The organism is Rosenbergiella sp. YN46 (genome assembly GCF_036620675.1).
In the GTDB taxonomy this organism is placed as follows: domain Bacteria; phylum Pseudomonadota; class Gammaproteobacteria; order Enterobacterales; family Enterobacteriaceae; genus Jejubacter.
The window spans coordinates 1-57671 of the sequence record NZ_JAZHEE010000014.1 but is presented as its reverse complement, the minus strand read 5'-3'; the positions used below and the strand labels follow the sequence as shown (position 1 = coordinate 57671).

50 protein-coding genes, 5 pseudogenes and 1 riboswitch are annotated in these 57671 nt (G+C 55.9%); of the genes and pseudogenes, 31 read left to right on the top strand and 24 right to left on the bottom strand.

Annotated features, from left to right (window positions below):
* Positions 1–207 precede the first annotated feature (207 nt).
* Positions 208–1029, top strand: a complete 822-nt coding sequence (cysE, locus tag V3W49_RS12135) for a serine O-acetyltransferase (RefSeq protein WP_500145753.1) — start codon at positions 208–210, stop codon at positions 1027–1029.
* 19 nt (positions 1030–1048) lie between these two features.
* On the opposite strand, the gene trmL is transcribed toward cysE, so the two are convergent.
* From trmL to cpxR, 3 genes are all read right to left on the bottom strand, one after another.
* Positions 1049–1528 (bottom strand): tRNA (uridine(34)/cytosine(34)/5-carboxymethylaminomethyluridine(34)-2'-O)-methyltransferase TrmL, encoded by a 480-nt coding sequence (trmL, locus tag V3W49_RS12130; RefSeq protein WP_500145752.1) that lies wholly within the window; start codon positions 1526–1528, stop codon positions 1049–1051.
* Between the two features lie 79 nt (positions 1529–1607).
* A complete protein-coding gene (cpxA, locus tag V3W49_RS12125; RefSeq protein ID WP_500145751.1) occupies positions 1608–2981 on the bottom strand; it encodes an envelope stress sensor histidine kinase CpxA in 1374 nt (457 codons plus the stop codon).
* Positions 2978–3676 carry an envelope stress response regulator transcription factor CpxR gene (cpxR, locus tag V3W49_RS12120; protein WP_500145750.1) on the bottom strand — a complete coding sequence of 233 codons (699 nt, stop codon included), beginning with the start codon at positions 3674–3676 and terminating at the stop codon, positions 2978–2980. The genes cpxA and cpxR overlap by 4 nt, the downstream gene beginning before the upstream one ends.
* 149 nt (positions 3677–3825) lie before the next feature.
* On the opposite strand from cpxR, the gene cpxP reads away from it, so the two are divergent.
* Positions 3826–4335 carry a cell-envelope stress modulator CpxP gene (cpxP, locus tag V3W49_RS12115; RefSeq protein ID WP_500145748.1) on the top strand — a complete coding sequence of 170 codons (510 nt, stop codon included), beginning with the start codon at positions 3826–3828 and terminating at the stop codon, positions 4333–4335.
* A 100-nt stretch (positions 4336–4435) separates the two neighbouring features.
* Here cpxP and V3W49_RS12110 read toward each other — a convergent pair.
* Positions 4436–5375, bottom strand: a pseudogene (locus V3W49_RS12110) (phage integrase); the annotation flags it as partial.
* 44 nt (positions 5376–5419) lie between these two features.
* On the opposite strand from V3W49_RS12110, the gene V3W49_RS12105 reads away from it, so the two are divergent.
* From V3W49_RS12105 to V3W49_RS12095, 3 genes are all read left to right on the top strand, one after another.
* Positions 5420–5605 (top strand): hypothetical protein, encoded by a 186-nt coding sequence (locus tag V3W49_RS12105; protein WP_500145747.1) that lies wholly within the window; start codon positions 5420–5422, stop codon positions 5603–5605.
* Between the two features lie 394 nt (positions 5606–5999).
* Entirely contained in the window at positions 6000–6812 is an 813-nt protein-coding gene (locus V3W49_RS12100) for an RNase A-like domain-containing protein (RefSeq protein WP_500145746.1), read from the top strand.
* 10 nt (positions 6813–6822) lie between these two features.
* Positions 6823–7161: a contact-dependent growth inhibition system immunity protein gene (locus V3W49_RS12095; RefSeq protein WP_500145745.1), complete on the top strand. Its 339-nt coding sequence runs from the start codon at positions 6823–6825 to the stop codon at positions 7159–7161.
* A gap of 380 nt (positions 7162–7541) precedes the next feature.
* Here the strand turns inward: V3W49_RS12095 and V3W49_RS12090 are convergent.
* Positions 7542–8331, bottom strand: a pseudogene (locus V3W49_RS12090) (phage portal protein); the annotation flags it as partial.
* Here V3W49_RS12090 and V3W49_RS12085 point away from each other — a divergent pair.
* The 7 genes and pseudogenes from V3W49_RS12085 to V3W49_RS12055 form a co-directional block, all read left to right on the top strand.
* Positions 8332–8571, top strand: a pseudogene (locus tag V3W49_RS12085) (P2 family phage major capsid protein); the annotation flags it as partial.
* A gap of 46 nt (positions 8572–8617) precedes the next feature.
* A pseudogene (gene gpM, locus V3W49_RS12080) lies at positions 8618–8929 on the top strand (phage terminase small subunit); the annotation flags it as partial.
* Between the two features lie 117 nt (positions 8930–9046).
* Complete coding sequence (gene fieF / locus V3W49_RS12075) at positions 9047–9940, top strand: CDF family cation-efflux transporter FieF (RefSeq protein ID WP_500145744.1); 894 nt, start codon at positions 9047–9049, stop codon at positions 9938–9940.
* A gap of 173 nt (positions 9941–10113) precedes the next feature.
* Complete coding sequence (pfkA, locus tag V3W49_RS12070) at positions 10114–11076, top strand: 6-phosphofructokinase (protein ID WP_500145743.1); 963 nt, start codon at positions 10114–10116, stop codon at positions 11074–11076.
* 162 nt (positions 11077–11238) lie between these two features.
* Positions 11239–12342 (top strand): sulfate ABC transporter substrate-binding protein, encoded by a 1104-nt coding sequence (locus V3W49_RS12065; protein WP_500145742.1) that lies wholly within the window; start codon positions 11239–11241, stop codon positions 12340–12342.
* Between the two features lie 77 nt (positions 12343–12419).
* Positions 12420–13151 carry a CDP-diacylglycerol diphosphatase gene (locus V3W49_RS12060; protein WP_500145741.1) on the top strand — a complete coding sequence of 244 codons (732 nt, stop codon included), beginning with the start codon at positions 12420–12422 and terminating at the stop codon, positions 13149–13151.
* An 82-nt stretch (positions 13152–13233) separates the two neighbouring features.
* Entirely contained in the window at positions 13234–14538 is a 1305-nt protein-coding gene (locus V3W49_RS12055; protein WP_500145740.1) for an SLC13 family permease, read from the top strand.
* A gap of 42 nt (positions 14539–14580) precedes the next feature.
* On the opposite strand, the gene tpiA is transcribed toward V3W49_RS12055, so the two are convergent.
* A complete protein-coding gene (gene tpiA / locus V3W49_RS12050; RefSeq protein WP_500145739.1) occupies positions 14581–15348 on the bottom strand; it encodes a triose-phosphate isomerase in 768 nt (255 codons plus the stop codon).
* Between the two features lie 103 nt (positions 15349–15451).
* Entirely contained in the window at positions 15452–16045 is a 594-nt protein-coding gene (locus tag V3W49_RS12045; RefSeq protein ID WP_500145737.1) for a DUF1454 family protein, read from the bottom strand.
* A 108-nt stretch (positions 16046–16153) separates the two neighbouring features.
* Between V3W49_RS12045 and V3W49_RS12040 the strand changes: the two genes are divergently transcribed.
* Complete coding sequence (locus V3W49_RS12040; RefSeq protein WP_500145735.1) at positions 16154–16573, top strand: DUF805 domain-containing protein; 420 nt, start codon at positions 16154–16156, stop codon at positions 16571–16573.
* A 2-nt stretch (positions 16574–16575) separates the two neighbouring features.
* On the opposite strand, the gene fpr is transcribed toward V3W49_RS12040, so the two are convergent.
* The 4 genes from fpr to V3W49_RS12020 form a co-directional block, all read right to left on the bottom strand.
* On the bottom strand, positions 16576–17322 hold the full coding sequence (fpr, locus tag V3W49_RS12035) for a ferredoxin--NADP(+) reductase (protein WP_500145734.1): 747 nt from the start codon (positions 17320–17322) through the stop codon (positions 16576–16578).
* Between the two features lie 100 nt (positions 17323–17422).
* On the bottom strand, positions 17423–18433 hold the full coding sequence (glpX, locus tag V3W49_RS12030; protein ID WP_500145732.1) for a class II fructose-bisphosphatase: 1011 nt from the start codon (positions 18431–18433) through the stop codon (positions 17423–17425).
* Between the two features lie 103 nt (positions 18434–18536).
* Positions 18537–20045, bottom strand: a complete 1509-nt coding sequence (gene glpK, locus V3W49_RS12025) for a glycerol kinase GlpK (protein WP_500145731.1) — start codon at positions 20043–20045, stop codon at positions 18537–18539.
* Between the two features lie 21 nt (positions 20046–20066).
* The gene (locus tag V3W49_RS12020; RefSeq protein ID WP_500145730.1) at positions 20067–20918 is read right to left on the bottom strand and encodes an MIP/aquaporin family protein; all 852 of its coding nucleotides are present in this window, start codon (positions 20916–20918) and stop codon (positions 20067–20069) included.
* A 436-nt stretch (positions 20919–21354) separates the two neighbouring features.
* Between V3W49_RS12020 and zapB the strand changes: the two genes are divergently transcribed.
* Positions 21355–21603 (top strand): septal ring assembly protein ZapB, encoded by a 249-nt coding sequence (gene zapB / locus V3W49_RS12015; protein ID WP_168198769.1) that lies wholly within the window; start codon positions 21355–21357, stop codon positions 21601–21603.
* A 46-nt stretch (positions 21604–21649) separates the two neighbouring features.
* Here zapB and rraA read toward each other — a convergent pair whose 3' ends face one another.
* The 7 genes from rraA to priA all read right to left on the bottom strand — a co-directional run bounded on the left by rraA (position 21650) and on the right by priA (position 29846).
* Positions 21650–22135, bottom strand: coding sequence for a ribonuclease E activity regulator RraA (gene rraA / locus V3W49_RS12010; protein WP_500145728.1), 486 nt, complete (start codon positions 22133–22135; stop codon positions 21650–21652).
* A 69-nt stretch (positions 22136–22204) separates the two neighbouring features.
* Positions 22205–23140, bottom strand: a complete 936-nt coding sequence (menA, locus tag V3W49_RS12005; protein ID WP_500145726.1) for a 1,4-dihydroxy-2-naphthoate polyprenyltransferase — start codon at positions 23138–23140, stop codon at positions 22205–22207.
* A gap of 338 nt (positions 23141–23478) precedes the next feature.
* Positions 23479–24810, bottom strand: coding sequence for an ATP-dependent protease ATPase subunit HslU (hslU, locus tag V3W49_RS12000; RefSeq protein WP_500145724.1), 1332 nt, complete (start codon positions 24808–24810; stop codon positions 23479–23481).
* 9 nt (positions 24811–24819) lie between these two features.
* Positions 24820–25353 carry an ATP-dependent protease subunit HslV gene (gene hslV / locus V3W49_RS11995; RefSeq protein WP_500145722.1) on the bottom strand — a complete coding sequence of 178 codons (534 nt, stop codon included), beginning with the start codon at positions 25351–25353 and terminating at the stop codon, positions 24820–24822.
* A gap of 91 nt (positions 25354–25444) precedes the next feature.
* A complete protein-coding gene (gene ftsN, locus V3W49_RS11990) occupies positions 25445–26377 on the bottom strand; it encodes a cell division protein FtsN (protein WP_500145721.1) in 933 nt (310 codons plus the stop codon).
* 97 nt (positions 26378–26474) lie between these two features.
* Entirely contained in the window at positions 26475–27497 is a 1023-nt protein-coding gene (gene cytR, locus V3W49_RS11985) for a DNA-binding transcriptional regulator CytR (RefSeq protein WP_500145719.1), read from the bottom strand.
* 153 nt (positions 27498–27650) lie between these two features.
* A complete protein-coding gene (gene priA / locus V3W49_RS11980) occupies positions 27651–29846 on the bottom strand; it encodes a primosomal protein N' (RefSeq protein WP_500145718.1) in 2196 nt (731 codons plus the stop codon).
* 210 nt (positions 29847–30056) lie between these two features.
* Here priA and rpmE point away from each other — a divergent pair, with 210 nt between their 5' ends.
* Positions 30057–30269: a 50S ribosomal protein L31 gene (gene rpmE / locus V3W49_RS11975; RefSeq protein ID WP_138095183.1), complete on the top strand. Its 213-nt coding sequence runs from the start codon at positions 30057–30059 to the stop codon at positions 30267–30269.
* Positions 30270–30324: 55 nt separating this feature from the next.
* On the opposite strand, the gene metJ is transcribed toward rpmE, so the two are convergent.
* On the bottom strand, positions 30325–30642 hold the full coding sequence (gene metJ / locus V3W49_RS11970) for a met regulon transcriptional regulator MetJ (RefSeq protein WP_004107547.1): 318 nt from the start codon (positions 30640–30642) through the stop codon (positions 30325–30327).
* A gap of 262 nt (positions 30643–30904) precedes the next feature.
* Between metJ and metB the strand changes: the two genes are divergently transcribed.
* From metB to V3W49_RS11940, 6 genes and pseudogenes are all read left to right on the top strand, one after another.
* On the top strand, positions 30905–32065 hold the full coding sequence (metB, locus tag V3W49_RS11965) for a cystathionine gamma-synthase (RefSeq protein WP_500145716.1): 1161 nt from the start codon (positions 30905–30907) through the stop codon (positions 32063–32065).
* Between the two features lie 2 nt (positions 32066–32067).
* The gene (locus V3W49_RS11960) at positions 32068–34500 is read left to right on the top strand and encodes a bifunctional aspartate kinase/homoserine dehydrogenase II (protein ID WP_500145714.1); all 2433 of its coding nucleotides are present in this window, start codon (positions 32068–32070) and stop codon (positions 34498–34500) included.
* Between the two features lie 205 nt (positions 34501–34705).
* On the top strand, positions 34706–35599 hold the full coding sequence (gene metF, locus V3W49_RS11955) for a methylenetetrahydrofolate reductase (RefSeq protein ID WP_500145713.1): 894 nt from the start codon (positions 34706–34708) through the stop codon (positions 35597–35599).
* A gap of 321 nt (positions 35600–35920) precedes the next feature.
* Positions 35921–36403, top strand: a complete 483-nt coding sequence (locus V3W49_RS11950) for an Hcp family type VI secretion system effector (protein ID WP_500145711.1) — start codon at positions 35921–35923, stop codon at positions 36401–36403.
* Positions 36404–36424: 21 nt separating this feature from the next.
* Entirely contained in the window at positions 36425–37354 is a 930-nt protein-coding gene (locus V3W49_RS11945) for a hypothetical protein (protein WP_500145709.1), read from the top strand.
* Positions 37355–37363: 9 nt separating this feature from the next.
* A pseudogene (locus V3W49_RS11940) lies at positions 37364–37492 on the top strand (hypothetical protein); the annotation flags it as partial.
* 137 nt (positions 37493–37629) lie between these two features.
* Here the strand turns inward: V3W49_RS11940 and V3W49_RS11935 are convergent.
* On the bottom strand, positions 37630–39351 hold the full coding sequence (locus V3W49_RS11935; RefSeq protein ID WP_500145707.1) for a phosphoethanolamine transferase CptA: 1722 nt from the start codon (positions 39349–39351) through the stop codon (positions 37630–37632).
* Between the two features lie 191 nt (positions 39352–39542).
* On the opposite strand from V3W49_RS11935, the gene V3W49_RS11930 reads away from it, so the two are divergent.
* Complete coding sequence (locus V3W49_RS11930; protein WP_500145705.1) at positions 39543–40328, top strand: aminoglycoside adenylyltransferase family protein; 786 nt, start codon at positions 39543–39545, stop codon at positions 40326–40328.
* A gap of 36 nt (positions 40329–40364) precedes the next feature.
* Here the strand turns inward: V3W49_RS11930 and ppc are convergent, their stop codons facing one another.
* Together ppc and argE are read right to left on the bottom strand one after the other, a co-directional pair.
* Positions 40365–43016 carry a phosphoenolpyruvate carboxylase gene (gene ppc / locus V3W49_RS11925; RefSeq protein WP_500145704.1) on the bottom strand — a complete coding sequence of 884 codons (2652 nt, stop codon included), beginning with the start codon at positions 43014–43016 and terminating at the stop codon, positions 40365–40367.
* A 250-nt stretch (positions 43017–43266) separates the two neighbouring features.
* A complete protein-coding gene (gene argE / locus V3W49_RS11920) occupies positions 43267–44418 on the bottom strand; it encodes an acetylornithine deacetylase (protein WP_500145703.1) in 1152 nt (383 codons plus the stop codon).
* 178 nt (positions 44419–44596) lie between these two features.
* On the opposite strand from argE, the gene argC reads away from it, so the two are divergent.
* From argC to oxyR, 5 genes are all read left to right on the top strand, one after another.
* Complete coding sequence (gene argC, locus V3W49_RS11915; RefSeq protein WP_500145818.1) at positions 44597–45601, top strand: N-acetyl-gamma-glutamyl-phosphate reductase; 1005 nt, start codon at positions 44597–44599, stop codon at positions 45599–45601.
* 16 nt (positions 45602–45617) lie between these two features.
* Positions 45618–46394, top strand: a complete 777-nt coding sequence (argB, locus tag V3W49_RS11910) for an acetylglutamate kinase (RefSeq protein WP_500145701.1) — start codon at positions 45618–45620, stop codon at positions 46392–46394.
* Between the two features lie 28 nt (positions 46395–46422).
* Positions 46423–47646 carry an argininosuccinate synthase gene (locus V3W49_RS11905; RefSeq protein WP_500145700.1) on the top strand — a complete coding sequence of 408 codons (1224 nt, stop codon included), beginning with the start codon at positions 46423–46425 and terminating at the stop codon, positions 47644–47646.
* Between the two features lie 87 nt (positions 47647–47733).
* Positions 47734–49107: an argininosuccinate lyase gene (gene argH / locus V3W49_RS11900; RefSeq protein WP_500145698.1), complete on the top strand. Its 1374-nt coding sequence runs from the start codon at positions 47734–47736 to the stop codon at positions 49105–49107.
* A 600-nt stretch (positions 49108–49707) separates the two neighbouring features.
* Positions 49708–50625 carry a DNA-binding transcriptional regulator OxyR gene (oxyR, locus tag V3W49_RS11895; RefSeq protein ID WP_500145696.1) on the top strand — a complete coding sequence of 306 codons (918 nt, stop codon included), beginning with the start codon at positions 49708–49710 and terminating at the stop codon, positions 50623–50625.
* On the opposite strand, the gene sthA is transcribed toward oxyR, so the two are convergent.
* Positions 50608–52008: a Si-specific NAD(P)(+) transhydrogenase gene (gene sthA / locus V3W49_RS11890; protein ID WP_500145694.1), complete on the bottom strand. Its 1401-nt coding sequence runs from the start codon at positions 52006–52008 to the stop codon at positions 50608–50610. The two genes, oxyR and sthA, sit on opposite strands and share 18 nt — an antisense overlap.
* A gap of 197 nt (positions 52009–52205) precedes the next feature.
* On the opposite strand from sthA, the gene fabR reads away from it, so the two are divergent.
* Positions 52206–52862, top strand: a complete 657-nt coding sequence (gene fabR, locus V3W49_RS11885; RefSeq protein WP_154775021.1) for an HTH-type transcriptional repressor FabR — start codon at positions 52206–52208, stop codon at positions 52860–52862.
* Positions 52862–53215 (top strand): YijD family membrane protein, encoded by a 354-nt coding sequence (locus V3W49_RS11880; RefSeq protein WP_500145693.1) that lies wholly within the window; start codon positions 52862–52864, stop codon positions 53213–53215. The genes fabR and V3W49_RS11880 overlap by 1 nt, the downstream gene beginning before the upstream one ends.
* 49 nt (positions 53216–53264) lie before the next feature.
* On the opposite strand, the gene trmA is transcribed toward V3W49_RS11880, so the two are convergent.
* The gene (gene trmA / locus V3W49_RS11875; RefSeq protein ID WP_500145691.1) at positions 53265–54365 is read right to left on the bottom strand and encodes a tRNA (uridine(54)-C5)-methyltransferase TrmA; all 1101 of its coding nucleotides are present in this window, start codon (positions 54363–54365) and stop codon (positions 53265–53267) included.
* 82 nt (positions 54366–54447) lie between these two features.
* Positions 54448–54650: riboswitch (cobalamin riboswitch) on the top strand.
* Between the two features lie 69 nt (positions 54651–54719).
* On the opposite strand from trmA, the gene btuB reads away from it, so the two are divergent.
* Both btuB and murI read left to right on the top strand, forming a co-directional pair.
* Positions 54720–56588, top strand: coding sequence for a TonB-dependent vitamin B12 receptor BtuB (gene btuB, locus V3W49_RS11870; protein ID WP_500145690.1), 1869 nt, complete (start codon positions 54720–54722; stop codon positions 56586–56588).
* Positions 56533–57384: a glutamate racemase gene (murI, locus tag V3W49_RS11865; protein ID WP_500145689.1), complete on the top strand. Its 852-nt coding sequence runs from the start codon at positions 56533–56535 to the stop codon at positions 57382–57384. Before btuB ends, murI begins: the two co-directional genes overlap by 56 nt.
* The last annotated feature ends 287 nt before the right edge of the window (positions 57385–57671 follow it).

The window sequence follows — 57671 nt, the reverse complement described above, 5'->3', positions numbered from 1 at the left end:
GCCGTACTATGTGACCGGGGTGACAAATCTGTCAGGAACAGATTTGAACGCACTTTAGTGCGGCCCTGAAAGGGTGAGGCCCAGGGATGGGGCGAATAACTGAATGTAGCCAACGCACCTGCAGCTTGAAGTATGACGGGTATAATCATGCGGCCAGGCGATTGCGTACGGGATCGTCAGAGCCGCTGTTTTTGTCTGGAGAGAGCAATGTTGTGTGAAGAAGTCGAACTGGTCTGGAATAACATCAAAGCCGAAGCCCGGGCGCTGGCCGATTGTGAGCCGATGCTGGCCAGTTTCTATCACGCAACGCTGCTAAAACACGAAAGTCTCGGTAGTGCGTTGAGCTATATGCTGGCGAATAAGCTGGCGTCGCCGATTATGCCTGCCATCGCCATTCGCGAGATGGTGGAAGAAGCCTATGCGGCCGACCCACAGATGATCGCCGCAGCCGCCTGCGATATTCAGGCGGTACGCACCCGCGATCCGGCGGTAGATAAGTACTCCACGCCGCTGCTCTATCTTAAAGGATTCCATGCCCTGCAGGCGCATCGTATTGGTCACTGGCTGTGGAAGCAGGGGCGCCGGGCACTGGCGATTTTCCTGCAAAATCAGGTTTCTGTCTCCTTCCAGGTCGATATTCATCCGGCGGCGAAAATTGGCCGGGGAATCATGCTCGATCATGCGACGGGCATTGTGGTAGGCGAAACCGCAGTCATTGAAAACGATGTCTCTATTCTGCAGTCGGTCACCCTGGGCGGTACCGGTAAGACCAGCGGCGATCGCCATCCGAAGATTCGCGAAGGCGTCATGATTGGCGCGGGGGCCAAAGTGCTTGGCAATATCGAAGTGGGGCGTGGTGCCAAGATCGGCGCGGGCTCTGTGGTACTTCAGCCGGTTCCGCCTCATACCACTGCAGCGGGCGTTCCGGCGCGTATCGTCGGAAAACCCGGTAGCGAGAAGCCATCGATGGATATGGACCAGCACTTTAACGGCAACTGGAATGGCTTCGAATACGGTGATGGTATCTGAGCTCGTTGCCGCTACGGAGTCAGACGGTCTCCCGCAATACGGCGCCAGGATATCCTAACTGGCGCCAGGCTTCATAGACCACCACCGAAACGGCATTTGACAGATTCATGCTGCGGCTGTCTGGCATCATCGGTATCCGAATTTTCTGCTGTGCCGCAAGCGCGTCCAGAATAGTGGCGGGCAGGCCGCGGGTTTCAGGGCCGAACAGCAAATAATCCCCCTCCTGATACGTTACGGCGCTGTGAGCTGGCGTTCCTTTGGTGGTCAGCGCAAACAGTCGCTGCGGGTGTTCGCTCTCAATAAAGTCTGAATAGTCGCGATGACGGCTGACTGCGGCGAATTCGTGATAATCCAGCCCTGCGCGACGCAGGCGTTTATCATCCCAGGTGAAGCCAGTTGGCTCAATGATATGCAGCCGGAAGCCGGTATTAGCGCATAGCCGGATGATATTGCCGGTGTTGGGTGGGATTTCAGGTTCAAATAACACGATATTCAGCATGGATGCCCCCTTCTGGAAGGGGGCCAAGGATAGCAGGTTTTTGAGCTGTATGCCCTCCCCTGGCGGAGAGGGCATAGCGTCAGGTTCGCTGGTAGAGCGGCAGCCAGAGCGTCAGGCGCAGGCCGCCCAGCGGGCTGTCGTCGGCCTTAACCCAGCCGCGATGCTGCTGTACGGCGGTTTCTACAATGGCCAGGCCCAGGCCGGTACCACCTGATTCGCGATCCCGCGCTTCATCGGTGCGGAAGAACGGGCGGAAGATCTGTTCGCGATCTTCCGGACTGACGCCCGGGCCATCGTCGTCCACGGTAACGGTGATACCCTGGTTGTCCACCGAGAAGTTAACCGCGATTTTGGTATGCGAATAGCGCAACGCGTTACGAACGATATTTTCCAGCGCGCTTTCCAGCGCATTGCGGTTGCCATAAATCTGCCATGGGCCAGGCGGATAGGTTATCTCAAACGTTTTCCCTTTCTGTTCGGCTTCAAAGGCGGCGTTATCCAGCATTTCCGCCCATAGCTGATTAGCCTTGAGCGTTTCGCTGACCAGCGCGTTTTTCTGCTGGCTGCGGGACATGACCAGCAGATCGTTGATCATGCTGTCCAGACGCTGCGCTTCGGTTTCTATTCGCTCCAGCTCTTTACTTTCGCCGCTGCGGCGACGTAGCAGAGCCGTGCCTAACTGCAGGCGAGTAAGGGGCGTGCGCAGTTCGTGGGAGATATCCGACAGCAGCCGCTGCTGGCTGGTCATCATGCGCTCCAGCGCGGTGATCATCTGGTTAAAGCTGGCGCCCGCGGCCAGGAATTCCTGGGGGCCCGCTTCCAGTTCAGGATGCTGACGCAGGTTGCCCTGGGCCACTTCATCGGCGGCATTCTTTAGCTTACGGGCCGGTTTCGCCAGACTCCAGGCCAGCCAGAGCAGCAGCGGCGCGCTAACCAGCATGGTGACGATAAGCAGCAGCAGCGGACGATCGAACAGCAGGTTAATAAAGTCGGATTGCGAACTGCTGGCCGGGCGGATCAGGTAGAGCTGATAGTTGTCTTCGCCGTCACGCACCGAGAAGGGGCCGACCAGCTCAACGCGGCCATATTTTTTCTTCTGGGGGTGATCGGCGTTGTCCGCCTGACCGATAAAGTTGCGGATAATCTGCATTTCGTTACGCTGGGCGCCGATGACTCGCCCTTCGCTTGTCACCAGCAACAGGCGCTGCCCGGGGGGAGCCCATTTATCAATGGCGCGGAACAGACGACGCCACCACATCAGATCGTTTGGGGGATCGTTTGCCAGTTCCGCTTCCACGTGCTGTTCAATCATAATGCCCTGACGGTGCTCGCTTTCCATCAGCTCAGTCATCTGACGGGAATCCAGCTTGGGCAACATTAGTACCAGCATTAACACCAGCGCTAGGGTCAGCCAGAATATGGCAAAAATACGCGCCGTAAGGCTACTTATCATGAAGCGGATACCATCAGGTAGCCTCGTCCACGCAGGGTTTTAAACCACGGCTGGCCATCCTTACGCTCAGGTAGTTTGCGACGCAGGTTCGAAATGTGCATGTCGATAGCGCGATCGAACGGCGTCAGGCGTTTACCCAGCACTTCCTGGCTCAGGTGCTCGCGGGAGACAACCTGGCCCAGATGCTGCGCCAGCAGGTACAGCAGGGTGAATTCGGTGCCGGTCAGCTCCAGAGTCTGGCCTTCGAAGCTGGCTTCCTGGCGGCCGGGGTTCAGACTCAGGGCGTCCACTTCCAGCGTCGGAGAGCCGCTGGCTTCGCTGCTCTGCTGTTCGCTCCAGTGAGAGCGACGCAGAATCGCGCGAATACGGGCCACCAGTTCGCGATCGTTAAACGGTTTCGGCAGATAGTCATCCGCGCCCAGCTCCAGGCCGAGAACACGATCCAGTTCGCTACCGCGTGCGGTCAACATGATAACCGGCGTTTGATGTGTCTGTCGTAGCTCTTTAAGCGTATCGATACCGTTCTTCTTCGGCATCATCACGTCGAGCAAAAGCAGGTCAATGCTATCATCCAGGAGGTCGAGAGCCTGTTCGCCATCATGCGCGACAAGCACGTTAAAGCCTTCCATGTCGAGCAATTCCTTTAGCAGGGAAGTCAGCTCTTTATCATCATCGACTAACAGGATTTTATTCATTTTTAATACCTCCGAGGCAGAAATTACGTCATCCAGCACGGCTAATCCATGACTTTACGTTGTTTTACACCCCCTGACGCTTGTTTGCAGCGAGAATCGTAGACTGGCTCTCGTTGAATCGCAGCACAACATGATTTGGGAGTTAAGTGATGCGCATTGTTACCACTGCCGTCATGGCCTCGACGCTGGCACTAACGGCGGTTACCGGCCAGGCTGCTGAAGCCATCAAGAGTGGTGACTGGCATTCCGACAGCGTCCTGGTGCCTCAAAACAGTAGTGTTCAGGGCCATATGTTTGACGGCATTAGTTTAACTGAACACCAGCGCCAACAGTTGCGCGATCTCATGCAACAGGCCAGACATGAAAAATCGCCTGTTAATGTTAGCGAAATCGAGACCATGCATAAGCTGGTCACTGCCAAAAAATTTGACGAAAGCGCCGTACGCGCTCAGGCCGAAAAAATGGCTCAGGAACAGGTTAAGCGCCAGGTCGAAATGGCTAAGGTTCGCAACCAGATGTTCCACCTGCTAACGCCTGAGCAGCAGGCGATTTTAAACGATAAGCACCGTCAGCGTATGGAGCAACTGCGCGACCTGGCGGAGATGAAACCGAGTTCCGGATTACGGCTTAGTAGCAGCGGTAATCAGCGTCACCAGTAACAAACCTGTTTTCCTTGCCATAGACACCATCCCTGTCTTCCCCCGCTTTTAGCGGGGTTTTTTTTATCAGTCATTTACAACTCTGGTCAAGCACATTCAGTTAGTTAGCTATGGCTGAATGATCTGGGATAGTTTTAATGGCTCTGGAGTGTGGAGACTCCTGTTCTCCCTTCCATGGACTTAGTGTAACCGCATTTGTAAATAGTCGGGGTTAGATGAGCATAGACCATCATCTGGTTAATGCTGGCGTGCCCCAGAATCTGCTGCAATGCGATTATGTTGCCTCCGTTCATCATGAAATGGCTTGCGAACGTATGCCGTAAAATATGCGTTGCCTGGCCGACGGGCAGGTCGTGCTGTACGCTGCGTAGCTTCTCGCAAAACTTCTCATGATCAACACTGAACAGAGAGGCGCTTGCCTCGCTTTTTACCTTTTTCTCAAGCTCCGGAGAAATGGGAACCGTGCGCTTTTTCCCGTTCTTTGTTTTCAGTAATGTGACCCGGCCTTTTATGACCTGACTGGGGCGAAGGGTAACAACTTCTGTCCGGCGTCCGCCGGTGCTCAGGCACAGGAGCGTGACGAGTATTTTGTCACCTTCCAGGACGTTGAGAAGTGCGGCTATTTCCCTTTCCTCCAGGAATGTCATTTCCGGGTTATCTTCGGTCAGTGGTGGCAATCCGTGAACGGGATTGGGCCCGGAAAATTCTTCAAACTGTATCAGCCTGGTAAACATTCCTGACAGCCTGTAGATGTCCCGGTTTATTGTTGCTGCACTGATACCGGCGCGAATCCTGCTTGAGCGGTATTCCATCAGCTCACGCTTGCTCAGTCTGTTGACAGCAATATCACCGATAACCTCTATGGTCTTCATCAGGTGCCCTTTCTCTTTCTTGCCATGCTCATGGTTTTCGCCGTGGTATTTCCACCACTTATCCAGAAGCTCGGTAAGTGTCCGGCGGTCTGTTTTCTTTCCCGCCCATTCTTTTTGCGCAGAATTGGCTATTGTGTGGCGCTCAAATGCGACAGCTTCCGCTATCCGGCCCCTGATGAGTGGCGGAATTCTCGACATAAATGAGCTTTAAGATGAATGGTTTTATTCTGATAATAACGCTGGTTTTGACGACTGGCACGGCGATATCTACGGCGGAAATAGGCGGTAAGTACACATGTCAGGAGGCGGGGAAAGCATGGTTAAGAAAGGTCGATAAATTTTCACGTGATGCAAATTTTATTTGTGTGCGGGCGTTCGGGGAGGAAACAGAAAAATGATACACCATAAAATGCCGCCATTACTGCCGCGATATCCATCGAATAACCTGAAAATGATGGCAATTATTCATTGGTTGCAGCAAATTATGATTAACGAGAATATGACTGGCGACGACCGGGGCGGATGCGCTGAAATTGTCAGGGATAATGCGGGCTGGGTGTCTGAGCTTTGTTGTGGGCTATTCTTTCCAGCGAGAGGCCCGAAAATATCGCCATATCAGTCGCCGCCGCGTTGTCGATAATCGGAACCCCGACAGTAATGAAACTTACTTTCAGTGCTGGCGGGGTTGAATAATGAGCCCGGCGAGGCGTTAACCTGGTGAGTGATTATTGACCCTGTCCGTGACAAGCAATAATCCTGGTATTAATCTCCGAGCGAGAAAAAGGAGATTTTATGCATAACGAAGAAGGACTTACCATCACGATATCACCCGTTCAGATGGCAGCTATTTTGCGAGGTAAGACTGTCAGCGAAGGTGAGGTAATGAGTAACCGGATATGGGGTGGGTTTGGCGTGATTAGCGGCGTCGTTGAAACGTTCGGGGCGGGCGTTCTGTGCGTGGTTCCTGAACCAACGATGTTATCTAAGGCCGGGTGCGTGGTTGTTGGGTCTCATAGCCTTGATACCATTACGACGGCGTTTAAACAGGTTATTACCGGGCGACAGGCGTCTACCGCTACTGCACAGCTTGCGGAAATGGCAGCAGGAGAGCTTGGTGCGAGTGCCGACACGGCCTATAAGGTAGGCGTGACAGTTGATATCGCAGTGCCGTTTGCGTTTGCGGGAGCTGCCGGAGCTGCGCGGGTTGGTGCGGTCTACTCGGGGCGAATTCGCTTGCTGGATCATGAAGGCGGTAGGTTGGGGCACACGATCGCACGGCATGTGGGGCGAACGCCGGAACAATTGAAAGCCCGCTTTATGGAGCCGCGAATTAAAGTATCTGGCTCTTTTTTTAATCTTAGACAAGCTGAGCTGGTCGTTTCAGAAGTATTTTCCGTTAAAAAAAATCAGATTAAATCGGCGCTAAAATACTCTCATGCGCGCACTACATTAGTTTATACGCATAGATTTAGTGTGCCTGTGGGTTATTATATTGAAAAAGGGGGCGATTCAGTACAAAAGGCTTATTCAGTGCGACTGGTTATCAGGCCAACAACATATAGTGGTAAGCTTTATTACATTGTGACGGCATTTCCGATGCCATAGGGGAGGGGGCGTGGATACAGATATAACTAAACCATGTGAAATGGACAATCTTGTCGTGGTCTACTTTGGTCAGGATTGTGATATTTTTGATGCGGATTGTGATTTTGATAATTTGCTGAATGAATATCTCACCACTTCACCAGAATTTAACCTCAGAATGCTGCTGGCGAATCTAATAGAGATAGAGTCGCGACCTGACGGTGTTCAGATATTTTCAGAGCGTTACCGATATGATTTTGCTCCCGAGGGGTGGAATATGACGGTGCAGGGGTGGCTGAACGCCGTGAAAGAGCGGCTGATTCAATATATGGCAGATAACGGTTACTCCGTTGAGTTGTCGCATTTTTAGTGGCTCGCATAGGCCGGTCTTTTACGCCATTTTTCTGCGATTTCCTCGTTTTTTAGCCGTGCATGCATCGGGTGCATTGTTTTGCATGCGTCGAGGTTGCCAGTTCTTGTCGTGCGCCGCCAGAGCTGGCGCGGCTCCAGAGTGGTTATGCAACTGCATTAAAACCGACCCATAAAGCGGGCCGGCGTGACGGGGAAAGCATTGCACGCCAGCGGTGGTGCGTAATATTAAAAATTATTGTCTGAGCGCGTCGTGATGGCGCTGTCGTGATTGTTGTCGGCTCGTTTGGTGGTCTGGCGCGGTGGTGCGCGCGTGGCGCGTCTGAGGTGTGATGGTAACGGGGTATGAAAAAGCCGCCATGCTGGCGGCTTGAGGGGGAGTTATTCCGGGTTGTCGAGGGCGTAGTCTTTGAACCTGATGACCTCCATGCTGAGCCAGTCGTTTACCTCCCTGAATCTGTCTTGCAGGGGCGACAGTTCGTTACGCACGAATACCTTTGCCACCTTTTCAACGTCACCGAGTGAGCCGATATTCTCGGGCTTACCGCCCATAAGCTGGAACGGTACGCGGTGCGCGTCCATCAGGTCGGCGGCGCTGGCTTTCTTGATGTTGAAAAAGTTATCCTTTGTGGCGACCTCGCTCGGTGGCACGATTTTTATGCCGTCCGGTTTTCCGCCCGGAGCGTAGAAAAACAGGTTCTTAAAGTTGCCGAGCCCTTTCGAGTTGCGCATCGCCTCGCGCAGCGATTCGATGTCGGCCGCACTCTGCGCCGGGTCGGTCACATACACATGATGTACCGCATGCGCGCCGTTCTGATAATACTTGCGGCGGAACAGCGTCGCGGGTTCATTCAGCCAGGCGGAATTAAGTGCGCTGAGATATTCGGGCAGGCCCCTGATTAATGTCGGGCTCCAGCAGGTGAAACACGGTATCAGGCGCGAACTCATGCGGCAGCGTGAAGTTTTCCACAAACCAGAAAATCGAATCATCGCCCCCACGTCGGGTGTGTTTGGCTGGTGAGGCCAGCAGTTTGATTAACTGGCCGGTGATGCTGTGGCGCTGCTCAAGCAAGGCGTTACCAAAAACCAGATAGTCGAGCGCAAAGCGGCTGAAATCCTGCCGTGACAGCAGCGGGTGCGGAATGTAGGTGCTCGCGAGTACGTTGCGCTTATCATCATCAGCCAGAAGAGCATCGGTAACCTGCCAGCCGTGCGCGTGCCGTACTTCCTGGCGAATGCGGTGTTAGTCACCACGCTGGAAAACTTCTCTGTCTACTTCATGGATGAGAGCCACCGCCGCAGCATTGATGAGAACCCGAAAAAAGACCGCGTGGAAAACGATGAGTCGATGAACATCGACTATGTGGTCGAAGCATATGCCGCCAGGTGCCTGCTGGAAAACATCACCTAGGGTGATTTCACCGAACCAGAAGTACCGGAAGGCGGAGAGTAAGCCCATGACGAGCCCCGCACAGCGTCACATGATGCGGGTCTCGGCCTCTCAAGTTGCGCAGCGGGAACAAGCCCCGCTGCGCCATGCAACCGCCTACGAGCAGATGCTGGTAAAGCTGGCTGAAGACTGCCGCACGTTAAAAAACATCCGTTCAAACGAACTGAAAGCCGCGAAAAAGCGCGAGCTACTGCCGTTCTATGCGCCGTGGGTCGCCGGTGTGCTTGTTGATGGCCGTGGTGCGCAGGATGACATTGTAATGACCGTCATGCTGTGGCGTCTTGATGCTGGTGATGTCGCTGGCGCGCTGGAAATTGCGCCCTAACCGACGAGTCAGTGCGGTGCTATGTGGTCGCCGCTGCCCTGTAAATGAAATTTTCACTCCCTGCCGCGAACCTGTTCGCTATACTAGCCGCGATTACGCAGAGGAAGGGTTATGAATCAACAGTATGGGCGGCTGGTAAGCCGGGCAGCTGTAGCGGCGACGGTGATGGCGTCGTTGCTGTTGCTGATTAAAATTTTCGCCTGGTGGTATACCGGATCGGTCAGTATCCTGGCGGCGCTGGTGGATTCCCTGGTGGATATTGGTGCATCGCTGACTAATCTGCTGGTGGTGCGGTATTCGCTTCAGCCCGCTGACGAAGAGCACACTTTCGGTCACGGGAAGGCGGAGTCGCTGGCAGCGCTGGCACAAAGCATGTTTATCTGTGGTTCAGCGCTGTTTCTGGTGCTGACCGGTATTCAGCACCTGGCGCAGCCGGTAGCGATGAATCAGCCGCTGGTGGGTATTATCGTGACCGTAGTGGCGCTGGTCAGTACGCTGGTGTTGGTCACCTTCCAGCGCTGGGTGGTTCGCCGTACCGGTAGTCAGGCGGTACGCGCCGATATGCTTCACTATCAGTCTGACGTCATGATGAACGGAGCCATCCTGGTGGCACTTGGCCTGTCCTGGTTTGGATGGCATCGGGCAGATTCCCTGTTTGCTCTGGGAATTGGCATCTATATTTTGTATAGCGCCCTGCGCATGGGTTATGAAGCGGTACAGTCACTGCTCGATCGTGCGCTGCCGGAAGAGGAGCTTCAGGCGATCGAAGAGATTGTCCACGGCTGTCCGGGTATTCGTGGCGCACATGATTTCCGAACGCGGCAGTCAGGGCCGACCCGCTTTATTCAGCTCCATCTGGAAATGGATGACCGTTTGCCGCTTGTAGAGGCGCATCGGCTTGCCGATCGCGTAGAGCTGGCAATTTTGCAGCGTTTTCCGGGATCTGACGTGATCATTCATCAGGATCCCTGCTCGGTAGTACCAGAACCGCAACGAAAGGACTAAAAAAGGTTTATAAAGGCGTTTTTTCGTATAAATTACCGCCATATGGCCTGACCTGAATCAATTCAGCAAGCGGCAACTGGTATACTATCTGTAGCATCGTGGTTGATCATTGCGGGGTCACCGTACGGTCTCCGGCAACGGGATTAATTAGCATTCTAAGTTCAGAGGTAGTCATGATTAAGAAAATCGGTGTATTGACGAGTGGCGGTGACGCGCCTGGCATGAACGCTGCGATTCGTGGCGTGGTTCGTGCCGCGCTGACGGAAGGGCTCGAAGTCTTTGGCGTTTACGATGGCTATCTTGGCCTGTACGAAGACCGGATGATCAGCCTGGATCGTTACAGCGTTTCTGACATGATTAACCGCGGCGGTACTTTCCTGGGGTCCGCTCGCTTCCCTGAATTCCGCGAAGAGCACATTCGCAACGTCGCTATCGAGAACATGAAAAAACGCGGCCTGGATGCGCTGGTGGTGATTGGGGGCGACGGTTCCTACATGGGGGCTAAGCGCCTGACCGAAATGGGGTTCCCCTGCATCGGTCTGCCGGGCACCATCGACAATGATATTAAAGGTACTGACTACACCATCGGTTTCTTTACCGCGCTGGGCACCGTCGTTGAAGCGATTGACCGCCTGCGTGATACGTCCTCTTCCCACCAGCGTATCTCGATAGTCGAAGTGATGGGCCGTTATTGCGGCGATCTGACCCTGGCGGCGGCGATTGCCGGTGGCTGCGAATTCATCGTGGTTCCGGAAGTGGAATTTAAGCGTGAAGATCTGGTCGCGGAAATCAAAGCCGGTATCGCCAAAGGCAAAAAACACGCCATCGTGGCGATTACTGAACACATCTGCGATGTTGATGAGCTGGCGAAGTACATTGAGGACGAAACGAAGCGTGAAACCCGTGCCACCGTTCTGGGTCACATTCAGCGCGGCGGTTCTCCGTGCCCTTACGACCGTATTCTGGCCTCGCGTATGGGCGCTTACTCGATTGAACTGTTACTGCAGGGGTTCGGCGGTCGCTGTGTCGGCATCCAGAATGAGAAACTGGTGCACCATGATATTATCGACGCTATCGAGAACATGAAGCGTCCATTCAAAAGTGACTGGATGGACTGCGCTAAAAAGCTGTACTGAGCCGTTTGGCAGAGTATTGCGAGAGGCCGCTATGATAGCGGCCTTTTTACTGACGATTTTTATGCTTCAAAGTTATAGCCAATCTTTTTTTATTCTTTAATCAATCAATCGCTTTCTGGCAGGCTTCGGTTATGCCCCGAATAACGACGATGAGAGCGAATAATGAATATCCCCTTTATACTTCAGGCGGCAGGTGCGTTGGCTACATTCATTCACCCCGGTCACATAGTACGGCTATGCTCCCGGGGACTCACTCGCTTGCCGCCTTCCGGCAACGGGCATAAATGGGGTGTCGGACTCACGCTGTTACTGGCATCAACGGGCGCGCTGGCGAAGGATGTCCAGTTGCTGAATGTCTCTTACGATCCCACCCGCGAACTGTATGAAGCCTATAACAAAGCTTTCGCGGCTCACTGGAAACAGGAAACGGGAGATAACGTGGTGATTCGCCAGTCCCATGGTGGATCCGGTAAGCAGGCGACTTCGGTAATCAACGGCATTGAGGCTGATGTGGTGACGCTGGCATTGGCTTACGACGTCGATGCGATTGCCCGGCGCGGGCGGATCGATAAGGCCTGGATGAAGCGCCTGCCGAATAACTCGGCGCCCTATACCTCGACTATTGTGTTCCTGGTGCGTAAAGGTAACCCGAAACAGATCCACGACTGGAACGATCTGATTAAGCCCGGTGTTTCTGTGATCACCCCGAATCCGAAGAGCTCCGGCGGTGCGCGCTGGAACTATCTGGCCGCCTGGGGCTATGCGCTGCACCACAATAACAACGATAAAGCGAAGGCGCAGGAGTTCGTGAAAGCGTTGTACAAGAATGTGGAGGTGCTTGATTCCGGCGCTCGCGGTGCCACCAACACTTTTGTGGAGCGGGGCATTGGCGATGTATTAATCGCATGGGAAAACGAAGCGCTGCTGGCCACCAAAAAACTGGGTAAGGGAAAGTTTGAGATTGTCACCCCAGGCGAATCCATTCTGGCTGAGCCTTCCGTTTCGGTAGTGGATCGGGTGGTCGATAAGAAAGAGACCCGACCGGTGGCGGAAGCGTATCTGAAGTATCTCTATTCACCCCAGGGGCAGGAGATTGCGGCGCAAAACTTCTACCGGCCGCGGGATGAGGAAGTGGCGAAGAAATACGCGACGCAATTCCCGAAACTGAAGCTCTATACCGTGGATGAACTGGCGGGCGGCTGGGCTGAAGCCCAGAAGACTCACTTTGCCAGCGGCGGTATCTTCGATCAGATTAGCCGACGCTAACGGAGCGGCCCTGCGGGGCCGTTTTTTATTTCCGCCGTTTACGCTACGCTGCCTGTTCCCGAAAGCAGGAGAAACGCGTGCGACGTCTGTTACTGATAATCCCCCTGGCGCTGCTGGCCGTTGCCGGTTATGTTCATCTGGTCGGGCATCCGGATGCGTTGCGCCATATCGTTCTGGAACAGTGCCTGCCAGGCTGGCGTCAGGGCGATCCTGCCCCCTGCACCCGGGTCTCGCGGGACGCGGCTGTTCTTAAGGATCGCAATGGCCCATTGCAGTACCTGCTGCTTCCGGTCATCAAAATTAACGGCATCGAGAGTCCGATGCTGCTGGACGCCTCAACGCCAGACTATTTCTGGCTGGCATGGCAGGCCCGTGATTTGATGAGCGTGAAGCTCGGTGCGCCAGTGCCGGATGGCGCAATCGCGCTCACGGTCAACTCCCGGGCAGGTCGTACTCAGAATCACCTGCATATTCATATCTCTTGTCTGCGCCGGCAAGTCAGGGAACAGCTTGATCGTAGCGCTATTCACGTGGGAGCGCGCTGGCAGCCTTTGCGTGAACATATTAACGGGCATCGCTATATAGCACGCCGGATTGGCGCCGATGAATTGCGCAGGAAGAGCCCGTTCCGCCTGCTGGCGGATGAAGTGCCCGGCGCTCGCGCGCATATGGGGCGCTATGGACTGGCTATGGTGCCGCTTCCCGACGGGGATTTCGTCCTGCTGGCTACCGAACGTCAGTTGCTGCGCCTGAATCTGGCTTCATCAGAGGAAATTCAGGACCACGGCTGTCGGATTCTGAGGCAGTAGAGTGACTGATGACCGGTTTTTCCGGGTTTACTCAGCGAATTCGTCGCCGTAGACTTGCCGGGTTTTTAAACAGGAGACAGGCATGTCCGAAATACTGATCCATCCGCTATTCTGGCCGACGTTGCTGATTGTCGTCACGCTCATTCTGTGGGCGACCTCGGCGTTGCCGGAGTTTCTGACGGCGCTGCTGTTTTTCGCGGTCGCCATGATGGGCCATATCGTGCCTGCGCAAACGCTGTTCAGCGGTTTCGCCTCCTCCGCTTTCTGGCTGGTTTTCAGCGGATTTGTATTGGGCGTCGCCATCCGCAAAACCGGGCTGGCCGACCGGGCCGCGGCCATGCTTTCCGCTCGCCTGACCGGGCGCTGGTGGCAACTGGTGGCAAGCGTGGTGGTGCTGAGTTATGCGCTGGCGTTTGTCATGCCTTCTAACATGGGGCGTATCGCGCTGCTGATGCCGGTGGTGGGCGCCATGGCGAAGCGAGTGGGTATTCAGGAAGGAAGCCGCGGCTGGTTCGGCCTGGCGCTGGCCGTGGGGTTTGGCACCTTCCAGCTTTCCGCCACTATTTTACCGGCTAACGTTCCCAACCTGGTGATGAGCGGGGCGACCGAAGGCGCCTACGGCATTCATCTGAACTATCTGCCATATCTGCTGTTGCATACCCCGGTTCTGGGAATTTTGAAAGGTATTGTGCTGACAGCTCTGATTAGCTGGCTGTTTCCCGGCGAGCCGAGGCTTCCCCGTGAACCAGTACGGCCGGAGCCTTTCAGCATAGCGGAAAAGCGTTTAGCCCTGCTGCTGGCGATAGTGTTGGGCTTGTGGGTGAGCGAAAGCTGGCATGGCATTGGGCCGGCATGGGTGGGGCTGGCTGCGGCCTGTGTGACCCTGCTGCCCCGAGTCGGGTTTATTAACGGCGAGGAGTTCGCCAAAGGCGTGAATATGCGCACCTGTATCTACGTGGCGGGGATTCTGGGGCTGGCGGCCGCGGTAACGCAAAGCGGGCTGGGGGATGCGGTTGGCGCCTGGCTGATGAAGGTGATGCCGTTGGATCCTGAACGTCCTTTCACCAGTTTCGCCGCGCTGACCGGCATTACCACGGCGCTGAACTTTATCATGACCGCCAATGGCGTGCCGGCGCTGTATACCACGCTGGCCCAGAGTTTTTCCAGCGCCACCGGCTTTCCGCTGCTGTCGGTGATTATGATTCAGGTGCTGGGGTATTCAACGCCGCTGCTGCCGTATCAGGCGTCGCCCATTGTGGTAGCTATGGCGTTGGGCCGGGTGCCGGCGCGTCAGGGCATCAAGCTCTGCCTGGCTCTGGCGCTGGTAACCTTTCTGGTGCTGCTACCGCTCAATTATGGCTGGTTCCTGGTGTTGCATCAGCTATAAAAAAACCCGTCAGCGACGGGTTTTTATCCTTCAGTCGGGAAATCAGGCTTTTTTCGCTGCCGCTGCGGCTTTAACGATGGTCGCGAAGGCGTCTGCTTTCAGGGACGCTCCACCCACCAGCGCACCGTCGATATCCGGCTGGCTGAACAGCTCGGCGGCGTTCTTGTCGTTAACGGAGCCTCCGTACTGAATGATGACCTGTTCGGCCACTTTCGGATCGGCTTTCGCGATGTGATCGCGGATGAATTTGTGCACCGCCTGGGCCTGGGCCGGAGTGGCGGACTTGCCGGTGCCGATGGCCCATACCGGCTCATAAGCGATAACCACGCCTTCAAAGGCGGCTGCGCCCTGGGTTTTCAGCACGGCGTCTATCTGACGCGCGCAGACTTCTTCGGTTTTACCCGCTTCGTTTTCCGCTTCGGTTTCACCGATGCACAGAACCGGAGTCAGCCCCTGTTCTTTCAGAACCGCGAATTTTTTGGCGATGAACTCATCGGATTCTTTGTGGTAAGTACGACGCTCGGAGTGACCGATAATGATGTACTGAGCGCCGACATCTTTCAGCATTGCGGCGGAGGTTTCACCGGTAAAGGCGCCGGAGAGGTTAACGTCGACGTTCTGGGCGCCGAGCTGGATGTGGCTGCCGCCAGCGACATTGCGGGCCATGTCCAGATACAGATCCGGCGGCGCGATGGCAACGCCGCAACCGTCTACGGCCGACAGCTCTTTGCGCAGGTTGGTGATCAGCTCGTTAACCATATGGCGGCTGCCGTTCAGTTTCCAGTTACCCATCACTAATGGATGTCGCATTTTTATTCTCCAGGTAATAAAGATAAGACAGACTGCCGCGCAGGCAGCCCAGGTTGAGAAACAGTATAGAGATTCTGGCCGGGAAAGACCTGGATTTTTATCATTATTGCGCGATTGTCTCACCGGATAGCGTAAGCTTAATCGGTTCAACGGCGAAAGTTAGCCCCTTTTCGCCGTTATCTGCCACCACATAGCGTACGGCACCTTCGCTCCAGGCATAATAACTTTTGTTTTTCCCCTCTTTTAGCAGCTTTTCCAGCCTGGCCCGACTTTGCTGCGGCGTTATGCCCGGCGTAAAGACCCGCAGTACCGCGCTCATCCAGACTTTTGCTTTTTCTTTTGCCGCTTTTTGCTCGGGGCCCTGAATTGGCAGCCAGGTTATCTGCATGCTTTTGATCTTGAGAGTGCCCCGTTCCAGAGCGCTGGACGCATAGAGGTTTTCGTTGATTTTGCTGGCCGCCCGGGTCACGCGCGCGGCATCAGGCGCGCTGTCGATGGCGCGGAACTCGTTAATTTTTAGTGAGGGGTTTTCCTGATTAAACTTCTCCCGAAATCGGGTGATATTCAGTTCGAATGCAGGGGCGCCCGGCAGCAGATAGGGCGCGACCGGCTCGTGTGAAGCTCCGGGCTCCTCGGTCATGCCAGTGGCAGGAAGCAGCGCTATGAGTAGAAAGGTAAAGGTGCGGATGTTCATCATATTGTTTTTATCTTGTCCCATTATCGGGATTAAATCGACATCGGGGCAGCTTGTCAAAAGCCATTACAGGTTAAACTAACGGCTGACGCAATAACCTGGGATTTGGTGATGACCATACAGCAGTGGCTGTTTTCTGTTAAGGGGCGCATTGGACGCCGGGAATTTTGGATCTGGATGGCGATATGGCTGTCTGCGATGGCGCTGCTGTTTACGCTGGCAGGCAGCAACTGGCTTAGCCTGCAGAGTGCAGCCTTTATTCTGGTCTGCCTGCTGTGGCCCACCGCCGCCGTGGTGATAAAACGCCTGCACGATCGTGGAAAGTCCGGCGCATGGGCATTGCTGCTGATTCTGGCCTGGATGTTAATGGCCGGGAACTGGGAGATGCTGGCCGGTATCTGGCAGTGGGCGCTGGGCCGATTTCTGCCCATTCTGATTATGGTGATGATGCTGATTGAGCTGGGGGCTTTTGTGGGACATCCGGGCGAGAACAGGTACGGCGATGAAGCCCGCCCGGTGAAGTTTCGCTAAGACTACCAGTAGAGTTCAGCGGTGATATGACCGGGACGACGGCGCAGATGTTTGGTCATCTGGCGGGTCTCTTTCAGCTGTTGAGTGGTGTCACGCACCATTTGCGGATTGCCGCACAGCATAACGTGGCTGGTTTCCGGCGTCATGCGTAAGCCGACGCTGGCTTCCAGCTCGCCGCTGTCAATCAATGCCGGAATACGGCCGTGGAGCGCGCCCGGCGCGGTTTCGCGGCTGACGACGGTCTGGATGCGTAGTTTGCCTTCGTAGCGTGCCTGGAGTTCCTGCATCAGAGGGAGATAGCTGAGGTCGTTCGCGTAACGTACGGCGTGTACCAGGACGATTTCCTGAAAACGAGCCAGGTCGTCGCCCTGTTGCAGAATGGAAAGATAGGGACCAATAGCGGTGCCCGTCGAGAGCATCCACAGAGTCTGGCAGTCAGGCACTTCTTCCAGTACGAAGAAGCCCGCGCCATCCTTCACCAGCATGATCTCATCGCCCGGCTTCATCGCATGTAGCCGCGGACTCAACCTGCCCTCCGGCACCTCGACCAGGTAAAACTCCAGGTCCGGGCTGGTGGGTGCATTGACGTATGAGTAGGCGCGCTGCACCCGCTCGCCATCAATTTCCAGCCCCAGCTTGGTGAACTGCCCCGCGGTAAAGGGGGCGATGGGGGCATGGACGGTCAGGCTGAAAAGCGCGTCCGTCCAGTGCTGGACTTTCGTGACCTTACCGGTAACCCAATCTGCCATAGTGCGCTCCTGTTACTGATTCTGTTGCTATCTTCGCAGGGATCGGCGGCGCTTTTCCAGCCCGCGGGGGCCGGAAAGCTCTATCGGACAAACCGTTCCTTTACAGGATATGTTCCTGCACGCCGGGATCTTTACGATCCAGATAATGAATGGATTTTATACGGCGAATAGTGCGGGATTTACCGCGGATTAGTAGCGTTTCAGTGGTCGCCATATTGCCCTTGCGGGTAATGCCGTCCAGTAGATCGCCTTTAGTAATGCCGGTGGCGGAGAAAATAACGTTATCGCTGCGAGCCATCTCATCCAGCCTCAGCACGTTACCGGGCGTAATACCCATTTGCTGACAGCGGGCTATTTCCTGTTCGCCGATACGGCGGTTCTCTTCGCTGTCGTCTTTGACTTCATGACGGGCCAGCAGGCGCCCCTGCATATCACCGTCCAGCGCGCGGATCACGGCGGCGGAAACCACCCCTTCCGGCGCGCCGCCGATGCCGTACAGCACGTCCACTTCGCTGTCCGGCATACAGGTCAGGATGGAGGCCGCCACATCACCGTCCGGAATTGCGAAGACCCGCACGCCCAGTTCCTGTAATGCTTTGATGGCCGCGTCATGGCGCGGTTTGGCGAGAATCGTGACGGTCAGTTCCGACAGTGGCTTGTTGAGGGCGGCAGCAATGCGCTTCAGGTTTTCAGTCAGCGGCAGGTTCAGGTCAATCGCGCCCCGGGCGCCCGGCCCGACGATCAGCTTTTCCATGTACATATCCGGTGCATTCAGGAAACAGCCTTCGTCGCCGACGGCCAGTACGGCCAGCGCATTCGCCTGGCCCATCGCGGTCATGCGGGTGCCTTCGATAGGATCCACTGCGATATCCACCGCATCGCCCTGGCCGGTACCGACCTGTTCGCCGATATAGAGCATTGGGGCTTCATCGATTTCGCCTTCGCCGATTACGATGCGACCGTTGATATTGACCTGGTTGAGCATAATGCGCATGGCATTGACCGCAGCGCCATCCGCGGCGTTTTTGTCGCCGCGGCCCAGCCACTTGTAGCCGGCCAGAGCGGCGGCTTCGGTTACGCGGGAAAATTCGATGGCAAGTTCTCGTCTCATAGCTGACTCATAACGGGTTTAGGTGCGCTCGAGTTTAGCACAGGGGGGAGAAGGGCGTTATTGAGGGAGGTTAACCGGGCGGAGGCGTCCGCCCGGCAGGGGATTAACGTTTCTCGTGGTCTTCCCAGTCCCGCGAGCGCTGTACGGCTTTCTTCCAGCCAGCATAGTGGTAGTTACGTTCTACGGTTTCCAGGCCTGGTCGGAATTCGCGCTCGATGGTCGCTTTTTCCTGCAGTTCATCCAGATTCTGCCAGTAGCCAACGGCCAGGCCCGCCAGGTAAGCCGCACCCAGCGCGGTAACCTCGCGGACTTCAGGGCGCTCCACCGGGGTGCCCAGAATATCCGCCTGAAATTGCATCAGGAAGTTATTGGCGACCGCACCGCCGTCCACGCGCAGCGAATGCAGACGGGTGCCCGCGTCGGCCTGCATTGCCTCCAGTACGTCCCGGGTCTGGAAGGCGATGGACTCCAGGGTGGCGCGGATAATGTGGTTAGCGTTAACGCCGCGGGTGAGTCCCAGGATGGCGCCGCGGGCGTAGGGATCCCAGTATGGTGCGCCCAGACCGGTAAAGGCCGGTACCATATAGACACCGTTGGTGTCGTTCACTTTGGTAGCGAAATACTCAGAATCCGTTGCGTCACTGATAAGCTTCATTTCGTCGCGCAGCCACTGGATGGAGGCGCCCGCCATAAAGACGGCTCCTTCCAGCGCGTAGTTGACCTCGCCCTTTGGCCCGCAGGCGATGGTGGTCAACAATCCATGCTCAGAGGTAACGGCCTGCTCGCCGGTGTTCATTAGCATAAAGCAGCCGGTGCCGTAGGTATTCTTCGCCATGCCGCTTTTCACGCACAGCTGGCCGAACAGCGCCGCCTGCTGATCGCCGGCGATGCCGGCGATAGGAATACGTGTGCCGCCTTTACCACCGATGTTAGTCTGACCATACACTTCGGAAGATTTACGTACCTGGGGCAGCATGGCACGCGGAATATCCAGCGCTTCCAGCATGCGATCGTCCCAGTCCAGTTCGTGGATATTGAACATCATGGTGCGGGAGGCGTTGGTATAATCTGTTACGTGAACCCGCCCCTGAGTCATCTTCCAGATAAGCCAGGTATCGATAGTGCCGAACAGCAGCTCGCCGCGGCGGGCGCGCTCGCGAGCGCCTTCCACATGATCGAGGATCCATTTCACCTTGGTGCCGGAAAAGTAAGGGTCGATGATAAGACCGGTGGCGTGGCGCACATATTCGGCCATGCCGTCGCGCTTAAGCTGTTCGCAGATCTCGGCAGTGCGGCGGCACTGCCAGACAATGGCGTTATAGATGGGTTTACCGGTTTCCCGATCCCAGACCACCACAGTTTCGCGTTGGTTGGTGATGCCGATGGCCGCCACCTGATCGGAATTGATATCCGCCCGGGAAAGCGCTTCGGTCAGCGTGGAACTCTGGGTGGCCCAGATCTCCATGGGATCATGCTCTACCCAGCCCGCTTTGGGGTAGATTTGCTGGAACTCGCGCTGGGACACGCTGATGATATTGGCGTCGTGATCCAGGATAACGGTTCGGGAGCTGGTAGTTCCCTGGTCAAGGGCAACGATATATTTTTTAGTCATAGTGCGATCCTGAAAATCAAGTTACAGCGGTGCGTTGTGGTGCTTAGTAACGGGCGTGGCGTGTTTTGTTCCGGGGCGGGGTTTAATATTCGCCGGCAGATAGTTCGCCACCCCCTTACGATAGACAAATGCGCCCAGCAGTGCCCCAACAACAGGCGCACAAAGCGGCACCAGAAAGTAGGGGATAGAGAGCCCGCCAGTAAAGGCGACGTCGCCCCAGCCTGCCAGCCAGGCCAGCGCTTTCGGGCCGATATCACGGGCCGGATTCATGGCGAAGCCGGTCAGCGGCCCCATTGAAGCGCCGAGCAGGGCAATCAGCAGGCCAATCAGCAGCGGCGCCAGTGGGCCGCGCGGCAGACCGTTGTCATCATCATTCAGCGCCAGAATCAGCCCCATCAACACTGCGGTGATGGTCACTTCTACGGCGAAAGCCTGCCAGAAGTTAATATGGGGATTCGGATATGTCGAGAAGATACCGGCCAGATCCAGGCTCTGGACGCTGCCGCGTACCATATGGTGAGTCTGCTCGTAATCGAAAAACAGGTTGTAGTAAAGCCCGTAAACCAGGGCGGCGGCACAGAATGCGCCAAGAAACTGGGCGATAATGTAGGGAACGACTTTACGGCTGTCGAATCCGGCGAACAGGCATAGCGCGATGGTGACAGCCGGGTTCAGATGGGCGCCGGAAACGCCAGCGGTCAGGTAGATGGCCATCGCCACGCCCAGCCCCCAGATAATGCTGATTTCCCACTGACCGAAGCTGGCGCCGGCGATCTTGAGCCCGGCGACGCAGCCAACGCCGAAGAAGATAAGCAGCCCGGTGCCCAGAAACTCCGCAATGCACTGGCCTTTTAAGGTAGATGTTTGACTCATAAGCAGGGTCCTGAAGACAAAGAGAAGATACTTGTTATCGTCAGAAGCGCGTCTGCTCCGTCAGTACGCCTCTCGTACTGTTAATTTATCGTTAACGAACAGAAACGAGAAATTTCGAAATTGAAATATGTGTGTTGCGTCAAAAAAATGAGCGTTTTCGCGCTGGCTTGTGGATAAAAGCGCGTCATTACGAGCCAAATGTGCGCAAAACACCGTTCGAATTTGTTAACAAACTACCCTGGCGGAAGCGCAGAAGCTTTCGGCATAAACTGAAAAGTGTCGCAAAGCGTAAACTACGAGGTGCGCTGCTGGACACCGCTTGCTGCGCTCCATACAATCGGACTATCGCGTAGTGCGCACGTGTTAATATAAGGCGTGGCCGGTATTCGTGAGCGGATAGGGCTACCCATCAACGCCTTGCAAATTCAGGAGAGATTTGACGATGTCATTTGAAGTATTTGAGAAACTGGAAGCGAAGGTTCAGCAGGCGATTGATACCATCACCCTGCTGCAAATGGAAATCGAAGAGCTGAAAGAGAAAAACAGCAGCCTTTCTCAGGAAGTTCAGCAGGCGCAGGGCAACCGCGAAGCGCTGGAACAGGAAAATGCGCAGCTGAAAGAACAGCAGACCGTCTGGCAGGATCGTCTGCAGTCGCTGCTGGGCAAAATGGAAGAAGTGAACTAATCGCAAAAGAAGCGCCCGTCAGGGCGCTTCTGCGTGATCGGCTGGCTTATTCGATATCCAGTGGATCTTCCGAAAGGATGATGCCGGTGTTGTCGGCGTAGAGGTGATCGCCAGAGAAGAAGGTGACGCCACCAAAGTTGATGCGCACATCGCTTTCGCCGATGCCTTCACCCGCAGCGCCGACCGGAATAGCGGCCATGGCCTGGATGCCGATATCCAGCTCTTCCAGATCGTCTACCTGGCGTACCGCACCGTAGCAAACAATACCTTCCCACTCGTTCTGAACCGCCAGGCGCGCCAAATCGGCGTCGATAAGTGCACGACGCACTGAACCGCCACCATCGACAACCAGCACGCGACCGCGACCGTTTTCTTCAAGCAGGTCGTACAGCAGCCCGTTATCTTCAAAACATTTTACCGTGATGATCTGTCCGCCAAACGATGCCCGCCCGCCAAAATTGGAGAACAGGGGTTCAACGACGTTGACATCTTCCTGGTAGATGTCGCAAAGCTCGGAAGTATCGTATTTCATAGGCTTACTGTTTTTCGTTGCTGCCGGAGTTGTCAGTATATCCCCTAACGTTCACTGTTGGCAAAATCATCAATTTAGCGCGGGAATCTGGCTTAGTACGACGCCAAGAGCAAACAGCAGGTTCGTCAACAGCGCCCCTTTTACGGTACGCTCCAGCATCGGGCGAATGGCGACGGGTTCCAGTTCGCGAATGACGTAGCGCGTCTGGCGCACCAGTATCGGCGCCGCCAGCACGAACAACCAGCCCCACAGGCTGTGTAGCCAGAACAGATTGAACAGTGCCAGGCAGAGCAGGGCGCCCATCAGCAGTCCTGCATGGTAGCGGCGAGCCAGCACCGGCCCCAGTCTGACGGCCAGCGTGTTCTTGCCGTTTTCCCGATCGCTGTCGATATCGCGCAGGTTATTAATATTGAGCACGGCGGTTGCCAGCAGACCGCTGGCGGTGGCGGGCAGAAAGACCGGGAAGGTCAGCGCGTGAGATTGCAGATACCAGCTACCTACCACGCTCAGCCAGCCAAAGAAGATCAGCACCGAAATATCACCCAGCCCCATATAACCGTAAGGGCGGGTGCCCACGGTATAGGTAATGGCGGCGATAATCGACAGTAGCCCCAGTAACAGAAAGCCCAGTACGTCCGCCAGGTTGTGGCAGGCTACGCTGACCAGCGCCAGGCCCGACAGACAGATCAGCACGACGGTGATGATAAGCGCCACTTTCATCTGCTGCTGGGTGATAACGCCTTTCTGCATTCCGCGTAGCGGCCCAATGCGGTCGGGCTTGTCACTGCCTTTTTCCGCGTCGCCATAGTCGTTAGCGAGGTTAGAGAGGATCTGTAACAGCCCTGCGGTCAACAGCGCCAGCAGAGTTATGGCAGGATCGAAAACGCCCTGCCACCAGGCCAGAGAAGCGCCCACGACAATAGAGGCGAAGGCCAGGGGAAGAGTGCGCGGGCGCAGACTTTCCAGCCAGGCGCGGGTACGGCTTATCGATTGAGGTTCGGTCATGATTCTCGTCGGCAATAAAAATGGGGGCTAATAAGGCTGTGTCCCACCATGATGCATGAGTGCTGCTGATAGCTATTTTTTGTGCGCGGCAAGGCGCGAGCTGCGCAGTTTGGTGGGCCCAAATTAGCGGCGAGCAACGCGGCAGCGAACAAAAATAGCCTCAGCCCTTCGGGGCGCGTACGAAAGGCCCGCTACCTGCGTTGCCAGGCTTGAACAGAGGCCCACTCTGTCCTTCGCCTGCCGTCTTGGTAGCGGGCCTTTCGTTCAGCGCCAGCATCATGACTCATGGCGGGACACAGCCTGTCCCACCAGGTGTGATGAAAATGCTCTAAGCGCGATTATAGGATAAAACGGCTCAGATCTTCATCTGCCACCAGCTCATCAAGGTGTTTGCCGACATATTCCGCGTCGATGGTGATGGTCTGGCCGTTGAGATCGCTGGCGTCGTAGGAGATATCCTCCATCAGACGCTCCAGCACCGTATGCAGACGGCGGGCACCAATGTTTTCCGCGCTTTCGTTAACCTGCCAGGCGGCTTTCGCGATATGGCGGATGCCGTCTTCGGTGAATTCGATATTCACTCCTTCGGTCGCCATCAGCGCTTTGTACTGCACGGTAATGGAGGCGCTCGGTTCGGTCAGGATGCGCTCGAAGTCTTCAGTGGTCAGCGCCTGCAGTTCAACACGAATCGGCAGACGGCCCTGCAGTTCCGGAATCAGATCGGACGGGCTGGCAACCTGGAAAGCCCCGGAGGCGATGAACAGAATGTGATCGGTTTTCACCATGCCGTGCTTGGTTGAGACGGTGCAGCCTTCCACCAGCGGCAGCAGGTCGCGCTGTACCCCTTCGCGGGAAACATCCGGGCCGGAAGCGTTGCCACGCTTACAGATTTTGTCGATCTCGTCGACAAACACGATACCGTGCTGCTCAACGGCATCGATAGCCTGCTGTTTCAGCTCTTCCGGATTCACCAGCTTGGCGGCTTCTTCTTCAATCAGCAGCTTCATCGCGTCTTTGATTTTCAGCTTACGCGGTTTCTGCTTCTGGCCGCCCAGATTCTGGAACATCGACTGCAGCTGGCTGGTCATCTCTTCCATACCCGGAGGCGCCATAATCTCGACGCCCATTGAGGTGGCAGAGAGCTCGATTTCAATCTCTTTGTCGTCCAGCTGGCCTTCACGTAGTTTCTTACGGAAGGACTGACGCGCGGCAGAAGGTTCCTGAGCGGTTTCCGCCTGGCCCCAGTTATTTTTGGCTGGCGGGATCAGCACATCAAGGATGCGCTCTTCGGCCAGTTCTTCGGCGCGGTAGCGATTCTTTTCGATGGACTGCATACGTACCAGTTTCATCGCAGAATCGGTCAGATCGCGGATAATCGAATCCACTTCCTTACCAACATAGCCAACTTCAGTGAATTTGGTCGCTTCTACTTTGATGAATGGCGCATTAGCCAGCTTTGCCAGACGGCGGGCGATTTCGGTTTTACCGACCCCGGTCGGGCCGATCATCAGAATATTTTTTGGCGTGACTTCATGGCGCAGCTCTTCATCGAGCTGCATGCGGCGCCAGCGATTACGCAGCGCGATGGCCACGGAGCGCTTGGCGGCATCCTGACCAATGATGTGTTTATTCAGTTCGCTGACGATTTCGCGTGGAGTCATTTCAGACATGGGAGATCCTTACGCTTCTTTAGACGGGAGTTCTTCAATGGTCAGGAAGTGGTTGGTGTAGATGCAGATATCACCGGCGATCCCCAACGACTTTTCCACAATATCACGGGCGCTCAACTCGGTGTTTTCCAGCAGTGCGCGTGCTGCGGCCTGGGCGTAGGGGCCACCGGAACCAATAGCGATCAGGTCATTTTCCGGCTGCACCACATCACCGTTGCCGGTGATGATAAGCGAAGCGTTTTCATCCGCTACCGCCAGCAGGGCTTCCAGCCGCCGCAGCATGCGATCGGTACGCCAGTCTTTCGCCAGCTCAACGGCGGCCTTCACCAGATGTCCCTGGTGCATTTCCAGTTTGCGCTCGAAAAGTTCAAACAGCGTAAAGGCATCCGCAGTCCCGCCTGCGAAACCGGCGATAACCTGATCGTTATACAGGCGGCGCACTTTCTTCACGTTGCCTTTCATTACGGTGTTGCCTAACGTGGCCTGACCATCGCCACCAATTACCACCTGGCCGTTGCGGCGCACACTTACTATTGTTGTCACGAGCAGACCCCTTTTTTAGAGCTGAACAGGGCACCCCGCACGCTGGCGTGCGGGGCAGAATGAACTATAGATGGGGGGGATTTCAGGGGTTTCAACCCCTGACGGAGAGACGAATACAGTTTGCGTGACCGGCCGACTTCAGGCGGTTGAGGGTATTGTCCACGTTCTGCTTGCCCTTAATTGGGCCGATAACCACCCGGTTCCAGCCATTGTTGGTGGTGATATGGGAAGCAAAACCTTCGAACGCCAGCTGGGCGCGTACGCTTTCCGCCTGCTCTGCGCCGCGGAACGAGCCGCACTGAACCATCCACTGACGCGAATCGCCGCTGGTCGCGTTTTGCCTGGGCGCCTGAGTTTCATTGGTGACCGGCGCGCTTTGCTGTTTAGGCGTTTGAGTCTGGGTACGGTTCGGCTCCTGATAAGGCTGAGTCTGGCTTTTTGCCGCGCGTTGCTGCTGTTCCTGCTGTTGGCGCTGCTGGTTAGCCTGACGCTGGCGCTCCTGCTGCTGGCGTTGCATCTGCTGTTGCTGTTCCTGCAGATAGCGTTGCTGCTGCTGGCGCTGTAGCGTTTGCTGGCGCTGGGCCGGCGTCTGTTCATCCCACGGAACTTCGTTAAGCTGAGTCGGCTGCTGGCGCATATCGGCCTGCATCTGCTCCAGCAACTGGCGCTGCTCGTTGGTCAACTGATTCTTATTCAGCGGTTCGCCGCCAGCGGAAGGTTCTGTGGGCTGGGTGATTTGCGGCTGACGGCTTTCCAGCTCTTTAATGTAGCGCCAGCGTTCTTCCGGCTTGGGCGGCAGACCGTTGCCGGTAACTTTCTGACCCGGCATGGTTTCTGTCTCTTCTTTTTTATGATGAGTGATGAACCACAGTCCGCCGATAAAGGCCACCAGAACGGCAGCGGCGATCGCCACCATCATCGGAGAGACGGCGGACATGCTATTACGCTGTTTGTTACGGGAGTTCCCTTTTTTACGCCGCGCAGAAGAGGGTTGCCCGCGGTGAACATAATCTCGTTGTGCCACTATCGTTTCGCTGTTTTCATTCGTGATTTAGTCCGCCATGTTACTTAAGGGACGGCTCTTTGACCAGTTTGTAAATCCGAAAGCCGGTGACGGAGGCTTAGCGAGCGCGGGTAGATTCGCGCACTACCAGCTTACAGTCCAGTAACCGGGAGCCGATATTAACGCTATGTCCCTGTAATTGTTCAAGTAGTAGCAACATTGACTGTCGGCCGATCTCGAAGCGCGGCTGGGCGACCGTCGTTAATGGTGGATCGCAATATTGCGTCAGGGCGATATCGTCAAAGCCGATCAGGGAAACATCCTGGGGTACCCGCAGGTGGCGACGCTTAATGAGCGAAAGGGCGCCCAGCGCCATAATATCGCTGTGGCAGAATACCGCTTCGGGCGGCTGGGGTAGATCCAGTAGTTTTCCCATCGCTCGAGCGCCCGCCTCGAAACTGAAATCGCCGCGAGTGATGTAGTGGGGATCGACATCAAGGCCGTTGCGTCGCAGTGCCTGTACATAGCCCTGCAGGCGGTAATGGCACTGGGGCATTTCTTCCGGGCCAGCGATACAGGCGATGCGGCGGTGCCCCAACTCATGGAGATAATTTACGGCGTTGAAGGCGGCGGTCAGGTTATCAATATGAACCGTGGGCAGTTCCAGTTCGGCGGCGAATTCGTTCGCCATGACGATGGGCGGCAGATTGCGTTGCTCTTCTTTACCGGCATCGAAAGGCAGCCGCGAGCCCAGTAGCAGCATACCGTCGATCTGGCGGGGAATGATTAAATCGATGAGCGTTTTTTCCTGCTGATTCTGGTGGGCGCAGTCGCCGATCAACACCAGATAGCCGTGGCTGGCGGCGGTAACTTCAATGCCGCGAATGATTTCGCTGAAGAAGGGATCGCAGATATCAGGAACGATAACCATAATGGTGCGGGAGTCGCTGCGTCGGACGCTACGTCCCAGAGTGTGGGGCAGGTAGCCCACTTCGATGGCGGCTTGTTCCACCCGGCTGCGGGTGGTCTGAGAGACCTTCTCCGGATTGGTTAAGGCCCTGGATACCGTCGCCGTGGAGACCTGAGCCTGACGGGCGACATCTTTCATGGTTGCACCAGCAACCTGCTTCCTGGTCTTCAACTTCTTCTACCTCACGCGCTTCCGCAGGGACAGCAACATCCCGTTAGCTGTCGGACTTCACATTCTTAACAGATTATCAGAGCCAGCTGTTACAAAAATTTCATCCGAAGTGTGACTGAAGTTAAATTATTCGATCCGCCTCGCATTCCCTTACTAGCTCTCGATAGGGTCGACATCCAGCACCCATTTTACCCGGCGTGCTTCCGGCAGGGTATTCACCAGTTTCAGACTGTCGCTGAGCAGGCGCTGCAGACGGGCACGCGAGCCGTGCTGCAGCAGCAACTGCCAGCGGAAACGGCCGCCGCGTTTGGGCTGGAGCGCGGGAACCGGGCCGATAAGCCAGAGCTGCTGGTCGGCCAGCGGGCTGCTTTGTAGCAGATTGCGGAACTGCTGCAGGAATACCGGCGCCTGCTGGTTATTGTGATCTTCGGCGCGAATCAGGATATGGCTGCTCCAGGGGGGCAGCATCATGGTCTGGCGTTCCGCCAGCGCCTGGTCGGCAAAGGCGTCATAGCCCTGATGCAACAGGGTTTGCAGCAGCGGATGCTCGGGATGGTGGGTCTGAAGCACCACTTCGCCCTGTTTACCGGCGCGTCCGGCCCGGCCGGAAACCTGGGTATACAGTTGGGCGAAGCGCTCAGCGGCCCGAAAATCGGCGGAAAAGAGCGCGCCGTCCACATCCAGTAACGAAACCAGAGTGACATCCGGAAAGTGATGGCCTTTGGCCAACATCTGGGTGCCGATCAGAATGCGGGCGCCGCCGCGGTGTACCTCAGCCAGTTGCTGTTCCAGCGCGCCTTTACGGCTGGTGGTATCGCGGTCAATACGAGAGATGGGCACACCAGGAAACAGCGGCGCCAGCAGTTGTTCAAGCTGTTCTGTACCCAGACCGACCGGCACCAGATGTGTGGAGCCGCACTGGGGGCACTGGGGCGGCAGCGGGCGCTGGCTGTCGCAGTGGTGGCAGCGTAGGTGGCGCTGGGCCTGGTGTAGCGTGTAGTAGTGATCGCAGCGCGGACATTCGGCGATCCAACCGCAGTCATGGCACAGTAGCGCCGGCGCGAAACCACGTCGATTCAGAAACAGAATGACCTGATTATCGGCCTGAAGATGCTGGCGCATTCTGGCGATAAGCTGCGGTGCCAGCCCGGCCTGGAGCGCCTGGCCTTTCAGATCCAGCACGTGCTGAGTCGCGGGGCGGGCGTTACCGGCCCGACGGGTCAACCTAAGCTGACGGTATTTGCCGGCTCGCACGTTGTGCAACGTCTCCAGCGCCGGTGTCGCCGACCCCAGAATAATGGGGATATTTTCGGCATGGGCGCGGAAGACTGCCAGATCCCGGGCGTGATAACGCCAGCCTTCCTGCTGCTTATAGGAGCTGTCGTGCTCTTCATCGATGACGATAACGCCAAGATTTTTAAACGGCGTGAACAGGGCGGAGCGGGTGCCGATCACGATAGCCGCCTCACCGCTGCGTGCCTTGAGCCAGGCGCTCAGCCGTTCGCTATCGTTCAGCGCCGAGTGCAGTACTTCTACCGGCGCATTAAAACGTTCGCGAAAGCGGGCGATGGTCTGCGGCGTCAGTCCGATTTCCGGCACCAGTACCAGCGCCTGGCGGCCCTGAGACAACACGTTTTCCAGAACGCTCAGATAAACTTCGGTTTTGCCCGAGCCGGTAATGCCCGCCAGTAGCCAGGCGGCGAACTGCCCTGATTCGCCGTGAATCGCGCCCACCGCCGTCGCCTGTTCGGTGTTCAGACGCAGGCGATCGCCGCTGACCGAAAAACCAGGGCGCCAGTCGGTGGTTTCCGGCAACTGGCTGTGAATATCGCACAGCCCCTTTTTGCGTAGTGCCTGTAGCGCTGCTTCGTTAATTTCCAGTTCTGGTACCTGATGGCGCCAGATATCGTGCTGGCGCAGCATCGCCAGCGCCTGCTGCTGCTTCGCTGCCCGTTTCAGGCTGTTGATATCGATGGTGCGCCCCTCTTCGCTGGCGCGCCAGTACCAGAGTGGTGCCGGATGGTCCGGCTTTCCCTGGCGCAGCAGCACGGGCAGAGCATGGAATAACACTTCGCCTACAGGATGGTGGTAATACTCTTTCGCCCAGAGCAGCAGGCGCCATAGCGGAGCCGGAAACAGCGGCTGACTGTCCAGCGCTTCGCTGATGCTTTTCAGTTCGTTATGGGGAAGTTCGCTGTGTTCGCTAACGGCAAGGACTATCCCTACCATCTGGCGTCTGCCGAACGGAACGCTGGCGCGACACCCCGCGGCTATCGTCATATCTTCGGGAATGAGATAGTCAAAGGTGCGGGCCAGCGGTACCGGCAGGGCGATATGGGCAACGAGCATGCAAGCATCCAGGCTGAGGAAAATGACGGGATAGTGTACACTGTGTGCTGGTCATTGTGAGGATAAGAATTGCATTACCGGGTGCAGTTCTGTATGATTCGCCGCCTTTGAAGCGTGAATTGCGTCTTCGAAAGAACCTATTTTATTAACATCGCGTGGTGTCTGGCGTTGGGGCCGGAAGAGCGACGCGGCCTTAGACTGAGGTTTCCCATGAAAAAAGGTATTCACCCGAATTACGGCGAAATTACTGCAACCTGTTCTTGCGGTAACGTGATCAAAATTGGTTCCACCGCGGGCCACGATCTGAACCTGGACGTATGTGGCAAATGCCACCCGTTCTACACTGGTAAGCAGCGTGAAGTTGCGACCGGCGGCCGCGTAGATCGCTTCAACAAGCGCTTCAGCATTCCGGGCAGCAAATAAGTCCGGCCCGGGACGAAAAAAGCCGCCAGTATGGCGGCTTTTTTGTTGCCCGATTTTAATATTCCCACGTATCCGGGTCGATACCCAGCTCACGCATAATTTCTTTGGCCGCTTCCGGGATCTCATCGCTGCGCTCTTTACGCAGATCCTCGTCGTTTGGCAGGGGCTGGCCGGTAAATGCATGCAGGAACGCTTCGCACAGCAGTTCGCTGTTGGTGGCGTGACGCAGATTATTCACCTGGCGACGCGTACGTTCGTCGGTGAGGATTTTTAACACCTTCAGAGGAATGGATACAGTAATTTTCTTTACTTGCTCACTCTTCTTACCGTGCTCAGCGTAGGGGCTGATATATTCGCCGCTCCATTCAGCCATGGGATACCTTTTAATCCTCTTAAATCTGTGTAATCAACGTCGGGGACTGTCGCCCGATCGCCCGACCATTTTTGCCTGAGTATAATATACCGTGCTTTGCGGCAGATTACTGCGGCTGTTCGCTAAAACCCATAATTTTAGCGGCAATTATGCCTTTGCTCAATCTACACGCAAAGAAGTTTAGATGTCCAGATGTATTGACGTCCATTACGGCAGTGTTTACCCTGTGGCTGACTTTTATCCGCAAGCCAGGATCGACACTATGACGCGTAAACAGGCCACCATCGCAGTACGTAGCGGTTTGAACGACGACGAGCAATACGGTTGCGTTGTTCCGCCTATTTATCTTTCCAGCACCTATAATTTTACCGGCTTTAACGAACCCCGCGCCCATGACTATTCGCGACGCGGCAACCCGACGCGCGATGTGGTGCAGCGGGCGCTGGCCGAGCTGGAAGGAGGGGCGGGAGCCGTTATGACCAATACCGGAATGTCGGCCATTCACCTGGTGACCACCGTTTTTCTGAAGCCAGGAGATCTGCTGGTGGCGCCCCATGACTGCTATGGCGGCAGCTACCGTCTGTTCGAGAGCTTAGCGAAACGCGGCTGTTATCAGGTGAGGTTTGTCGATCAGGGTGATGATGCGGCGTTGAGCGCGGCGCTGGCGCTAAAACCGAAGCTGGTGCTGGTGGAAAGCCCCAGCAATCCGCTGCTGAGGGTGGTCGATATAGCGAAAATTTGCCAGTTGGCACGTGAGGCAGGCGCGGTCAGCGTGGTGGATAACACTTTTCTGAGCCCTGCATTGCAGAATCCACTGGCGCTGGGAGCCGATCTGGTGCTGCACTCCTGCACCAAATATCTGAACGGACACTCCGATGTCGTGGCGGGCGCGGTTATCGCCCGGGAGCCGGAGACGGTCACGGAACTGGCCTGGTGGGCGAATAATATCGGTGTTACCGGTAGCGCCTTTGACAGCTATCTGTTGCTGCGTGGTCTGCGAACGCTGGCGCCGCGTATGAACGCCGCGCAGCGCAATGCGTTGGCGATAGTTGAATATCTGAAGACCCAGCCGCTGGTGAAAAAGCTGTATCATCCGTCACTGCCGGAAAACCCGGGTTATGAGATTGCCGCCCGCCAGCAGAAAGGGCCGGGTGCCATGCTCAGTTTTGAACTGGCGGGCGATGAAGCGCAACTGCGTCGTTTCCTGAGCGGCCTGTCACTGTTTACGCTGGCGGAGTCTCTGGGCGGTGTGGAAAGCCTGATTTCTCACGCCGCCACCATGACCCACGCGGGTATGGCGCCGCAAGCACGCGCCGCCGCCGGTATTTCGGATACGCTGCTGCGTATCTCAACGGGTATTGAAGATAGTGAAGATTTAATCGCCGATCTGGAAAATGGCTTCCGGATCGCCACCGAGGGGTAACCATGAGTGTTTCAGCGCCGGTAGGGACGGCAGAACGTCAATTGCATAAATTTGGTGGCAGCAGCCTGGCTGATGCGAAGTGTTATCTGCGCGTTGCCGGGATTATGGCCGACTACTCCCGGCCCGGAGATATGATGGTGGTCTCTGCGGCGGGCAGCACTACCAATCAGTTGATAAGCTGGCTTAAACTCAGCCAGAGCGATCGTCTTGCCGCGCATCAGGTTCAGCAGTCGCTGCGACGTTATCAGAGCGAATTAATTAGCGGTTTGCTGCCACCGGAGCTGGCTGATGGGCTGACGAGCGAATTTATCCAGGATCTGGAGCGGCTGGCGGCGTTGCTGGACGGTAAAGTCGACGACGCGGTTTATGCCGAGGTGGTGGGCCACGGTGAAATCTGGTCAGCGCGCCTGATGGCCGCGCTGCTCAACCTGCAGGATATCGATGCCGTTTCTCTTGATGCCCGGGAATTTCTGCGTGCCGAGCGTGCGGCTCAGCCTCAGGTTGACGAGGCGCTTTCTTATCCACTATTGCAGCAACTGATGGCCCGGCATCCCGGCAGGCGCCTGGTGGTCACCGGGTTTATTTCGCGCAACGGAGCGGGTGAAACGGTGCTGCTGGGGCGTAACGGTTCCGACTATTCCGCGACCCAGATTGGGGCGCTGGCCGGGGTTTCCCGGGTCACTATCTGGAGCGATGTCGCCGGTGTGTACAGCGCGGATCCCCGCAAAGTTAAAGATGCCTGCCTGCTGCCGCTGCTGCGGCTGGATGAAGCCAGCGAGCTGGCCCGTCTGGCGGCGCCAGTATTGCACGCGCGCACCCTACAGCCGGTTTCCGCCAGCGATATCGATCTGCAGTTACGCTGTAGCTATAACCCGGAGCAGGGTTCTACGCGTATTGAGCGGGTGCTGGCTTCTGGCACCGGGGCGCGTATCGTGACCAGCCATGACGATGTCTGTCTGATTGAGCTACGTATCGCGCCACAGCAGGATTTCCGCCAGGCCCGGCTCGATATTGACCAGTTGCTTAAGCGCGCCCAGCTGCGACCGCTGGCGATGGGCGTTCATCCCGATCGTAATCTGATTCAGCTCTGCTATACCCAGGAAGTGGTGGCCAGCGCGCTTGATTTGCTGGAAGAGTCGGCGTTGCCGGGCGAGTTACGTTTGCGGGAAGGGCTGGCCCTGGTGGCGATGGTGGGGGCTGGCGTATGCCGGAATCCGCTGCACAGTCACCGCTTCTGGCAGCAGCTAAAAGATCAGCCAGTAGAGTTTATCTGGCAGTCCGAAGAAGGCATCAGTCTGGTGGCGGTGCTGCGGGTTGGGCCAACGGAAAGTCTGATCCAGGGGTTGCACCAGACGCTGTTCCGGGCTGAGAAGCGTATCGGTCTGATTCTGTTTGGCAAAGGCAATATTGGTTCGCGCTGGCTGGAGTTGTTCGCCCGCGAACAGGAGACGCTTTCTGCCCGTACCGGGTTTGAGTTTGTGCTGGCTGGCGTGGTAGACAGCCGCCGTAGCCTGCTGAGTTATGACGGGCTGGACGCCAGCCGGGCGCTGGCCTTCTTTGACGACGAAGCCCGGGAGCAGGACGAAGAGTCGCTGTTCCTGTGGATGCGTGCGCATCCGTGGGACGATCTGGTGGTGCTGGATGTGACCGCCAGCGAAGGGCTGGCTGCGCAGTATCTGGATTTCGCCAGCTACGGCTTCCACGTTATTAGCGCGAATAAAGTGGCGGGTTCCTCCTGTAGCAACCGCTATCGTCAGGTGCGCGACGCCTTTGCCAAAACCGGGCGCCACTGGCTCTATAACGCCACGGTGGGAGCCGGATTGCCGGTAAACCATACGGTGCGCGATTTGCGTGAGAGCGGTGACAGTATTCTCTCTATTAGCGGCATTTTCTCCGGCACGCTTTCCTGGCTGTTCCTGCAGTTTGACGGCTCGGTTCCCTTTACCGAGCTGGTGGATCAGGCCTGGCAGCAGGGACTAACTGAACCGGATCCGCGGGTGGATCTGTCGGGTAAGGACGTAATGCGTAAGCTGGTGATTCTGGCGCGTGAAGCGGGTTACGATATCGAACCCAATCAGGTGCGCGTTGAGTCGCTGGTACCGGAAGGTTGTGAATCGGGTTCGGTGGATCACTTCTTTGAAAACGGCGACGAACTGAACGCTCAGATGGTGCAGCGGCTGGAGGCCGCGCGCGAGATGGGGCTGGTGCTGCGCTATGTGGCACGCTTCGACGCCAGCGGTAAAGCCAGAGTCGGCGTCGAAGCGGTGCGTCCGGAGCATCCGCTGGCGTCGCTGCTGCCCTGTGATAATGTTTTCGCCATTGAAAGCCGCTGGTATCGTGATAACCCGCTGGTGATCCGCGGGCCGGGTGCAGGTCGTGACGTGACCGCAGGGGCGATCCAGTCTGATATTAATCGCCTGGCGCAACTGCTGTAGCCTGCATGCCCTCTCCCGTCCGGGAGAGGGCTTTTTGTTGCTTCCCCCCCAACATGAATGTTTTTCATCTGATCTGAAAAGAACTCCCCTTGCGCGGTGATTTTTCAGTTGACGATATCCGGCTTTTCCTTCATTTTTACATCTGGACGTCTAAACGTATAGAAGTAAACAAACACAACAATGCATACGATTGATGAGGTAAGGTATGAGCTTTTTTCACGCCAACCAGCGGGAAGCCCTGAATCAGAGCCTGGCGGAGCTCCACGGGCAGATTAATGTCTCTTTTGAGTTTTTCCCGCCGCGTACCAGTGAAATGGAGCAGACCCTGTGGAACTCCATCGATCGTCTGAGCAGCCTGAAACCTAAATTCGTCTCTGTCACCTATGGGGCCAACTCCGGCGAACGCGATCGCACTCACAGTATTATCAAGGGCATTAAAGATCGCACCGGCCTTGAAGCGGCGCCACACCTGACCTGTATCGATGCCAGTCGCGATGAATTGCGTACCATTGCCCGGGATTACTGGGAAAACGGGATTCGCCATATTGTGGCGCTGCGCGGCGATCTGCCGCAGGGCAGCGGTCGACCAGATATGTATGCTGCCGATCTGGTGGCGCTGCTGAAAGAGGTGGCGGACTTTGACATTTCGGTGGCGGCCTATCCGGAAGTGCACCCGGAAGCGAAGAGCGCCCAGGCCGATCTGATTAACCTGAAGCGCAAAATTGACGCTGGCGCTAATCGTGCCATTACTCAGTTCTTTTTTGACGTTGAGAGCTATCTGCGCTTTCGTGACCGCTGTGTCGCAACGGGCATCGATGTGGAAATTGTGCCGGGGATTCTGCCGGTCAGTAACTACAAGCAGCTGCAGAAATTCGCCACTATGACTAACGTACGAGTGCCGAAGTGGATGGACAGCATGTTCGACGGTCTGGATAACGATCCGGAAACCCGCAAGCTGGTGGGAGCCAATATCGCGATGGATATGGTGAAGATCCTGAGCCGTGAAGGCGTGAAAGATTTTCACTTCTATACCCTGAATCGCGCCGAGATGAGTTACGCCATTTGCCATACTCTGGGCGTTCGTCCGGCGGCTGCCTGATAATTTATTCTGCATCGTTGATTATTCAACCCTGCCGCGCTATCGGCGGGGTTTTTTATTGCTTTTAAATTACTATTTCCGTCGCTGTTCCACTAATGGGATAAATGTGCTTTGTTCCTGGCGAAGTCACTGGTTTTTATGATAAAAAACCTTCCTGTTATTCATTATTATATTAATATTTATATTTTTATATTAATTTTTTATGACCCAGTTTTTTTCTTTTAAATCCAGAGATTAAATTTATTTAAGATTTATCTTATGTTGGTATTATGTGATGAAACTGCTAACTATAAGCGGGAAAAAACATAATCTGAGGTCATTATGGCAATTGATATTTATCTGAAAGTAGATGGTGCGACAGGGGAATCTAAAGATTCAAACCATAAAAACTGGATTGATGTTCTGTCATTTAACTGGGGAGCAACACAACCGGGAAATATGGCCGTCGGCGGCGGCGGCGGTACCGGGAAAGTGAACTATAAAGACCTGCAGGTTCAGGCACTGATCGATAAGGCCACGCCTGCAATTCTGAAATATTGCTCCAGCGGAAAGCATGTCACTAAAGTCGAGCTGTCCATCTGTAAAGCGGGCGGCAGTCAGATTGAATATTCCCGAATCGTGCTGGAAGACGTGCTGGTGACCCAGACGGAATTTACCGGTGTGGGCAATACCGACACGATCGTAATTAATTACGCATTCCAGGCCTCGAAGGTGAATGTCAGCTACTGGGAGCAGAGCGATAGTGGTACCCGCGGCGCAGAGAGCAAAGCTGGCTGGGATATTAAACAAAATAAAGAGATCTAACTCCGACGCAGGGAGGTCGCTATGGCAGATCCAACCTTAGGTATTAGCGATATATTGCTTAATACCTCCGTCTTTGACACAGAGGATCTCAACGTTATTATCGCTTTTGTGAATGAGCTGGATAACTCCATGCTGTACCAGTTTGAAAATGAAAGCGAACGTACGGTAATGAACAGCTTTGACAGGCTACGTGCCCGCGCCAGCGGTGACGCGACGAACAATGTGGAGATGGGGCTACTAAATCACGGTGATGTTGGCTCTGTGTTGAATAGTAACTCGTCATTCTTTAGCCAATATGGTGCCTCTTTGCCATTCGAACGCGTGTTTGGCAGTGCTTATAATGAGCGGCGTAATATCAACTATGACTATATCTCTAAGATATTAGGGAATGTTGGCGGCCTTTCCACACTAGGGGCTGGTATTGCCGCTACGGTAGCAGCAGAGGCGGGAAAAACCTTAGCCAGCAATGCAGCGGTGAGGTTTGCCCTCTATGCACTTGGCGGGGGCTGGGCAGTGACAGGAAGTCTGGCGATGCTCCGTAATTTCTTGTCCAGCAAGCGGCAGGCTAATAATAAGGATCTACTGGAGACGGCCAAAAGCGTGGCAAAAGTGCGCTCTAAGCTTAATGATTTCTTTGCCTCGACACAGGGAAAGATATTCAAGAGCGAAAGGAGTACCCGGGATGCCTGGTATCGCATCTATCATACCTACCGACATTCAACCTCACCCGCTTCGTCGGCAAATTTACGCCAGGCCCCTAATGATGGAATGAGAAACCTTGAAAACCTAGTGCTTAAGCAGTTTACCAGCTCGACCTGGGATATTACTGCGAAAATCAAACCGCATAATAATAACACTTCCTGGAATATAGAAGTCTACAGCAATCATGGTATGACGATGTTGTCACCGCAAGAGATGACCATGCTCAATGAGATTGCCGGCCAGCTATAGTGGGATGTTATGGGGGGCAATATCGCCTCCCCGCGAATCTACGGAATGGGAGGTGCGGCTTAAGGAATCGCCGATTCATCTGTAACGATATTTCTGACCTGGTTTTGCACCGATATTTACGGTCTTTACGCTGATGCTGGCGCCATTCATTCGTTCAGACAGAACGTAAGCTCAACTTCCCGGTGATAGACAATTCAGGTGGACAGGTTTTAAATCCGCATATAAAAAAGGGCTGGCGTTACCGGAGCCTGCCCTTTGTGGGAATAAACAGTCAGTTACTGTTTACCGTATGGCAGCTTATCGTAGTCATGCAGCCCGTCTTTCTGGTAGGGGTTGCCTATCCAGCGAGTGGTGGGAATGAACTGCGGACTGACCAGGGAGCGGGTCGGGTCGTAACCTTCGTAGTTCAGACCAGCCAGATCGGACCACGTATGGATAAGCTCCGAACTGCTGTACTTACGATTGACGTCTCCGCTCAGATCCCGGGGATGTTCGGCCTGCCATTTTCCGGAACGCCAGAGGATAAAGGGCACGTTATACATATGCCGGGTCGGCTGTAATTCATTGCGTCCCTGAATGTTATGCGGCGGCGTGTCGTAAACCTCCTCACCATGATCGGAGAAATAAAGCAGGAAGCCGTTAGGATCCATCGCTTTATAGTCTTTGATCAGGCTGGCGACTACGTGGTCGTTATACAGGTTCGCATTATCATAATCGTTGTAAGACTCCAGGCGATCGGAAGAGAGCCCGGGCGGTACATTTTGGGTATCTCCGTCGAATTTGCCCCAGTCATCAGGATAGCGGTACTTATATTTGATATGGGTACCCAGCAGATGTACCACAATAAACTTCTTCGGCGCGGGGTCGGCCAGTACCTGCTTAAACGGCGCCAGTACGTTGGTGTCGTATTCCCTGGCGCTCTGGGTACGCTGCTGATTCATATAGAACTGCTTATCCGTCTGGCGCGAGAAGACCGTGAGCATGGTGTTACGCTCGGTCATGGTCTGCTGGTTGGTTATCCAGAACGTCTTATAACCAGCCTGCTTCATCATGTTCATCAATGAAGGTCGGGTCAGATAAAGATCCGGGTTCTTTTCATCGGCGAAGGTCAGTGCCTGCTGAAGAATCTCGATGGTGTAAGGGCGCGAGGTGACGACATCATTGAAGACGGTCAGGTTAGGATCGCTATTACGCAGCGCGTCCAGTTCCGGCGTGGTTTTACGCGGGTAGCCGTACAGACTCATGCGATCGCGCTGGGTGGATTCGCCGATCACCAGGACCAGGGTACGAGGCGAATCGCCGGAGCTGTCCTTCATATTTTTCAGCGGCGGCAGGGCGTGGTTTTTGGATAGCAGTTTTTCCAGATTGCCCAGTTGATCGCGATACTCCGTATAGCTAATCAGCAACTGCCAGGGGGCGGCCGGCTCCATTCGTGATGAAAGCCGGTTAACGGCTGATTCGGCGTCCTTGCCTTTAAAGACCATATCGCTGACCAGTGGATGAAGTATTAATCCGTAAAAAAGCGCCAGCGCGACGCCATAACGCCATGGCGTAGGGATCCAGACCGGGCGCAGGCGGGTCCATAAAAATATTGCCGCGACGGTATAGATCAATACGGCAGCTAATAATTTCAGGCTGAAGTACTGGCTGATATATTCGCTGGCTTCATTGGCATTGGATTCAAACATCACAAATAAAACGCTTTGCGAGAATTCCTGGCCATAAATAACGTAATACGCCAGGGCGCAAACTGACGCAAGCCAGAGAACGATACCAATAATACCGGCAATGAGTCGGGTTTTCCCCGGAAACAGGAAAACGGGGATTAGCCACAGCGAGCTGTAGAGCAGCGAGTCACGTAGCCCGTTAGTACCGCTGTAGCCGGAATACAGAATAACAATCTGCAATACGCTGGAAAAAAACCAGAAAAAAACCAGAGCCCACAGTAAGGCGCTCCAGCTAAAAGTACCGGCGGCGGGTTTATGCGAGGAAACCATATATTTTGTCCGTCAAAAAAACAAAAATGCAGGTGTACGCTAGCGGTTTAACCTTAATCTAACCTTAATAAGAGCGTGCTGGAGTGCGCCCCGAAAATTTGCGGAATATTCATTTTCGGATAACAACTGAACAACAGATTCGTTCGCTGATCCAGAATGAAAGTATTGCCGTAAGCGAAAAGGGAGGGGCCGTGGAGCTAAAAAGAGGCGTAATGGTACCGGAGATAGCCCGTGAGGCCGGGCGCGTCGTGCAACTTCTGGCTGAAGGGGCTAGCGCAGGTTGGCTATTTGGATCTGCGGTGGATGGAGGCCTAAGACCGGATAGCGATGTGGATGTGTTGGTTGTGGTGGATGAGCCCATCAGCGAAGAGTCGCGGCGGGCCATTGTGGCCAGGTTACTGACGCTTTCAGGTGAGCCGGGAAACGATGAAGGGCGGCGTCCACTGGAGCTAACGGTGGTGCAGCGCGCGAATCTGGTACCCTGGCGCTATCCTCCCGTTAGCGAACTGGTTTACGGTGAATGGCTGAGACAGGATTTTTTGCGCGGTACCATTGCCGGGCCGACCTCCGATCCGGATTTGGCCATCGTTCTTCACCAGGTCAGGCAACATAGCGTGACGCTGTGGGGCGATGATGCCGATTGGCTGATAGCACCCGTGCCCCGAAGCGCCCTGCGCCGTGCCATCGGTGATGCACAGCCTGGGTTGCTGGCTGGAATCGACGGCGATGAACGTAACGTACTGCTTACCCTGGCGCGTATGTGGATGACCCTGGATACCGACGAGATTGCGCCCAAGGATGTCGCTGCCGTTTGGGCATTGCAACGACTGACGCCGGAGCAGGGTGAGCTACTGGCGCTGGCGCGCCTGGGCTATCTTGGCGAGGTGTCGGATAGCTGGCGGGATAAATCGTCCCGGGTGGCGGCGTTGGTCAACCTGCTTGGCGATAAAATCGCCGCCTGCCTGAATCAGCGTTAAAGAAATCGCCCCGCACAGGGCGGGGCGATAATTCATTTAACCGGTGTTACGCATCCCGGCGGCGATACCGGCGATGGTGACCATCAGCGCCAGCTCGACGCGGGGATCGGGCTCTTTATCCTGGGCTTCCGCTTCGCGGGAACGATGCAAAAGCTCTGCCTGTAGCACGTTCAGCGGGTCGGTGTAGATATTACGCAGTGCGATAGATTCGGCAATCCACGGCTGATCCGCCATCAGGTGGGAATCATTGGCGATGGCCAGTATCAGCTCAATATCCGCGGCGAGCTGCTTGCGCAGCTCCTGGCCCAGCGGCCACAGTGAGGAATCCACCAGCCGCTGATCATAATATTCCGCCAGCCACAGGTCGGCTTTAGAGAACACCATCTCCAGCATTCCCAGACGAGTAGAGAAGAATGGCCAGTCGCGGCACATTAACTCCAGTTCGCTCTGCTTACCGTCGTCCACCACTTTCTGCAGCGCGGCGCCGGCGCCTAGCCAGGCCGGCAACATCAGTCGGTTCTGGGTCCAGGCGAAAATCCACGGAATGGCGCGTAGCGATTCCACCCCGCCCGTGGGGCGACGCTTGGCCGGGCGTGAACCCAGCGGCAGTTTGCCCAGTTCCACTTCCGGCGTTGCAGAGCGAAAATAAGGAACGAAGTCTTTGTTTTCGCGCACGTAGCCGCGATACATATTGCAGGAGAGAACCGACAGCTCGTCCATAATATGACGCCAGGCCTGTTTCGGCTCCGGCGGCGGCAACAGGTTGGCCTCCAGTATCGCGCCGGTGTAAAGCGACAGGCTGCTAATGGTGATTTCTGGCAGGCCGTATTTAAAGCGGATCATCTCTCCCTGTTCGGTTACGCGCAGGCCGCCCTTCAGGCTACCCGGCGGTTGGGAAAGCAGCGCCGCATGCGCGGGAGCACCGCCGCGGCCGATGGAGCCGCCGCGACCGTGGAACAGCGTCAGTTCGATGCCTGCTTTTTCGCAGGTTTTGATCAGGGCATCCTGAGCCTGGTACTGCGCCCAGGAAGCGGCCATCACTCCGGCGTCCTTCGCTGAGTCGGAATAGCCGATCATCACCATCTGCTTGCCCTGAATAAAGCCGCGATACCAGTCGATGTTCAGCAACTGGGTCATCACGTCGTTGGCGTTATTCAGATCTTCCAGGGTTTCGAATAGCGGGGCGACCGGTAGCGCAAAGCCTATGCCGGCCTCTTTCAGCAGCAGATGAACCGCCAGCACATCGGATGGCGTTTTGGCCATGGAGATTACGTACGCGGCGATTGAGCCCTGGGGCGCTTCGGCGATGACTTTACAGGTTTCCAGTACCTCGCGGGTTTCCGGGCTCGGATCCCACTGATGTGGCAGCAGTGGACGCTTGGAATTCAGTTCACGGATCAGGAAGGCCTGCTTGTCGGCTTCCGACCAGCTTTCGTAGTCGCCGATCCCCAGATAGCGGGTCATTTCACCCAGGGCTTCGGTATGTCGGGTGCTCTCCTGGCGAATATCGATGCGAACCAGCGGCACGCCGAAGGTTTTTACACGACGCAGGGTATCAAGCAGATCGCCGTTAGCGATAATGCCCATGCCGCAGGCGACCAGCGATTGATAGCAGGCGTAGAGCGGCTCCCACAGTTCGGCGTTATGGGTCAGTAACCCCTCGGGTTTCGGAAGACGCTGTCCTTTCAGGCGCGCTTCCAGCCAGGCCTGGGTCGCCATCAGGCGCGAGCGCAGTCCTTTCATGATAAAGCGATACGGCTCCTGCTCGCCTTCGGCGCCTGCGAGCGTGCGCAGCTCATCGGTGCACTCCACCATTGAAAGTTCGGAAACCAGCACCTGAATATCTTTCAGGAACAGGTCGGTGGCCTTCCAGCGGCTCAGCAGCAGGACGTGGCGGGTGATATCTGCGGTAACGTTCGGGTTGCCGTCGCGGTCACCGCCCATCCAGGAGGTGAAACGAACCGGCACGCAGTCGACCGGAAGCTGGTAGTCGAAGTGGGTTTCCAGCTGTTCGTTCAGCTCGCGCAGGTAGTTCGGAACCCCTTCCCACAGGCTGTTTTCCACCACCGCGAAGCCCCATTTAGCTTCGTCCACCGGGGTGGGACGATGTTTGCGGATCTCATCGGTATGCCAGGACTGGGCAATCAACTGGCGCAGGCGACGCATAATCTGGTTGCGCTCGTAATCGGCCAGATCTTTGTGATCCAGTTGCTTGAGGCAATTGTTCACTTCGACCATCTTGTGGATCAGGGTACGACGCGTGATTTCGGTGGGATGAGCGGTCAGTACCAGCTCCAGGGAGAGGCTCTCGATGGCATGCTTGATATCGGCATCGCTCAGCTCGGGCTGAGATTTCAGCTTACGCAGGGTACGGGCCAGTATTTCCGGGTTACTGGCATCCTCACCTCTGGCGGATATGCTATGGAACTGCTCCGCGGTGTTGGCCAGATTCAGAAACTGGCTGAATGCGCGGGCGACGGGGAGTAGTTCATCGTTAGAGAGATTCTGCAACGTGCTGAGCAACTCCTGGCGGTCGGCTTCATTACCTGCCCGGGATGACTTCGATAATTTGCGGATGGTTTCCACCCGGTCAAGGATGTTCTCTCCTAACGCATCCCTGATAGTATCCCCGAGCAGTTTGCCGAGCATACTGACATTGCTTCGCAAAGCAGAATATTGTTCGTTCATATGACCCCAGACACCCAATCTTATTATTTCACCAATTTTCACCCTTACGGGCTCAACACTGTCTTTTATAAAGCCACGTAAGATCCCGTTCGTCAAATGTAGCGAAATCGCTTCAGCAAACGTGTAACCGGGCGAAATTCGCGTAACTTAACTCGCCCGATACGAGATAAGTTTTGCTTATAAAATCACCGCTCCTTTCTGCCGACGATTTCGTCGGCAGGGAAGGGCGGCGCGCACGGAATAGCGTTGCTCAGAGCTGGCAGAAGTGCTGGACGACCTGAGTGATGAGCTCGCGTGTGGGCTTAATAAAACGCGTTTCCAGATATTCGTCCGGCTGGTGGGCCTGGTTGATAGAGCCGGGACCGAGCACCAGCGTCGGGCACAATTCCTGAATGAAAGGGGCTTCGGTGCAGTAGTTCACTACGTCAGCCCGGGCGCCGAGCAGCTTTTCCACCACCGTGACCAGGCGGTGATCCGGCGGGCATTCGTAGCCCGGAATTGGCGGATGCAGTTCCGATATAGTCAGGCGCCCCGGCCAGCGTTCGCTTACGGGCGCCAGCGCGTCGTTCAGCAGGCCGTTGAGATCGTTCAACGTCATGCCCGGTAGCGGGCGGATATCCATATGCATTTCGCAGCAGGCGCAGATGCGGTTGGAGGCATCGCCGCCGTGGATGTGGCCCAGGTTCAGCGTGGGGTAAGGGATGGTGAATGCATCATGGTGGTAGCGCTCTTTCAGCTCGTCGCGCAGCGTCAGGATATGGCCAATCGCTTCGTGCATCAGTTCGATGGCATTCACGCCGCGTGCAGGGTCGCTGGAATGGCCGGACTGGCCCAGAATGCGAATCGCGTCGGACATATGGCCCTTATGGGCGCGTACCGGTTGCAGAGAGGTCGGCTCACCGATAATGGCGCAGTCGGGGCGCAGGCTGCTGCTTTGGGAAAAATAACGTGCCCCGGCCATGGAGGTCTCTTCATCGGCGGTAGCCAGAATATAAAGCGGTTTTTTAAGCGTTTTTACATCCATATCGCGTAGCGCATCGACGATAAAGGCAAAGAAACCTTTCATGTCGGCGGTGCCCAGCCCGTAAAGCTTATTGTCGTGCTCCGTCAACGTGAAGGGATCCCGGGTCCAGCGTCCATCGTCAAAGGGCACCGTATCGGTATGTCCGGTCAGCATCAGGCCGCCTTCGCCCTGGCCTGCTGTCGCCAACAAATTGAATTTATTGCGTGTTTCAGGTACAGGCTGAATTTCTACCTGGAAGCCGATCGTTTCCAGCCAGCCTGCCAGTAAATGGATTAACGCTGCATTACTTTGGTCCAGCGCCGCCTCGGTCGCACTGATGGAAGGGGTAGCGATTAGCTCACGATAAATCTCAATAAAGGGCGGTAATTTCGTCTTCACGGTTGACAGCCTCAGGTCTCAAGAGTATAGATAATCATGCAGTAATAATGAATAAAAATCCATTATTGCATGAGTGAACGAACCTTGCCGCGCAGCACGGTTCCTGCACTCGCCTCGCGGGCATTCCGGATGACCGGTGCCCAGAGATTAAATGACTGATAAGAAGGTGTTAGCCCCGATGTTGAATACGCTGATTGTCGGAGCCAGTGGTTATACCGGCGCAGAGCTTGCGGCCTACATCCATCGCCATCCACACATGACCATAACCGCTTTGACGGTTTCGGCGCAAAGCGCGGATGCCGGAAAGTTGATTTCCGATCTGCATCCTCAGCTTAAGGGGCGAGTCGATCTCCCGTTACAGCCGATGGATGACATTGGTGCGTTCGCCAGGGGGGTGGATGTGGTGTTCCTGGCGACCGCCCATGAGGTGAGTCATGACCTGGCGCCCCTGTTTCTTGAAGCGGGCTGCGTGGTGTTTGACCTTTCCGGCGCCTGGCGGGTTAACGATCCTGACTTTTATCAGCAGTATTACGGGTTTACCCACCAGTATCCGGCCTGGCTTTCACAGGCGGTGTACGGCCTGGCGGAATGGCAGGGCAGCAAGCTGAAAGAGGCGAAGCTGGTGGCGGTGCCGGGTTGCTACCCCACGGCGGCTCAGCTGGCGCTGAAGCCGTTGATCGACGGCGGGCTGTTGGATCTCAAGCAGTGGCCGGTGATCAACGCGACCAGCGGCGTGAGCGGCGCCGGGCGTAAGGCGAGTCTGGCGAACAGCTTTTGCGAAGTGAGCCTGCAACCCTACGGTGTCTTTACTCACCGCCATCGTCCGGAAATTGCCGCTCATCTTGGGGCTGAGGTGATCTTTACCCCACACCTGGGGAATTTCCCGCGTGGCATTCTGGAAACCATTACCTGCCGTCTACGCCCTGGCGTAAATCAGACCCAGGTGGCCGAATGTTATGCGCAGGCATATGGCGACAAACCGCTGGTGCGGCTCTATGAAAATGGCGTGCCGGCGTTGAAAAACGTGGTCGGGCTGCCGTTCTGCGATATTGGTTTTGCCGTTCAGGGCGAACACCTGATTGTGGTCGCCGCCGAGGATAACCTCCTGAAAGGGGCGGCGGCGCAGGCGGTACAGTGCGCCAATATCCGTTTTGGCTTTGACGAAACCGAATCCCTTATTTAACCGACTGTCAGGGGCGATGATGAATCCGTTAATTATTAAGTTAGGCGGCGTACTGTTGGATAGCGAAGAGGCGATGGCGCGCCTGTTTGGCGCCCTGGCGGAGTATCGTCAGGCGAGCCACCGCCCGATTGCCATTGTGCACGGCGGCGGTTGCCTGGTGGATGAGCTGATGAAACAGCTTTCCCTGCCGGTGGTGAAGAAAGATGGTCTGCGGGTCACCCCTGCCGATCAGATAGGCATTATTACCGGAGCCCTGGCGGGAACGGCGAATAAGACGCTGCTGGCCTGGGCGAAGCGTAGTCAGATCGATGCCGTTGGCCTGTGTCTGGGTGATGGCGACAGTGTAAAAGTGACCCAGTTTGATGAAGAACTGGGGCATGTAGGTAAAGCGGAGCCTGGCTCCGCCAGACTGATTACCGGCCTGTTCGACGCCGGGTTCCTGCCGGTGGTGAGCTCCATCGGCGTGACTGAAGACGGACAGTTAATGAATGTGAATGCCGATCAGGCCGCCACTGCGCTGGCGGCCACGTTGGGAGCGGATCTGGTTCTGCTGTCAGACGTTAGCGGCATTCTGGACGGCAAAGGGCAGCGCATTCATGAAATGACGGCTACCCGCGCCGATGAGCTGATCGCGCAGGGCATTATCACCGACGGTATGGTAGTGAAGGTTAACGCCGCGCTGGATGCGGCTCGTACCCTGCAGCGCCCGGTGGATATCGCCTCATGGCGCCATGCGGAGCAGCTCCCCTCATTATTTAGCGGCGTGGCCATCGGCACCCGGATCATTGCGTAAGTTACAGCGTTCTTGAAGGAAGAAAACAATGCAAAATCACGGCATCAAAAAAGTGGTTCTCGCCTACTCCGGCGGACTGGATACCTCAGCAATCATTCCCTGGCTGAAAGAAACTTATGAAGGGTGCGAAGTCGTCGCCTGTGTGGTGGATATCGGTCAGGATCGCGACGATCTGCATGGCGTAGAACAGAAAGCGCTGCGTTCGGGCGCCGTCGAGTGTTACGTGGTGGATCTGCGTGAAGAGTTCATTCGTGATTATGTCTATCCGGTGTTGCAGACCGGCGCGCTGTATGAAGGAAGTTACCTGTTGGGCACCTCTATGGCGCGCCCGCTGATCGCGAAGGCTCTGGTGGATGTGGCGAAAAAAGTTGGCGCGGACGCGCTGTGCCATGGGGCTACCGGTAAGGGTAATGATCAGGTGCGCTTCGAATCCGCCTGGGCGGCGCTGGCGCCGGAACTGAAGGTTATCGCCCCGTGGCGTGAATGGGATCTGCGCTCCCGTGAAGCGCTGCTGGCCTATCTGAAAGAGCGTGATATTCCGACGACGGCCACGCTTGAGAAAATCTACAGCCGCGATGAGAACGCCTGGCACATCTCCACCGAAGGCGGGGTGCTGGAAAGCCCGTGGAACGCGCCGAACAAAGATTGCTGGGTATGGACCGTCGACCCGCAGGAAGCCCCGGATCAGCCTGAGCAACTGACCATTAGCGTGGAAAAAGGAAAAGTCGTCGCCGTTAACGGCGAAGCGCTGAGCCCCTTCCAGTGCCTGGAGAAGCTGAACGCTATCGGCGCGAAGCACGGCGTGGGCCGGGTAGATATTGTGGAAAACCGTCTGGTAGGTATCAAGTCCCGCGGCTGCTATGAAACGCCCGGGGGCACCATCATGATGGCGGCGCTGCGTGGCGTTGAGCAGTTGGTTCTGGATCGCGACAGCTACAAGTGGCGCGAGCAGGTAGGTCTGGAGATGTCTTATGTGGTGTATGACGGTCGCTGGTTCGCGCCGCTGCGCCAGTCCCTGCAGGCCGCTGCCGAATCGCTGGCCGAAGAGGTGAATGGTGAAGTGGTGTTGCAGCTCTATAAGGGACAGGTGACCGTGCTGCAGAAACGCTCGCCGAACAGCCTGTACAGTGAAGAGTTCGCCACCTTCGGCGAAGACGAGGTTTACGATCACAGCCACGCCGGCGGCTTTATCCGCCTGTTCTCGCTCTCCTCGCGGATCCGTGCGCTGAACGAAAAGAAACGGCAGGGCTGATAGCTCTGGGGCGCCGGGCGACTTGATTCGGCGCCAGTGTAATCATGAATGATGGCAACAGACTGATAAAAGAAACGGAGTATGACTATGGCACTTTGGGGCGGGCGTTTTTCTCAGGCGGCGGACCAGCGGTTCAAACAGTTTAATGATTCTCTGCGCTTCGATTACCGCCTGGCGGAGCAGGATATCGTCGGCTCCGTCGCCTGGTCCAAAGCGCTGGTGACGGTTGGCGTACTGACCGGGGAAGAGCAACAGCAGCTCGAAGCAGCGCTGAATGCCCTGCTCACGGAAGTTCAGGCCGATCCCCAGCAGATTCTGACCAGCGACGCCGAAGATATTCACAGCTGGGTGGAAGGTAAGCTTATCGAAAAGGTGGGGCAGTTGGGTAAGAAACTGCACACCGGGCGTAGCCGTAACGATCAGGTTGCTACCGACCTGAAACTGTGGTGCAAGCAGCAGGTTACAGCGCTGCTGGAAGCCAATCGTGAATTTCAGAAGGCGCTGGTCGTTACCGCTCAGAACAACCAGGATGCGGTGATGCCGGGATATACCCACCTGCAGCGCGCTCAGCCGGTCACTTTTGCTCACTGGTGTCTGGCCTATGTTGAAATGCTGGCTCGCGATGAAAGCCGACTGGAAGATGCTCTGAAGCGCCTGGATGTCAGCCCACTGGGCTGTGGGGCGCTGGCGGGAACCGCCTATGAGATCGATCGTGAACAGTTGGCGGGGTGGCTGGGTTTTGCTTCCGCGACCCGTAACAGTCTGGACAGCGTTTCCGATCGTGACCACGTGCTGGAGCTGCTTTCTGCGGCGGCTATCGGCATGGTGCATCTGTCGCGTTACGCAGAAGATCTGATTTTCTTTAATTCCGGCGAAGCGGGTTTTGTCGAGCTTTCTGACCGCGTGACGTCCGGCTCTTCGCTGATGCCCCAGAAGAAGAACCCGGATGCGCTGGAACTGCTGCGCGGTAAATGTGGACGGGTTCAGGGCGCGCTGACTGGCATGATGATGACTCTGAAAGGGTTGCCGCTGGCCTATAACAAGGATATGCAGGAAGATAAAGAAGGGCTGTTTGACGCGCTCGACACCTGGCTGGACAGCCTGCATATGGCGGCCCTGGTACTGGACGGAATTCAGGTGAAGCGTCCGCGCTGCCAGGAAGCTGCTCAGCAAGGGTATGCCAATGCGACCGAGCTGGCGGACTATCTGGTCGCGAAAGGGGTGCCGTTCCGCGAAGCGCACCATATCGTGGGTGAGGCGGTGGTTGAAGCTATTCGCCAGAGCAAACCTCTGGAAGATCTGGCTCTGTCCGACCTTCAGAAGTTCAGCGCCGTGATTGGCGAAGATGTGTATGAGATGCTGAGCCTGCAATCCTGCCTGGATAAGCGTGCGGCAAAAGGGGGCGTCTCGCCTCAGCAGGTCGCCCTGGCGCTGGAGGCGGCACACAAGCGGCTTGGGTAATCACGCCTGATTGCCAGTAACGACCCGGCCGATGCGCCGGGTTTTTTTACGCAAAAAAGTTCATCGCGGATTGGCGTGAAGCTGAAGTTGCCGGCAGCTACCCTGTCTTCTGGATGAGTATGTCGCGCAGGAGAAGGTTCCGTTCACCCGCGGTGAATTAACAGAGAAGCAGTGACGCAAAGTGAACGGAACAGTCCGCCGGAGCTGCCTGTCACCCTCACTCCGGCCCTCTCCGTGAAGGGCGAGGGAGTTTCCCGGCAATGAACGGAACTGCCCGCCACATCGTCATATTCTGCCGGTTTTTTGTTTCCGCTTTCGACCTCCCCCGCGCTGAACCCAAAAAAAAGCGGACGTGGCGTCCGCTAAAAAACTTCAAAGTTCACGTTGGCTGTGATGGCGGAGCTCAGGGGGGATAAGCCCTGAAGCCCAGCCTCTGTCATCAGACAGGTCAGAGAGGGTTCTCTACAGAGGGAAATTTCCGGAAGTGGTGGAAGTCTCCCTTTGTTGGAACTGATTATTCACCAGAATACTTGATAGGGATAATCGTTGGTTGCTATGCTATCTATCGCCATGGACTATCATGGTGGCGGAGGATGAATAATGAATATTCGTGATCTTGAATACCTGGTGGCGCTGGCCGAGCATCGCCATTTTCGTCGTGCGGCAGATGCCTGCCATGTCAGTCAACCGACTCTTAGCGGGCAGATCCGCAAGCTGGAGGATGAGCTGGGCGTTATGCTGCTGGAGCGAACCAGCCGCAAGGTGCTCTTCACTCAGGCTGGCCTGCTGCTGGTCGATCAAGCGCGTACGGTGCTACGCGAGGTAAAGGTACTACGCGAAATGGCGAGTCAACAGGGCGAAACCATGTCCGGTCCGCTGCATATTGGCCTGATTCCCACCGTGGGGCCTTATCTGCTGCCTCATATCGTACCGCAGCTGCATCAGGAATTCCCTAAGCTGGAGATGTACCTGCATGAAGCCCAGACCCATCAACTGCTGGCCCAGCTTGATAGTGGTAAGCTCGACTGCGCGATTCTGGCACTGGTGAAAGAGAGTGAATCCTTTATTGAGGTACCGCTGTTCGACGAGCCGATGCTGCTGGCGGTATATGAGGATCACCCGTGGGTGGGGCGCGATAGGGTACCGATGTCCGATCTGGCCGGCGAGAAGCTGCTGATGCTGGAAGACGGCCACTGCCTGCGCGATCAGGCCATGGGGTTCTGCTTTGAAGCAGGCGCCGATGAAGACACCCATTTCCGGGCCACCAGCCTGGAGACGCTGCGTAACATGGTAGCCGCAGGCAGCGGTATTACGCTGTTGCCCGCACTGGCTGTACCGCAGGAGCGTAATCGTGATGGCGTGGTCTATCTGCCGTGTTATAAGCCGGAGCCTAAACGCACTATTGGTCTGGTGTATCGCCCCGGCTCACCGCTGCGTAGCCGCTACGAGCAGCTGGCGGAGGCCATCCGTGCTCAGATGGATGGCCACTTCGACAAAGCCTTAAAAAAGGCGGTTTAAGCCGTTGAGGGCCGCTACCCGATAGGCTTCTGCCATGGTCGGGTAGTTGAAGGTGGTGTTAACGAAGTATTCGATGTTGTTACCGCCACCTTTCTGCTCCATGATGGCCTGGCCGATATGGATAATTTCGGCCGCACGCTCACCAAAGCAGTGGATACCCAGGATCTCTTTTGTTTCGCGATGGAACAGGATCTTGAGCGTTCCTACATTCATCCCCACAATCTGCGCCCGCGCCAGGTGCTTAAACTGAGCTCGTCCCACTTCATAAGGTACTTTCATGGCGGTAAGCTGCTGTTCGGTTTTGCCGACGGAACTGATTTCAGGAATGGTGTAGATTCCGGTCGGGATATCGTCTACCAGATGCGCTGACGCTTCGCCTTTCGCCATTGCCTGAGCGGCGATGCGCCCCTGATCGTAGGCGGCGGAAGCCAGGCTCGGATAGCCGATAACATCGCCCACGGCCCAGATATGCGGCAGCGCGGTCTGATACATGCTGTTGACCTTAAGCTGGCCGCGGCTGTCCGCCTTCAGACCGATCTTATCCAGATCCAGGGTGTCGGTGTTGCCGGTACGGCCATTGGCGTACAGCAGGCAGTCCGCCTTCACTTTCTTGCCGGACTTCAGATGGACGATAACGCCATCTTCAACCCCTTCGATCTGCTCGTACTCTTCGTGGTGGCGAATAACTACGCCGCTGTTCCAGAAGTGGTAAGAGAGCGAATCCGACATCTCCTGATCCAGGAAGGCCAGCAGACGATCGCGGGTGTTGATAAGGTCAACTTTGACGCTCATTCCCCGGAAGATCGATGCATATTCACAGCCGATAACCCCGGCGCCGTAAATAATGACGTGGCGTGGTTCGTGATGCAGGCTGAGAATGGAGTCGCTGTCGTAAATTCGCGGGTGGTTAAAGTCGACGTCCGCCGGATGATAGGGGCGGGAACCGCAGGCGATAACAAACTTCTCGGCGGTAATGGTTTCAACGCTGCCATCCGGACACTCCAGCGCGATCGTGTGCTCATCAGTAAAACGGGCGTTGCCCTGCAGGATCTCGCAGTGGTTACGTTCGTAAAAACCCTGGCGCAGGTTAGTCTGCTGGCTGATAACGCTTTCGGTGTGACGAAGAATATCGGCAAAAGAGGAGCGGAGGAGTCGGGTATGATCGCTGTAAAGGGGGTTCTGGTTAAATTCGATTATCCGGCTAACGGCCTGACGCAATGCTTTGGAAGGAATGGTGCCCCAGTGGGTGCAGCCGCCGCCGACGTTATGATAGCGCTCTATCACTGCGACTCGGGCTCCCTGTTTCACCAGCCCCATCGCGGCGCCTTCGCCGCCCGGGCCGGAACCTATTACTATTGCGTCATAATCCCAGGAATGTGGCATGGTAAGATTCACCTGTTCTTATACATAAATTCAACAGAATGGTAACATCAACGTGGGAATGCCCCAATTCTAATTGTGCGTTTTCCCGTCTTACGCGATGTTGCTTCCGTAAACAATCATTCACAATCCTTTATAGACCGGGTAGTTTTAAACTCTGATATAGTGCCAGTATTAGTTTGAAGGATTCAGGCATAGTGATGGGTGTAAGAGCGCAACAGAAAGAGAGAACCCGGCGTTCATTGATTGAAGCCGCGTTCAGTCAGTTAAGTGCCGAGCGGAGTTTCGCCAGCCTCAGTTTACGTGAGGTTGCCCGCGAGGCCGGGATCGCGCCTACCTCTTTTTACCGGCATTTTCGCGATGTGGATGAGCTGGGGCTGACAATGGTGGACGAGAGCGGCCTGATGCTGCGTCAACTGATGCGTCAGGCGCGTCAGCGTATCGCCAAGGGGGGGAGCGTGATCCGGACGTCAGTCTCCACCTTTATGGAATTCATCGGCAATAATCCCAACGCTTTCCGGCTGCTGTTGCGCGAACGTTCCGGCACTTCGGCGGCGTTTCGCGCCGCCGTCGCCCGGGAAATTCAGCACTTTATCGCGGAGCTTGCCGATTACCTGGAGCTGGAAAATCGCATGCCGCGCAGTTTTACGGAAGCCCAGGCGGAAGCGATGGTGACTATTGTCTTTAACGCCGGTGCGGAGGCGCTGGACGTCGACGCAGAGCAGCGCCTTCAGCTTGAAGAGCGACTGGTGTTGCAGCTGCGTATGATCTCAAAAGGAGCTTACTACTGGTATCGCCGTGAGCAAGAGAAGACGGTGATTGCTGCACAACATGCTTTACAAGTGAAGGAAGAGTGATGAAAGAGTCGATTCAGGAAAAAGGCACGCTGCTGCTGGCGCTGGTAGCCGGGCTGTCGATTAATGGCACCTGCTCCGCCCTGTTCAGTTCGGTGGTGCCCTTTTCAATTTTCCCTATCCTGACGCTGGGGTTGACGGTTTACTGCCTACATCAGCGCTATCAGAATCGCACCATGCCGGTGGGTTTGCCCGGTATTGCCGCCGCCTGTTTTGTGTTGGGAGTGCTGATATACAGTTCGGTGGTGCGCGCGGAATATCCCGATCTGGGGTCTAACTTCCTGCCTTCGGTACTGTCAGTGATTCTGCTGTTCTGGATTGGCTATAAGTTGCGTCTGCGCCAGCAGTCGCACTAAGCGACGTATCAGGCGTAAATAAAAAAGCCGCATTATGCGGCTTTTTTATTTAGCGGCGGGTCAGTAACACACCGCACTCCATGTGGTGGGTGTAGGGGAACTGATCGAACAGAGCCAGCCGCTCAACCTTATGGGTCTGCGACAGCGTTTCCAGATTTTTGCACAACGTTTCCGGATTACAGGAAATATAAAGAATGCGCGGGTAGCCCTGTACCATTTTTTCCGTTTCCGGATCCAGACCGCTACGCGGAGGATCGACAAAAATGGTTTCACACTGATAGCTTTGTAAATCAATGCCTTTCAGACGGTTAAAACTGCGAACGCCGGTCATGGCCTGAGTGAACTCCTCCGCCGACATACGGATAATCTGCACGTTATCAATATGGTTAGCGGCGATGTTGTATTGCGCTGCGGCGACCGACGGTTTGGCTATTTCGGTGGCCAGCACCCGGCGGAAATTACGCGCCAGTGCCAGGGAAAAGTTACCGTTGCCGCAGTATAGTTCCAGCAGATCGCCATGCGATCCTTCCGTGACTTCCAGCGCCCACTCCAGCATCTGGATATTTATCGCCGCATTCGGCTGTGTGAAACTGTTCTCGACCTGGCGCGAGATCATCTCCCGGCCGCCTACCGGCATCCGCTCATCGACATAATCCTGATCCAGGGCGATCTTAGTTTTGGTGGCTCGGCCAATCAAATGCAGGTTAAAGCCGCGGGCACGTAATGCATCGCGCAGGGCGATGGCATGTTGCTTCCATTCGTCATCCAGCGGACGGTGGTAGAGCAGGGAAACCACCGCCTGATTACTCAGAGTGGTCAGATAATCCACCTGGAACAGCTTCCTGCGTAGTACCGTATTGTCACGCACGGCGTTCAGGATCTCCGGCATCAATTGATTAATCAGATCGCTGGCTGCCGGGAAGCTATCAACCCGGATCCGCTGACGGGTCTGATTATCGAAGATGATATGGTAGAGGGAGTCTCCGTCATGCCAGATGCGGAACTCAGCCCGCATGCGGTAATGGCTAAGGGGCGAACGGAACACCTCCGGCACCAGCGTGCAAAACGGTGCCATCATACTTTGCAGACGAACTACCTTTTCGGACAGTTGCACGTCGTACTGATCGGTTGGGAGATGCTCGGGCGTCATGGTTCGCTCCAGTTGGATCAAAATTACGCGGGGGATTGTAGGGGATAGCGGCATGATGTCCAGCCTTGTTATGGAAGTCTGGACATCCATACGTCACAACGGTAGCATGCGCGGGCCGGCCTCTTGTGAGTGAAAAGGGAATCCAGTGTGAATCTGGAGCTGACGCGCAGCGGTATCGAATGGCGGGATGAATGCATTATGCGGACACTGCTTTTTTTGAAAGTGGGAAGTCTTCATCCGAACACGCCTCCAAGCCCGAAGACCTGCCGGTAACACGTCGCCTCCGGCGCTATCATCGCGTTCTATCGATGGCGCCTGCGGCATCCTGATTTGGAATTGGATGCTTAATTTACAATGATGATAAGAAAAATATCGCTGTTGACGGCGTTGCCTGTCACGGCTTTTTCCGTCTGCGCACAGAGTAATGCCGATGACACGCTGGTAGTCAGCGCCAGCCGTTTTCCTCAACCGATTTCCTCGGTACTGGCCCCAACTTCGGTGGTGACCCGGGAGGATATCGACAGGTGGCAGGCGAAAAGCGTCTCTGACATCCTGTCGCGCCTGCCTGGTGTGGATATTGCGCAAAATGGTGGTCTGGGGCAGACCAACTCGCTGTTTATTCGCGGCACGGAGAGCCGCCATGTGCTTTTGTTGATTGACGGTATTCGCCTGAACGGTGCAGGGATCAGCGGTAGCTCAGACCTGAGCCAGATTCCGCTGTCGCTGATTCAGCGTATTGAGTATATCCGCGGGCCGCGCTCTGCGGTTTATGGCTCCGATGCTATCGGCGGCGTGGTGAACATTATTACCGGCAGGGACAAACCGGGAACCACCCTGAGCGCGGGGATAGGATCGCACGGCTATCAGAGTTACGACGCATCTACCCAGCAGCAGCTCGGGTCGACCCGTGTGACGTTCGCAGGCAACTATACCCTGACCAGGGGATTCGACGTCGTGGCTAACCTGCCAGATAACTATGGCGATCCCCGACAACCCGATCGCGATGGCTTTATGAGTAAGTCGCTGTATGGTGCCGTTGACCATCAGTTTAACAACCAGTTCTCTGGCTTTGTGCGCGGTTATGGCTATGACAACCGTACCGACTATGACGGCACTCTGACATACGACGATAGCTATAATGTGGCCGGGTTACCGGATACCCGCCAGCTTTATAGCCAGGGATGGGACGCCGGGCTGCGTTTTCATGAAGGCGACTATGCCTCACAGCTGGTTGCAGGCTACAGCCGCAGCAAGGACTACAACTACGATCCGCATAAAGGGCGCTACGATACCAGCGCGACGCTCGATGATTCGAAGCAGTACAACCTGCAATGGGGTAATACGTTGCGGGTTGGGCAGGGAACGGTTAGTGCTGGGGTGGACTGGCAGAAGCAGACTACGGAACCAGGAACGGCTTACCTCAGCCGCGGCCATGAGATGCATAACACCGGGTTCTATGCGACAGCTCAGCAGCTGATTGGGCCAGTGACGCTGGAAGGCGCGGTACGCGGTGACGATCACTCCCGGTTTGGTTGGCATACTACCTGGCAAACCAGCGCAGCCTGGGAATTCATTGACGGCTATCGGCTGATCGGCTCTTACGGAACCGCTTATAAGGCGCCGAATCTGGGCCAGCTTTACAGCGACTTTTACGGCAATACCAGACTGAATCCTGAAGAGAGCAAGCAGTGGGAGGCCGGTATTGAAGGGCTTAGCGGGCCGGTAAGCTGGCGCATTTCCGGGTACCGTAACGATATCGATAACCTGATCGACTCAGATCCGGTCACTTACCGTTACTACAATATCGGCAAAGCGAGAATTAAAGGCGTGGAAGCAACGGCGTCTTTCGATACCGGGCCGGTGAGCCACCAGGTATCTTATGACTATGTCGACCCACGCAATGCCCGAACGGACGAAGTGCTGTTACGACGCGCGAAGCAACAGGTAAAGTATGAGCTGAGCGGCCTGGCCGAAGCGTTGGGCTGGTCGGTGACGTATCGCTACCTGGGGGAGCGCTATGACCGTAACTATAACGCAGCCGGTAATCAACTGGTGAAGATGGGCGGCGTCAGTTTGTGGGATGTCGCACTTTCGTATCCTCTCACCTCACAACTGACCGTTCGTGGTAGAATAGCCAACCTGTTCGATAAAGATTACGAGACGGTATATGGCTACCACACTGCAGGACGAGAATACACCTTGTCTGGCAGCTATTCCTTCTGACATCCGGCCCACCGTACTGGTGTTTGATTCCGGTGTCGGTGGGCTTTCAGTTTACGATGAAATTCGCACTCTTCTGCCCGACCTTCACTATATCTATGCTTTCGATAACGTCGCCTTTCCTTATGGGGAGAAAGAGGAAGCGTTCATTGTGCAACGAGTGGTTGAGATAGTGGCTGCCGTACAGGCGCGTTATCCGCTGGCGATGGCGGTGATTGCCTGTAACACCGCGAGCACAGTTTCCTTGCCCGCACTACGTGAGAAGTTTCAGTTTCCTGTGGTCGGCGTCGTTCCTGCTATTAAGCCGGCCGCGCGTCTGACTGCGAATGGCATTGTCGGACTACTGGCTACCCGTGCAACGGTGCGCCGCCCCTATACCCTGGAGCTTATTTCACGCTTTGCCGATGAGTGTCGTATCGAAATGATAGGATCTGCAGAGCTGGTTGAGCTGGCGGAGGCCAAGTTGCACGGCGATGCAATTCCTCTTGAGGCACTGCGTAAAATTTTGCGCCCCTGGCTGCGTATGCCCGAACCGCCGGATACGGTCGTGCTGGGCTGCACTCACTTTCCGTTACTGAAGGATGAACTGATGCAGATTCTGCCGTCCGGCACCCGGCTGGTGGATTCCGGCGCGGCGATCGCCAGGCGTACTGCATGGCTGCTTGAGCATGAGGCGCCTCTGGCAGGGTCGGTTGAGCAGAATAAAGCGTTTTGTATGGCGCTGACGCCGGAAGCATTGCGTCTGATGCCTGTTTTACAGCGTTATGGTTTTAACACACTGGAAAAACTGGCGATTTAGACGGCGTTTGTGCAAAAAAGAGGCGGTCAAAAAGTTTTTTTCAGAATGGGACTTGCCAGCACGAATTCAGGCCCTATAATGCGCCACCACTGACACGGAACAACGCCTTACGGCACGCCGGGTTGGCAGGAGTGAAAGCGAAAATAAACGCTTGACTCTCAAGCGGGAAAGCGTAATATACGCAGCCCCAAGCCGCTGATAAAACAGCGCACTGCTCTTTAACAATTTATCAGACAATCTGTGTGGGCACTCGAAAGCACTGATATCCTGAACGTCGCAAGACGCTA

What these genes read in the sequence shown, in the direction of transcription:
- btuB (WP_500145690.1), top strand. Translation starts at nt 54,720, where the DNA reads ATGATGATAAGAAAAATATCGCTGTTGACGGCGTTGCCTGTCACGGCT.
- rpmE (WP_138095183.1), top strand. Translation starts at nt 30,057, where the DNA reads ATGAAAAAAGGTATTCACCCGAATTACGGCGAAATTACTGCAACCTGT.
- V3W49_RS12065 (WP_500145742.1), top strand. Translation starts at nt 11,239, where the DNA reads ATGAATATCCCCTTTATACTTCAGGCGGCAGGTGCGTTGGCTACATTC.
- V3W49_RS11950 (WP_500145711.1), top strand. Translation starts at nt 35,921, where the DNA reads ATGGCAATTGATATTTATCTGAAAGTAGATGGTGCGACAGGGGAATCT.
- fieF (WP_500145744.1), top strand. Translation starts at nt 9,047, where the DNA reads ATGAATCAACAGTATGGGCGGCTGGTAAGCCGGGCAGCTGTAGCGGCG.
- V3W49_RS11905 (WP_500145700.1), top strand. Translation starts at nt 46,423, where the DNA reads ATGCAAAATCACGGCATCAAAAAAGTGGTTCTCGCCTACTCCGGCGGA.
- cpxP (WP_500145748.1), top strand. Translation starts at nt 3,826, where the DNA reads ATGCGCATTGTTACCACTGCCGTCATGGCCTCGACGCTGGCACTAACG.
- argB (WP_500145701.1), top strand. Translation starts at nt 45,618, where the DNA reads ATGATGAATCCGTTAATTATTAAGTTAGGCGGCGTACTGTTGGATAGC.
- trmL (WP_500145752.1), bottom strand. Translation starts at nt 1,528, where the DNA reads ATGCTGAATATCGTGTTATTTGAACCTGAAATCCCACCCAACACCGGC.
- V3W49_RS11960 (WP_500145714.1), top strand. Translation starts at nt 32,068, where the DNA reads ATGAGTGTTTCAGCGCCGGTAGGGACGGCAGAACGTCAATTGCATAAA.
- V3W49_RS12055 (WP_500145740.1), top strand. Translation starts at nt 13,234, where the DNA reads ATGTCCGAAATACTGATCCATCCGCTATTCTGGCCGACGTTGCTGATT.
- V3W49_RS12040 (WP_500145735.1), top strand. Translation starts at nt 16,154, where the DNA reads ATGACCATACAGCAGTGGCTGTTTTCTGTTAAGGGGCGCATTGGACGC.
- rraA (WP_500145728.1), bottom strand. Translation starts at nt 22,135, where the DNA reads ATGAAATACGATACTTCCGAGCTTTGCGACATCTACCAGGAAGATGTC.
- V3W49_RS12105 (WP_500145747.1), top strand. Translation starts at nt 5,420, where the DNA reads ATGAATGGTTTTATTCTGATAATAACGCTGGTTTTGACGACTGGCACG.
- V3W49_RS12020 (WP_500145730.1), bottom strand. Translation starts at nt 20,918, where the DNA reads ATGAGTCAAACATCTACCTTAAAAGGCCAGTGCATTGCGGAGTTTCTG.
- trmA (WP_500145691.1), bottom strand. Translation starts at nt 54,365, where the DNA reads ATGACGCCCGAGCATCTCCCAACCGATCAGTACGACGTGCAACTGTCC.
- ppc (WP_500145704.1), bottom strand. Translation starts at nt 43,016, where the DNA reads ATGAACGAACAATATTCTGCTTTGCGAAGCAATGTCAGTATGCTCGGC.
- V3W49_RS12100 (WP_500145746.1), top strand. Translation starts at nt 6,000, where the DNA reads ATGCATAACGAAGAAGGACTTACCATCACGATATCACCCGTTCAGATG.
- fpr (WP_500145734.1), bottom strand. Translation starts at nt 17,322, where the DNA reads ATGGCAGATTGGGTTACCGGTAAGGTCACGAAAGTCCAGCACTGGACG.
- metJ (WP_004107547.1), bottom strand. Translation starts at nt 30,642, where the DNA reads ATGGCTGAATGGAGCGGCGAATATATCAGCCCCTACGCTGAGCACGGT.
- murI (WP_500145689.1), top strand. Translation starts at nt 56,533, where the DNA reads ATGGCTACCACACTGCAGGACGAGAATACACCTTGTCTGGCAGCTATT.
- hslU (WP_500145724.1), bottom strand. Translation starts at nt 24,810, where the DNA reads ATGTCTGAAATGACTCCACGCGAAATCGTCAGCGAACTGAATAAACAC.
- V3W49_RS11935 (WP_500145707.1), bottom strand. Translation starts at nt 39,351, where the DNA reads ATGGTTTCCTCGCATAAACCCGCCGCCGGTACTTTTAGCTGGAGCGCC.
- argC (WP_500145818.1), top strand. Translation starts at nt 44,597, where the DNA reads ATGTTGAATACGCTGATTGTCGGAGCCAGTGGTTATACCGGCGCAGAG.
- metF (WP_500145713.1), top strand. Translation starts at nt 34,706, where the DNA reads ATGAGCTTTTTTCACGCCAACCAGCGGGAAGCCCTGAATCAGAGCCTG.
- fabR (WP_154775021.1), top strand. Translation starts at nt 52,206, where the DNA reads ATGGGTGTAAGAGCGCAACAGAAAGAGAGAACCCGGCGTTCATTGATT.
- menA (WP_500145726.1), bottom strand. Translation starts at nt 23,140, where the DNA reads ATGACCGAACCTCAATCGATAAGCCGTACCCGCGCCTGGCTGGAAAGT.
- V3W49_RS12045 (WP_500145737.1), bottom strand. Translation starts at nt 16,045, where the DNA reads ATGATGAACATCCGCACCTTTACCTTTCTACTCATAGCGCTGCTTCCT.
- cpxR (WP_500145750.1), bottom strand. Translation starts at nt 3,676, where the DNA reads ATGAATAAAATCCTGTTAGTCGATGATGATAAAGAGCTGACTTCCCTG.
- tpiA (WP_500145739.1), bottom strand. Translation starts at nt 15,348, where the DNA reads ATGCGACATCCATTAGTGATGGGTAACTGGAAACTGAACGGCAGCCGC.
- oxyR (WP_500145696.1), top strand. Translation starts at nt 49,708, where the DNA reads ATGAATATTCGTGATCTTGAATACCTGGTGGCGCTGGCCGAGCATCGC.
- sthA (WP_500145694.1), bottom strand. Translation starts at nt 52,008, where the DNA reads ATGCCACATTCCTGGGATTATGACGCAATAGTAATAGGTTCCGGCCCG.
- V3W49_RS11945 (WP_500145709.1), top strand. Translation starts at nt 36,425, where the DNA reads ATGGCAGATCCAACCTTAGGTATTAGCGATATATTGCTTAATACCTCC.
- V3W49_RS11880 (WP_500145693.1), top strand. Translation starts at nt 52,862, where the DNA reads ATGAAAGAGTCGATTCAGGAAAAAGGCACGCTGCTGCTGGCGCTGGTA.
- glpK (WP_500145731.1), bottom strand. Translation starts at nt 20,045, where the DNA reads ATGACTAAAAAATATATCGTTGCCCTTGACCAGGGAACTACCAGCTCC.
- glpX (WP_500145732.1), bottom strand. Translation starts at nt 18,433, where the DNA reads ATGAGACGAGAACTTGCCATCGAATTTTCCCGCGTAACCGAAGCCGCC.
- pfkA (WP_500145743.1), top strand. Translation starts at nt 10,114, where the DNA reads ATGATTAAGAAAATCGGTGTATTGACGAGTGGCGGTGACGCGCCTGGC.
- cysE (WP_500145753.1), top strand. Translation starts at nt 208, where the DNA reads ATGTTGTGTGAAGAAGTCGAACTGGTCTGGAATAACATCAAAGCCGAA.
- priA (WP_500145718.1), bottom strand. Translation starts at nt 29,846, where the DNA reads ATGCTCGTTGCCCATATCGCCCTGCCGGTACCGCTGGCCCGCACCTTT.
- metB (WP_500145716.1), top strand. Translation starts at nt 30,905, where the DNA reads ATGACGCGTAAACAGGCCACCATCGCAGTACGTAGCGGTTTGAACGAC.
- argH (WP_500145698.1), top strand. Translation starts at nt 47,734, where the DNA reads ATGGCACTTTGGGGCGGGCGTTTTTCTCAGGCGGCGGACCAGCGGTTC.
- cpxA (WP_500145751.1), bottom strand. Translation starts at nt 2,981, where the DNA reads ATGATAAGTAGCCTTACGGCGCGTATTTTTGCCATATTCTGGCTGACC.